General features: G+C 39.4%; 63 protein-coding genes (2 of these 63 running past the window's edge). 55 read left to right on the top strand and 8 right to left on the bottom strand.

Translation table 11 applies throughout. The features are described from left to right. Positions 1-395, top strand: the end of a protein-coding gene (locus tag MKY65_RS12745; protein WP_339177369.1) for a M20/M25/M40 family metallo-hydrolase. Its footprint begins 727 nt before the window's first position; only the last 395 of its 1,122 coding nucleotides appear in the window; its start codon lies beyond the left edge, outside the window; its stop codon occupies positions 393-395. Positions 396-492: 97 nt separating this feature from the next. Further along, the gene (locus tag MKY65_RS12740; protein WP_339185237.1) at positions 493-1,746 is read left to right on the top strand and encodes a DNA polymerase IV; all 1,254 of its coding nucleotides are present in this window, start codon (positions 493-495) and stop codon (positions 1,744-1,746) included. 43 nt (positions 1,747-1,789) lie between these two features. On the opposite strand, the gene MKY65_RS12735 is transcribed toward MKY65_RS12740, so the two are convergent. The 3 genes from MKY65_RS12735 to MKY65_RS12725 all read right to left on the bottom strand — a co-directional run bounded on the left by MKY65_RS12735 (position 1,790) and on the right by MKY65_RS12725 (position 4,991). After that, positions 1,790-3,169: an aldehyde dehydrogenase gene (locus MKY65_RS12735; RefSeq protein WP_212928222.1), complete on the bottom strand. Its 1,380-nt coding sequence runs from the start codon at positions 3,167-3,169 to the stop codon at positions 1,790-1,792. A 60-nt stretch (positions 3,170-3,229) separates the two neighbouring features. After that, positions 3,230-4,147, bottom strand: coding sequence for a ribonuclease Z (gene rnz / locus MKY65_RS12730; protein WP_339177367.1), 918 nt, complete (start codon positions 4,145-4,147; stop codon positions 3,230-3,232). 100 nt (positions 4,148-4,247) lie between these two features. Then, complete coding sequence (locus MKY65_RS12725) at positions 4,248-4,991, bottom strand: glycerophosphodiester phosphodiesterase family protein (protein ID WP_339177365.1); 744 nt, start codon at positions 4,989-4,991, stop codon at positions 4,248-4,250. Positions 4,992-5,177: 186 nt separating this feature from the next. Between MKY65_RS12725 and MKY65_RS12720 the strand changes: the two genes are divergently transcribed. After that, complete coding sequence (locus MKY65_RS12720) at positions 5,178-5,984, top strand: SDR family oxidoreductase (protein ID WP_339177362.1); 807 nt, start codon at positions 5,178-5,180, stop codon at positions 5,982-5,984. Positions 5,985-6,106: 122 nt separating this feature from the next. Here MKY65_RS12720 and MKY65_RS12715 read toward each other — a convergent pair whose 3' ends face one another. Continuing rightward, positions 6,107-7,027: an aldo/keto reductase gene (locus tag MKY65_RS12715; protein ID WP_339177360.1), complete on the bottom strand. Its 921-nt coding sequence runs from the start codon at positions 7,025-7,027 to the stop codon at positions 6,107-6,109. A gap of 389 nt (positions 7,028-7,416) precedes the next feature. Here MKY65_RS12715 and MKY65_RS12710 point away from each other — a divergent pair, with 389 nt between their 5' ends. The 3 genes from MKY65_RS12710 (at position 7,417) to MKY65_RS12700 (ending at position 9,409) form a co-directional block, all read left to right on the top strand. Continuing rightward, complete coding sequence (locus MKY65_RS12710; RefSeq protein ID WP_193062202.1) at positions 7,417-7,959, top strand: NUDIX hydrolase; 543 nt, start codon at positions 7,417-7,419, stop codon at positions 7,957-7,959. A gap of 126 nt (positions 7,960-8,085) precedes the next feature. Continuing rightward, complete coding sequence (gene spoIIM / locus MKY65_RS12705) at positions 8,086-8,730, top strand: stage II sporulation protein M (protein ID WP_339177357.1); 645 nt, start codon at positions 8,086-8,088, stop codon at positions 8,728-8,730. Between the two features lie 202 nt (positions 8,731-8,932). Continuing rightward, positions 8,933-9,409 (top strand): Fur family transcriptional regulator, encoded by a 477-nt coding sequence (locus MKY65_RS12700; protein ID WP_042534256.1) that lies wholly within the window; start codon positions 8,933-8,935, stop codon positions 9,407-9,409. 160 nt (positions 9,410-9,569) lie between these two features. On the opposite strand, the gene MKY65_RS12695 is transcribed toward MKY65_RS12700, so the two are convergent. Further along, positions 9,570-10,430 (bottom strand): fructosamine kinase family protein, encoded by an 861-nt coding sequence (locus tag MKY65_RS12695; RefSeq protein ID WP_339177354.1) that lies wholly within the window; start codon positions 10,428-10,430, stop codon positions 9,570-9,572. A 238-nt stretch (positions 10,431-10,668) separates the two neighbouring features. Between MKY65_RS12695 and MKY65_RS12690 the strand changes: the two genes are divergently transcribed. The 4 genes from MKY65_RS12690 (at position 10,669) to MKY65_RS12675 (ending at position 14,389) form a co-directional block, all read left to right on the top strand. Beyond that, positions 10,669-10,866 carry a DUF4227 family protein gene (locus MKY65_RS12690; protein WP_042534254.1) on the top strand — a complete coding sequence of 66 codons (198 nt, stop codon included), beginning with the start codon at positions 10,669-10,671 and terminating at the stop codon, positions 10,864-10,866. Between the two features lie 2 nt (positions 10,867-10,868). Then, a complete protein-coding gene (gene xerD, locus MKY65_RS12685; RefSeq protein WP_339177351.1) occupies positions 10,869-11,759 on the top strand; it encodes a site-specific tyrosine recombinase XerD in 891 nt (296 codons plus the stop codon). A gap of 140 nt (positions 11,760-11,899) precedes the next feature. Further along, complete coding sequence (gene deoB / locus MKY65_RS12680) at positions 11,900-13,078, top strand: phosphopentomutase (protein ID WP_339177349.1); 1,179 nt, start codon at positions 11,900-11,902, stop codon at positions 13,076-13,078. 18 nt (positions 13,079-13,096) lie between these two features. Further along, entirely contained in the window at positions 13,097-14,389 is a 1,293-nt protein-coding gene (locus MKY65_RS12675) for a pyrimidine-nucleoside phosphorylase (RefSeq protein ID WP_339177346.1), read from the top strand. A 66-nt stretch (positions 14,390-14,455) separates the two neighbouring features. On the opposite strand, the gene MKY65_RS12670 is transcribed toward MKY65_RS12675, so the two are convergent. Continuing rightward, on the bottom strand, positions 14,456-15,178 hold the full coding sequence (locus MKY65_RS12670) for a 3-ketoacyl-ACP reductase (protein ID WP_339177344.1): 723 nt from the start codon (positions 15,176-15,178) through the stop codon (positions 14,456-14,458). 894 nt (positions 15,179-16,072) lie between these two features. On the opposite strand from MKY65_RS12670, the gene MKY65_RS12665 reads away from it, so the two are divergent. From MKY65_RS12665 to MKY65_RS12620, 10 genes are all read left to right on the top strand, one after another. Continuing rightward, the gene (locus MKY65_RS12665) at positions 16,073-17,251 is read left to right on the top strand and encodes a D-alanyl-D-alanine carboxypeptidase family protein (RefSeq protein WP_339177343.1); all 1,179 of its coding nucleotides are present in this window, start codon (positions 16,073-16,075) and stop codon (positions 17,249-17,251) included. 192 nt (positions 17,252-17,443) lie between these two features. Continuing rightward, positions 17,444-17,797 carry an anti-sigma F factor antagonist gene (gene spoIIAA, locus MKY65_RS12660; protein WP_042534242.1) on the top strand — a complete coding sequence of 118 codons (354 nt, stop codon included), beginning with the start codon at positions 17,444-17,446 and terminating at the stop codon, positions 17,795-17,797. Beyond that, entirely contained in the window at positions 17,794-18,234 is a 441-nt protein-coding gene (gene spoIIAB / locus MKY65_RS12655; RefSeq protein WP_042534241.1) for an anti-sigma F factor, read from the top strand. Before spoIIAA ends, spoIIAB begins: the two co-directional genes overlap by 4 nt. Positions 18,235-18,244: 10 nt before the next feature. Continuing rightward, the gene (gene sigF, locus MKY65_RS12650; protein ID WP_042534240.1) at positions 18,245-18,997 is read left to right on the top strand and encodes an RNA polymerase sporulation sigma factor SigF; all 753 of its coding nucleotides are present in this window, start codon (positions 18,245-18,247) and stop codon (positions 18,995-18,997) included. Positions 18,998-19,243: 246 nt separating this feature from the next. Next, positions 19,244-19,861, top strand: coding sequence for a stage V sporulation protein AA (locus tag MKY65_RS12645; protein WP_339177340.1), 618 nt, complete (start codon positions 19,244-19,246; stop codon positions 19,859-19,861). Then, positions 19,839-20,267, top strand: a complete 429-nt coding sequence (locus MKY65_RS12640) for a stage V sporulation protein AB (RefSeq protein WP_042534236.1) — start codon at positions 19,839-19,841, stop codon at positions 20,265-20,267. The genes MKY65_RS12645 and MKY65_RS12640 overlap by 23 nt, the downstream gene beginning before the upstream one ends. Positions 20,268-20,390: 123 nt before the next feature. Further along, complete coding sequence (locus MKY65_RS12635) at positions 20,391-21,863, top strand: spore germination protein (RefSeq protein WP_339177337.1); 1,473 nt, start codon at positions 20,391-20,393, stop codon at positions 21,861-21,863. Between the two features lie 220 nt (positions 21,864-22,083). Continuing rightward, complete coding sequence (gene lysA, locus MKY65_RS12630; RefSeq protein WP_339177335.1) at positions 22,084-23,409, top strand: diaminopimelate decarboxylase; 1,326 nt, start codon at positions 22,084-22,086, stop codon at positions 23,407-23,409. A gap of 54 nt (positions 23,410-23,463) precedes the next feature. Further along, positions 23,464-23,895 (top strand): peptidylprolyl isomerase, encoded by a 432-nt coding sequence (locus MKY65_RS12625; protein WP_042534229.1) that lies wholly within the window; start codon positions 23,464-23,466, stop codon positions 23,893-23,895. Positions 23,896-24,046: 151 nt separating this feature from the next. Next, entirely contained in the window at positions 24,047-24,415 is a 369-nt protein-coding gene (locus MKY65_RS12620; RefSeq protein ID WP_339177334.1) for a GNAT family N-acetyltransferase, read from the top strand. Positions 24,416-24,463: 48 nt separating this feature from the next. Here MKY65_RS12620 and MKY65_RS12615 read toward each other — a convergent pair whose 3' ends face one another. Continuing rightward, on the bottom strand, positions 24,464-24,556 hold the full coding sequence (locus MKY65_RS12615) for a YjcZ family sporulation protein (RefSeq protein ID WP_040981479.1): 93 nt from the start codon (positions 24,554-24,556) through the stop codon (positions 24,464-24,466). A gap of 167 nt (positions 24,557-24,723) precedes the next feature. On the opposite strand from MKY65_RS12615, the gene MKY65_RS12610 reads away from it, so the two are divergent. The 13 genes from MKY65_RS12610 (at position 24,724) to MKY65_RS12550 (ending at position 36,711) form a co-directional block, all read left to right on the top strand. Then, positions 24,724-25,479 carry a segregation/condensation protein A gene (locus MKY65_RS12610; RefSeq protein WP_339177330.1) on the top strand — a complete coding sequence of 252 codons (756 nt, stop codon included), beginning with the start codon at positions 24,724-24,726 and terminating at the stop codon, positions 25,477-25,479. Next, positions 25,470-26,045, top strand: coding sequence for an SMC-Scp complex subunit ScpB (gene scpB, locus MKY65_RS12605; RefSeq protein WP_339177328.1), 576 nt, complete (start codon positions 25,470-25,472; stop codon positions 26,043-26,045). Before MKY65_RS12610 ends, scpB begins: the two co-directional genes overlap by 10 nt. 171 nt (positions 26,046-26,216) lie before the next feature. Then, positions 26,217-27,242: a D-alanyl-D-alanine carboxypeptidase family protein gene (locus MKY65_RS12600; protein WP_339177326.1), complete on the top strand. Its 1,026-nt coding sequence runs from the start codon at positions 26,217-26,219 to the stop codon at positions 27,240-27,242. Continuing rightward, positions 27,235-27,825: a nucleoside recognition domain-containing protein gene (locus tag MKY65_RS12595; protein WP_339177324.1), complete on the top strand. Its 591-nt coding sequence runs from the start codon at positions 27,235-27,237 to the stop codon at positions 27,823-27,825. The genes MKY65_RS12600 and MKY65_RS12595 overlap by 8 nt, the downstream gene beginning before the upstream one ends. After that, positions 27,825-28,355, top strand: a complete 531-nt coding sequence (locus MKY65_RS12590) for a spore maturation protein (protein WP_339177321.1) — start codon at positions 27,825-27,827, stop codon at positions 28,353-28,355. Before MKY65_RS12595 ends, MKY65_RS12590 begins: the two co-directional genes overlap by 1 nt. A gap of 255 nt (positions 28,356-28,610) precedes the next feature. Beyond that, a complete protein-coding gene (locus tag MKY65_RS12585) occupies positions 28,611-29,345 on the top strand; it encodes a pseudouridine synthase (protein ID WP_339177319.1) in 735 nt (244 codons plus the stop codon). Positions 29,346-29,411: 66 nt separating this feature from the next. After that, complete coding sequence (resA, locus tag MKY65_RS12580; RefSeq protein ID WP_339177317.1) at positions 29,412-29,990, top strand: thiol-disulfide oxidoreductase ResA; 579 nt, start codon at positions 29,412-29,414, stop codon at positions 29,988-29,990. Positions 29,991-30,015: 25 nt separating this feature from the next. Further along, on the top strand, positions 30,016-31,659 hold the full coding sequence (locus tag MKY65_RS12575; protein ID WP_339177315.1) for a cytochrome c biogenesis protein ResB: 1,644 nt from the start codon (positions 30,016-30,018) through the stop codon (positions 31,657-31,659). A gap of 36 nt (positions 31,660-31,695) precedes the next feature. After that, a complete protein-coding gene (gene ccsB, locus MKY65_RS12570) occupies positions 31,696-32,886 on the top strand; it encodes a c-type cytochrome biogenesis protein CcsB (RefSeq protein WP_339177313.1) in 1,191 nt (396 codons plus the stop codon). A 196-nt stretch (positions 32,887-33,082) separates the two neighbouring features. Next, complete coding sequence (locus MKY65_RS12565; RefSeq protein ID WP_339177312.1) at positions 33,083-33,799, top strand: response regulator transcription factor; 717 nt, start codon at positions 33,083-33,085, stop codon at positions 33,797-33,799. Beyond that, positions 33,799-35,553: an ATP-binding protein gene (locus MKY65_RS12560; RefSeq protein WP_339177310.1), complete on the top strand. Its 1,755-nt coding sequence runs from the start codon at positions 33,799-33,801 to the stop codon at positions 35,551-35,553. Before MKY65_RS12565 ends, MKY65_RS12560 begins: the two co-directional genes overlap by 1 nt. Before the next feature lie 207 nt (positions 35,554-35,760). After that, a complete protein-coding gene (locus MKY65_RS12555; protein ID WP_339177308.1) occupies positions 35,761-36,198 on the top strand; it encodes a DUF4430 domain-containing protein in 438 nt (145 codons plus the stop codon). A 3-nt stretch (positions 36,199-36,201) separates the two neighbouring features. Next, positions 36,202-36,711 (top strand): ECF transporter S component, encoded by a 510-nt coding sequence (locus MKY65_RS12550; RefSeq protein WP_339177306.1) that lies wholly within the window; start codon positions 36,202-36,204, stop codon positions 36,709-36,711. Positions 36,712-36,757: 46 nt separating this feature from the next. Here MKY65_RS12550 and MKY65_RS12545 read toward each other — a convergent pair whose 3' ends face one another. Continuing rightward, positions 36,758-37,042, bottom strand: a complete 285-nt coding sequence (locus MKY65_RS12545; RefSeq protein ID WP_339177303.1) for a hypothetical protein — start codon at positions 37,040-37,042, stop codon at positions 36,758-36,760. Positions 37,043-37,307: 265 nt separating this feature from the next. Here MKY65_RS12545 and MKY65_RS12540 point away from each other — a divergent pair, with 265 nt between their 5' ends. The 22 genes from MKY65_RS12540 to MKY65_RS12435 form a co-directional block, all read left to right on the top strand. Then, positions 37,308-38,039 carry a YkgJ family cysteine cluster protein gene (locus tag MKY65_RS12540; RefSeq protein ID WP_339177301.1) on the top strand — a complete coding sequence of 244 codons (732 nt, stop codon included), beginning with the start codon at positions 37,308-37,310 and terminating at the stop codon, positions 38,037-38,039. A gap of 45 nt (positions 38,040-38,084) precedes the next feature. Then, positions 38,085-39,122 carry a helix-turn-helix domain-containing protein gene (locus tag MKY65_RS12535; RefSeq protein WP_339177298.1) on the top strand — a complete coding sequence of 346 codons (1,038 nt, stop codon included), beginning with the start codon at positions 38,085-38,087 and terminating at the stop codon, positions 39,120-39,122. A gap of 3 nt (positions 39,123-39,125) precedes the next feature. Further along, positions 39,126-40,664 carry a RecQ family ATP-dependent DNA helicase gene (locus MKY65_RS12530; protein ID WP_339177296.1) on the top strand — a complete coding sequence of 513 codons (1,539 nt, stop codon included), beginning with the start codon at positions 39,126-39,128 and terminating at the stop codon, positions 40,662-40,664. A gap of 1 nt (position 40,665) precedes the next feature. Further along, complete coding sequence (locus MKY65_RS12525; protein WP_339177294.1) at positions 40,666-41,232, top strand: type II CAAX endopeptidase family protein; 567 nt, start codon at positions 40,666-40,668, stop codon at positions 41,230-41,232. Positions 41,233-41,242: 10 nt separating this feature from the next. After that, positions 41,243-41,521: a hypothetical protein gene (locus MKY65_RS12520; protein ID WP_339177291.1), complete on the top strand. Its 279-nt coding sequence runs from the start codon at positions 41,243-41,245 to the stop codon at positions 41,519-41,521. 397 nt (positions 41,522-41,918) lie between these two features. Next, a complete protein-coding gene (locus tag MKY65_RS12515; RefSeq protein ID WP_332093701.1) occupies positions 41,919-42,506 on the top strand; it encodes a genetic competence negative regulator in 588 nt (195 codons plus the stop codon). 152 nt (positions 42,507-42,658) lie between these two features. Further along, the gene (locus MKY65_RS12510) at positions 42,659-43,942 is read left to right on the top strand and encodes a Glu/Leu/Phe/Val dehydrogenase (RefSeq protein ID WP_339177287.1); all 1,284 of its coding nucleotides are present in this window, start codon (positions 42,659-42,661) and stop codon (positions 43,940-43,942) included. Positions 43,943-44,152: 210 nt separating this feature from the next. Next, positions 44,153-45,127, top strand: a complete 975-nt coding sequence (locus MKY65_RS12505) for a YpdA family putative bacillithiol disulfide reductase (RefSeq protein ID WP_339177284.1) — start codon at positions 44,153-44,155, stop codon at positions 45,125-45,127. A gap of 137 nt (positions 45,128-45,264) precedes the next feature. Beyond that, a complete protein-coding gene (locus tag MKY65_RS12500) occupies positions 45,265-46,230 on the top strand; it encodes an asparaginase (protein ID WP_339177282.1) in 966 nt (321 codons plus the stop codon). A 34-nt stretch (positions 46,231-46,264) separates the two neighbouring features. Next, on the top strand, positions 46,265-46,942 hold the full coding sequence (prsW, locus tag MKY65_RS12495) for a glutamic-type intramembrane protease PrsW (RefSeq protein WP_339177280.1): 678 nt from the start codon (positions 46,265-46,267) through the stop codon (positions 46,940-46,942). A gap of 588 nt (positions 46,943-47,530) precedes the next feature. Next, entirely contained in the window at positions 47,531-48,289 is a 759-nt protein-coding gene (gene sleB, locus MKY65_RS12490) for a spore cortex-lytic enzyme (protein WP_339185235.1), read from the top strand. Between the two features lie 16 nt (positions 48,290-48,305). Beyond that, positions 48,306-49,649 carry a germination protein YpeB gene (ypeB, locus tag MKY65_RS12485; protein ID WP_339177277.1) on the top strand — a complete coding sequence of 448 codons (1,344 nt, stop codon included), beginning with the start codon at positions 48,306-48,308 and terminating at the stop codon, positions 49,647-49,649. A 255-nt stretch (positions 49,650-49,904) separates the two neighbouring features. Further along, positions 49,905-50,591, top strand: coding sequence for a (d)CMP kinase (gene cmk, locus MKY65_RS12480; protein ID WP_339177274.1), 687 nt, complete (start codon positions 49,905-49,907; stop codon positions 50,589-50,591). Positions 50,592-50,728: 137 nt separating this feature from the next. Next, a complete protein-coding gene (locus MKY65_RS12475; RefSeq protein ID WP_339177273.1) occupies positions 50,729-51,310 on the top strand; it encodes a lysophospholipid acyltransferase family protein in 582 nt (193 codons plus the stop codon). Positions 51,311-51,424: 114 nt separating this feature from the next. Continuing rightward, the gene (gene rpsA / locus MKY65_RS12470; protein WP_339177271.1) at positions 51,425-52,558 is read left to right on the top strand and encodes a 30S ribosomal protein S1; all 1,134 of its coding nucleotides are present in this window, start codon (positions 51,425-51,427) and stop codon (positions 52,556-52,558) included. Between the two features lie 222 nt (positions 52,559-52,780). Beyond that, entirely contained in the window at positions 52,781-53,677 is an 897-nt protein-coding gene (locus MKY65_RS12465) for a YIEGIA family protein (RefSeq protein ID WP_339177268.1), read from the top strand. Next, complete coding sequence (locus MKY65_RS12460; RefSeq protein ID WP_339177266.1) at positions 53,678-53,863, top strand: hypothetical protein; 186 nt, start codon at positions 53,678-53,680, stop codon at positions 53,861-53,863. 177 nt (positions 53,864-54,040) lie between these two features. Continuing rightward, the gene (der, locus tag MKY65_RS12455; RefSeq protein ID WP_042534171.1) at positions 54,041-55,351 is read left to right on the top strand and encodes a ribosome biogenesis GTPase Der; all 1,311 of its coding nucleotides are present in this window, start codon (positions 54,041-54,043) and stop codon (positions 55,349-55,351) included. A gap of 14 nt (positions 55,352-55,365) precedes the next feature. After that, on the top strand, positions 55,366-56,406 hold the full coding sequence (locus MKY65_RS12450) for an NAD(P)H-dependent glycerol-3-phosphate dehydrogenase (protein WP_339177264.1): 1,041 nt from the start codon (positions 55,366-55,368) through the stop codon (positions 56,404-56,406). Between the two features lie 57 nt (positions 56,407-56,463). After that, entirely contained in the window at positions 56,464-56,724 is a 261-nt protein-coding gene (locus MKY65_RS12445) for a stage VI sporulation protein F (protein ID WP_042534167.1), read from the top strand. Between the two features lie 516 nt (positions 56,725-57,240). After that, positions 57,241-57,438, top strand: a complete 198-nt coding sequence (locus tag MKY65_RS12440; RefSeq protein WP_042534163.1) for a DUF2768 family protein — start codon at positions 57,241-57,243, stop codon at positions 57,436-57,438. A 13-nt stretch (positions 57,439-57,451) separates the two neighbouring features. Beyond that, a protein-coding gene (locus MKY65_RS12435) for a hypothetical protein (RefSeq protein ID WP_339177260.1) crosses the window boundary here: on the top strand, positions 57,452-57,671 show its start. 503 nt of this gene lie beyond the right edge of the window; 220 of the gene's 723 nt are visible here — the first part of the coding sequence; it begins with the start codon at positions 57,452-57,454; its stop codon lies off the right edge, out of view.

The raw sequence follows: 57,671 nt of genomic DNA, 5'->3' as shown, positions 1-57,671 counted from the left end.
ATGTAGAAATTTTAGCAGAGGCACGTTCTCTGTCTGAAGAGAAGATGGAAAAACAGGTCGAGAAAATGAAGTCAGCTTTTGAAGAAGCTGCTGAAGAGCTTGGCGGTTCCGCTGAAGTGAAGATAGCAATCGCTTATCCCGGCTATCATTTTAAAGCGGGAGACCAGGTGGTTGAGGTTGCCAGAAAAGCTGCAAAAGCAATCGGCAGAGAAAGTAAATTAGAACAGAGCGGCGGAGGCAGTGACGCCAATGTGATTGCCGGGTATGGAATCCCTACCGTTAATCTGGCAGTTGGTTATGAGGGGATTCATACGACCAATGAGCGGATTAAAGTGGAAGATCTTGTGAAAGTAACAGAATTTGTTGTGGAGATTGTTAAAATCGCAGCAAAATAAGATAAAGCTTCCATTCTTGGAGCGGCTTTCTGTGAAAAAGGAGAATGCATTCCATGATGGAGTGTGTTCTTCTTTTGTTAAGAATAGAGGTGTTATGATGGAACAGCCGGCCAATTCGAAAAGACGAGTTATCTTCCATATAGATATGAACTGCTTTTATGCTTCGGTAGAAATGGCGCATAATCCGGAATTAAAAGGAAAGCCGATCGCGATCGCCGGAAATCCGGAAGAGCGGAAGGGGATTATTGTTACAAGCAGCTATGAAGCCAGAGCAAAAGGCGTGAAAACGACGATGCCCGTGTGGCAGGCGAAAAAATTATGCCCCGATTTATTATTGATGCGGCCTAATTTTGACAGATATCGGGAAGCGTCCCGGGCTATTTTTAAGATGCTTTCGGAAATTACACCGCTCGTCCAGCCGGTTTCGATTGATGAAGGCTACCTGGATATTACCGATACAAAAGGATTCGGAACGCCGGTAGAAATAGCTGATTACCTGCAGCAGCGGATATTAAAAGAACTGGATATCCCATGCAGTCTTGGTATTGCACCAAATAAATTTCTGGCAAAAATGGCATCAGATATGAAGAAGCCTTTAGGAATAACTATCCTTCGAAAGCGTGAATTATCTAACGTATTATGGCCGCTTTCAATTGAAGAAATGCACGGCATCGGGAAGAAGACTGCTGAAAAACTTCGAAGAGTATCTATTCATACCATCGGTGATTTAGCTGTACATGATGTCTATCAATTAAAGCAGCTATTAGGGGTTAATGGAGAAAGAATGAAGAACCTGGCCAATGGAATAGACTATCGGGTTGTGGATCCAGAAGCGGTACATGATTTCAAAAGTATCGGCAGCTCACAGACATTGGCTCATGATTCAACAGATTGGGATGAACTTCACCAGCTGTTAGGCCAGCTTACCGATAATGTGGCAAGACGAGTGAAACGAAAAAATGCGACTGGAAAAAGCGTTCAATTAATGATTCGTTTTCACAATCATCAAACGATTACACGCAGTAAAACATTGCAAGGGTATATCGATGAAAAAGAAGATATTCTTTTTGTCGCAAAGGAACTATTAAAAAAACATTGGAATGAAGAACCTGTACGGCTATTGGGTGTCTCTTTACAAAGTGTAGAGGAGAAGAGTCAGGTAGGAGAACAGCTTGATTTGTTTACCTACCGCGATAACGCCAAAAAAGAAAAGCTGTACGAAACCATGGAAGCATTAACAGATAAATATGGAAAAGATATATTTTTATCTTTAAAAAATGAAGAGAAGGACAAACAACAGCCGCGGACAAGCTTTCAAAAAGATTTCCTGGACGATTATAAAAAGCCTTGATTTTACTCTATTTCAATAGATATAAAATCAAGGCTTTTGTTTTTTAAGATAAGAATTTCTTCAAAATATTTGAAGTAACCGTACCGCCCGAATAACGGAATGGCAAATCAAATTTCGTTGTTTGTTTTAAGATGCTTTTCTGATGTGAAAATGTATCAAAGCTGGCTTTCCCGTGATAGCTTCCCATCCCGCTCTGCCCGACTCCGCCAAACGGAAGATACGGGTTTGCTAAATGGAAGAATGTATCATTGATAGAACCGCCGCCAAAAGAAACGTACTCCATTACCTGAGACTGCATTCTCGGATTTTCTCCAAAATAGTATAGTGCTAATGGTTTTTCCCTTGATTTAATCAACGAAAGTGCATCCTCTATATTCTCAAAGGATAATACGGGCAGAATCGGACCAAATATCTCTTCCTGCATGATAGGGTCTTCCCAATCTATTTTATCCAGAATAGTAGGTTCAATGATTAATTCTTCATCATTATATTCTCCGCCGTGAACAATATGATCTTCATTTAAGAATGCTTTTAAGCGGTTAAAATGGTCCAGGTTTATGATTCTTGAATAATTTTCACCCTGGAGTACATTCTTGCCAAATAAAGACTTTATTTGCTTTTTCATTGCTTTTAAAAGCTTGAATTTAACAGATTCTTGTACTAATAAATAATCCGGCGCCACACAGGTCTGACCGGCATTGGTATATTTTCCCCATACAATTCGTTTAGCTGCCAATTGGATATTTGCATCTTCATCTACAATTGCAGGACTTTTTCCGCCCAGCTCTAACGTTACCGGGGTTAAATGCTCGCTTGCGGCCCGCATCACGATTTTTCCAACTGCACTTCCTCCGGTAAAGAAAATGTGATCAAAACGCTGTTTTAACAGCTCTGTTGTTTCCTCGACAGCACCCTGAACAACAGTGAAATAAGAAGGATCGAAATGCTCTTCCGCGATTCTGGCAAGAAAATCGGATGTATGCGGAGCATGTTCAGACGGCTTTAGAATAACTGAGTTACCTGCTGCAATCGCTCCGATAACAGGTACTAATGATAATTGTAAAGGATAATTCCATGGTGCAATAACGAGCACAACACCAAGTGGTTCTTTTATAATATAGCTTTTCGAGCCTTTATGCGTTAATGGAGAGGCAACTTTTTCAGGCTGCATCCAGTAGCGGAGATTTTTAATGGCTACTTCCAATTCGCTTTGAATAATGCCAATCTCCGTAAGTATTATTTCATGATCAGGTTTATTTAAATCTTTTTTTAATACATCATATATCTCTTCTTCATTATCTTTGAAAATCTTCTTGATTTTTTCTAATTGTTGTTTACGAAACGTATAATCAACGGTATTTCCTTGATCAATATATTTTCGATGATCATCAACAATTTGCTGATAGTTTTCTTGTAAGGTCATCAAATCTGTCTCTCCCTTTCTCACTTCAAGAGGATGTGCAAGCTGTAAACGATGCACAAACTATAATTGAAACACACTAAAATCGCCGGCTATGGATGTATTGAAAAATACTTCTTTTGCCTCTTCCAGAAACCCATCCATATCTGAAAATTGATATCTTGAAGATATGTGTGTCAAGATTAGCTGTTTACATCCTGCATCAAGCGCTATTTTAGCGGCTTGTATATTGGTTGAATGAAAATAGTCCTCTGCAAGTGTCTCTTTATCTGCAGCAAAGGTTGCTTCATGAATTAACAGATCGCTATTCTTTACAAATTCTTTATGCGCCGCCTGATAGGTGGTGTCCCCAAGAATCGAAATAACCCTTCCTTTTTTGGGCGATCCGATAAAATCAGAACGGTAAATTATCGTGCCATCTTCCAGAGTGACAGAAGGTTTTTCTTTTATTTCGCCGTAAACCGGGCCGGGACGTATCCCTTTTTCTTTTAATTTATCAACAAGAAGCTCACCTGGCTTGTCTTTTTCAACAATACGGAAACCGAAGCTTGGTACGCCGTGGACAAGTTTTTTTGCATATACTTCGATGGCTTCCGTTTCAAATAACAGTCCTTCTTCTATCTCTATGACAGAAAGAGGATACGTTAAATGCGTATAGCTTAATTTCAAAGCAGATTGGATAAATTCCTTCGTACCCTCCGGACCATAAATGGTTAATGGTCTGTCAGTGCCTGCTTGAAATGAACGGCTGCTGAGAAATCCCGGTAATCCATAAATATGATCGCCGTGCATATGGGAAATAAAGATTTTATTTATTTTTCCCGGTTTAATTTTAGTATGAAGAAGCTGATGCTGCGTGGCTTCCCCGCAATCAAACAGCCAGACTTCATTTAATTCTTGCAGCATACTGAGTGCAACGGCTGTTACATTCCTTTCTTTAGAAGGAAGTCCTGCTCCGGTGCCTAAGAAAGTAATCTCCATGTTTCAATCTCACCTTAATATTATATTATAATTTAAAATTTTACCCAAATATACGACAATCATCAACGCAGAAGGTCAAAAATTAGGGAGCGCTCTTCTATCAAGACAAAAAACTGCGATATAATGCTTTGCGTACAGCAAACGCCCGATTCGGTACATCGGTAAATATGCTATTTACTTTGTAAGAAAAGCATCGATTTAAAAGGCGGGTTGAATTCACCGTATACACCCTTACCGGAATCTCGTTTTTCATCGCTTCATTTATGAGCTGCTGACGAAGCAGCGTGTGTTTAATATGAACGGCTGTTGCACCGATAGACAAGGCATACGCTAATAAATCTCTTCTTGACCGCTTGGTTAACCAACCGATATTTGAAATTTCATCAAAACTTGCCAGGCGCGTTATGCTGGTTTCAGAGAATGTAGAAAAGTATGTCCGGTCCAGCATTTGATATTGTTTAATAAGCTGATATGTAATTTTCTCCAGATTCTTATGTGCAATTTTATTATTTTTTAATTCTAAATGAAGAATCAAAGGTTTATCTTTGATCCAAATTAGAAATTCCTCCAGTGTTACGATCCGTGTTCCTGCAAATTCAGTATGAAAGGATTTGCCCATGTCTAATTGTTTTAGCTCGTCCAGCGTAAATTGAGTAATCCATCCTTTCACTCCAAAAATACGTTGCAAACCTTCATCATGGAAAAGGACAGGAATATTATCCTTTGTTAATTGGACATCTGTTTCAATGCCATCAGCCTTCATCTCGTAAGCAAGCTCAAAAGCCGGGAAACTGTTCTCAGGGGCATAATTGCTTGCACCCCGGTGTGCGATAATGGACGTCATCGTGTCACCCCCAATCTTATTGTGTTAGATTTTTCCCCGTAAGTCAATGTTTAAACCAGTGTACGGGAGGATCATTTCATTGTACAATATATATAGACACAGGATGTCCATCTAATAGACGATGTTCACACATTGAAAGCAAGGTCACACACTTTAAATCATTATATGAAGTAAGGGTCGATAAATATGAGAATAGGAAGAAATCATTTTGTTAAAGATAAAAAAATTATTGTCACCGGTGCATCAAAAGGAATCGGAAGAGAGATCGCTATAGAAATCGCTGCTCATGGCGGTATACCTATTTTAATCGCAAGGTCACAAGAATTGCTGCAAGAATTAGCAGATGAAATAGAAGCAAATAACGGCATTTGCAGGGTTTATCCCATTGATACATTTTCAAGGGAAGCAATTGAAGAACAGATTAATGATATGCTGGAGACTGAGAAGCGTATTCATGGATTAATCAATAATGCAGGCTTTGGTGTATTTGATTCGATTGAAGAATTAAATATGGATGAGGTGGAGGAAATGTTTCAGGTGAATGTTTTAGCAGGGATGCAATATGCAAAAGCCTTTCTGCCACATTTTCTGCAGTTTAAAGGGAAATCGCATATTATTAATATTGTTTCCCAGGCTGCAAAATTGCCAACACCGAAAGCAGCAGGGTATGCTGCGTCTAAACATGCGATGCTGGGCTTTACAAATGTACTCAGACAAGAGACAAGGGGGAGCAGCCTGACGGTCACTTCTGTTAATCTGGGCCCTGTGAAAACAAACTTTTTTGAGATGGCTGATAAGGAGGGCAAATACCAGCAGAATGTAGAAAAGTATATGCTTTCTCCTGAAAAAGTAGCTTCAAAGGTAGTGCATTCTTTATTTTCCAATAGAAGAGAAATCAATATGCCGTGGTGGATGGAAGCTGGAAGTATTCTGTATCGCTTATTTCCAGGGTTAATGGAGAAAGTACTTCAATCTCAATTTGATAAAAAATAGTAGAGTAAGTATATCTTATAAAACAGGTCTGCTTTTCCTGAGCATCATCACTCAGGGGAAGCAGACCTGTTCTTTTGGAAATGCTGTAACAGACTTATGAAGTTGCGGAACCCCCGCCGTTTTTAACGATGCTGCTCATACTGTGAAGCTTTGGACAGCTGCTGCAGAATAGGATAAGCTGCATCGGTGATTTCGTTAATTGATTGGTGAACTGCAATATTCTTTTCTAATTGCTCCAGAGAGCTTGCTCCAAAAACGGTCGACGTAATCGCAGGATGATTAGCTGCATAATACATTGCTAATTGCTGCAGAGAACTATCCGGCAACGCCTGTTCCAATTCATAATAAAGTGATTTTAATTCGCTGTAGGAATAGTCGAGATAGCCGGCCTCCGCTTTTTTATCGAGAACTTCATCGGCTTTATTGCTTAATAGTCCCTGTGCCAGCGGACCGCGGGCAACAACACCGATTTTATATTCCTCTGCAATCGGTAGAATGGCTTCCTCTGGTCTTCTGTCTAGAAGACTGTACTGTGTCATTAAAATATCAATAGAGGAGCGGATGGCATATTCCCGGACAACATTTGGACGGATGGACGAAATACCATAGGCGCGGATTAGGCCATCTTTCTTTAGTTCATCAAAAGCTTCAATGGTTTCATCGATTGGATCCTCCAATGTGCCGCCATGAAGCATGTAGACATCAATATAATCTGTATTCAGTCTTTGTAAACTGTCACGGACGGCTTTGTGGATATATTTCTTCGAAGGATCCCAGAACCAATCATCTTTACCTTTTTCAAAATGGTTTCCGACCTTTGTTGTCACAACTACATCCGATCTGCGATGCTTTATTGCTTCTCCAACGATTTTTTCATTCTCGCCAAAGTGATAAAGGTCTGCCGTATCTAAGTGATTGATTCCTTTATCTAACGCATAATCAATCATTTTTTTACCTTGCTGCACATTTGTTCCCAACGACATACAGCCAAGAGTTAAATCAGAAATTTCGATATCGCTTTTGCCAAGCTGCCGTTTCTTCATGCTATTCCTCCTTGTAAATCCGGTATGCATATATTGTAGAGGGTGATAGAAAAGAATACAATTAATACACTTTTTTAACGCATGAAATAAGTCATTTCTATCAAATCGTTTATGGGGTGGATGGGAATGATAATCAGTATCTGAAAGTAATGAATGGTTAAGAAATAAAATACCGTCTGTCATAGAAAAAGAAATCAAATCAGAAGAAAAAAAGAAAGAGACTTGCTACAATAGAGTTCTGCGAATAAAATGAATGGAAAGACACATATAACGCAATTGTATTCAGCAGGAATTTCACAGGCGATTGTCCATGAAGAAGTACTTGTTCAAACTGAGGGCGGGTCAGCCTGTTAACCTGCACTAAATGACGAAAAGGTGGAATAGCATATATGCAACGTTTTGAAGAAAAAACAATGACATCCAAAAAAATATTTGAAGGAAACATTATTGATGTACAACTGGATGAGGTACGGCTTCCCAACGGAGAAACAGCACAAAGAGAGCTTGTCTATCATCCAGGCGCCGTAGCAATTATTCCAATTACACCAGATAATAAAATTGTACTTGTAGAACAATATCGCAAACCATTGGAAAGAACATTAGTAGAAATTCCGGCAGGGAAGCTGGAGCAGAATGAAAATCCATTAACTGCGGCAGTCCGTGAGCTGGAAGAGGAAACAGGGTATACAACAACTAATCTCTCGCAAGTGACCTCTTTTTACACCTCTCCAGGCTTTGCTAATGAACTGGTGTATGTTTATGTCACCAATGATTTAATTAAAATGGAAAATCCGCCGGCGGGCGATGACGATGAATTTGTGGAGATTATGGAAGTGACGTTAGATGAAGCAAAAGACCTCGTGGAAGAAGGGCGTATTCAAGACGCAAAAACGAACTATGCTGTTCTTTATTTACATGCTTTAACGAAATAAGAAAATAAGTTTTTCACCGGACGCGTTCTACCTGCTCTATTAAAAGATAAAAATTAATAGGTATGTTTTAAGAGGGATTCTCATAGTTTGAAGTATAGGAACTATAGTGAAGTCAGGAGGATCTCAATGTATAATACCTCTCAACATTTATTAATCGGGCATATAAAACGGCACACAACCATTTATGTATTTACTGCCATTCTTTTTTTAACAGGTATCGTGTTCGGGGCTATCTTGGTAAATAGTATGGATTTTGTACAAAAACAAAATCTGTTCTTTTACCTGGAACGATTCTTTACGCAGCAAACAAATGAAGGAGAAGTTATCGGACGTCAGGATATATTTATTCAAAGTCTTCTTTATCATATTAAGTATCTTTCTTTTATTATATTATTGGCATTGAGTATGATTGGGCTCCCTATTATTTGGATTATGATATTCATGAAAGGGCTCGTTGTCGGTTTTTCAGTCGGTTTTATGGTCAATCAGCTGGGAGGGCAAGGGCTTCTTTTATCAACGATATCGATTGCTCCTCAAAACCTATTGATTATCCCTATATATATCATTGCGGGAAGTGCGGCTATGATATTTTCAATTGGTTTATGGCAGAAGCTTTTATTAAAGCATCAGTACCAGGAAGTATGGCCGCCTTTTATAAGATTGCTTATCACTTTTGCAATTTTAATTGTATGTACAGCATTAGCAGCTTTGATGGAAGCTTATCTGTCAAATACACTTCTGTTAGAATGGATAGAGAGGTATCATGGATAATCCTCCAGCGGGAGAATGAAGTTTCTTTACCTTAACTCCTTAACATTTTACATTACTTGCTTATTGCTTGATAAAAGGTATTTATTTTAATATAATAATTTATGTTATTTTATAATAATTATTATTAACAATTGAGAATACCTTTGACACATGGAAGATAGATGCATATAATGAAAATGTAGAGTGAGGGAGGCGACTATCCATGGAACACCGGATTGAAAAAATAAAAAAACAGCTACATTCGCATAGCTACAAATTAACTCCCCAAAGGGAAGCTACGGTTCGAGTGCTTCTGGAAAGAGAAGACGATCACTTAAGTGCGGAGGATGTGTATCTTCTTGTAAAGGAGAAATCACCAGAAATTGGTCTGGCAACCGTTTATCGTACATTAGAATTATTATCCGAATTGAAAATAGTAGACAAAATTAATTTTGGTGATGGTGTATCCAGATATGATTTGCGTAAAGAAGGCGCAAAGCATTTCCATCATCATTTAGTATGTATTGAATGCGGCTCTGTTGAAGAAATTGAAAATGATTTATTAGGTGAAGTAGAACAAATCGTTGAAAATGACTGGGGCTTTGAGGTGAAGGATCATCGCTTAACTTTTCATGGGATTTGTCGCCAATGCCAAAAAGCAGCTGCAGCAGAAAAAGAAGATGTTCAAAAAGCAACATAAGTTATGAGAGTAAAACCTTTTTCCGGGAGAGAAAGGTTTTATTTTTATTTGGAGCAAAATACATATTGATAAGCAACAGGGATCGTCTGCGGCAGCAAATGCTTTGGTGGCGGCAGAATGTCATTACACACTGCCGCCTGGCTGAAGCCGGTGAAGAAATTCAAATATATCTTTTTAAAATGCGATCTACGCTGCCACCATAGACCTCGCCAAACATATTTAAATGAACAAGCAAGTAGAAAAGCTGGTAAATCGGCTTCACGTCCTGATAATAATCAGCTGGTGGCATTGCTTCCTGATATTGCGAATAAAACGTATTGGAAAATCCGCCAAAGAGTTCCGTGAAAGCTAGTTCAAATAAATGATCCCCGTAAAGTATAGAAGGATCAATCAGATAAGGTTGTCCTGCGCGCCCTGTGATCCAATTGCCTCCCCATAAATCGCCATGTAATAGAGAGACCCTGGGCTGATTGGGGAGATAGAGATTTAAATCACGAATCAATGCCTCTAGTTTTAAACGTCTGTTTTGGTTCATCCGATTGGACTGCACTGCCAAATCTAATTGAGGCTGCAGCCGATGCTCACGATAATAATCCACCCAATTGGTATACCATTCATTTGTCTGAGATAATTTTCCAACATAAGTTGATTGATCTAAACCATATGCTGTGGAGCCGCCGAATAAATGCATCGAGGCCAGCTGTTCGCCTAAACGCTGCTCTGCAGCTGCAGTTTCTTCTCCCTCAACCCACTCCATGATCAGCATCATTTCTTCATTTCCGGCGTAATTATCAAAGTAGTATACTTCAGGTACAGCAATTGTCTGTGTCGAACGAATTCTTTCCAGTCCATTTACTTCTATTTGAAAAAAATCACTGGCTGCATTTTGATTCGCTTTTATAAAGTATTCCTGCTTTCCGGTTTTTACATAGTAAGCCTGATTAATATCGCCGCCGGAAACGGGCGTCTTTGTTTCGATAGCGGAGTTGTCACCTAATTGTTTTAATTTTTCTCCAAGCACCTGTAATACCTCCTTTTTGATTAATTTTAGTATGGCAAAAATCTGGATGACACAAAAGTGTAAAAGTGTTTGTAGTTTAACTCTGCTTCCAATCATTGTATAATATTAACAGAAGGAGATGTACCGGTTTTGTTCCTGTCCGCATCTTTTTCTTGTATTTTTGAAGAGCTTGTTTGCATATTCTAACTATAAGCGTGTTTGGCTGTGATACAGCGTAACAGCACAGGGAGGTTAGAGTATGGAGAAGCATGTTAAGGAAACTGTTAAAATATTTATTTGGTTTATGATAGGTGCTTGCTTTTTTTCGGTTTGTCTGCATTTTATATATAAAGAGTTTCAAGAAATGCATCGTTATGATTTGCCGGAAGGACCAGCGGTTAAGGTGGTGGAGGAGGGGATTCCCTGGTTTCCATTTGATTTTCTGAAAGGGGAATAAATATGTTGAAATATGCATTAGAAGATTTTTTTCATTTTCTGCGGGTAGAGAAGGGATTGTCAGATAATACCATCACTTCCTATCAGAGAGATCTTACTGCTTACGAGAAACATTTGACCCAAATCGGCTATAATGTTTGGAATGAAATCACCCGAAATGATATTATGCGCTTTTTGTATGAGCTAAAAGACAACGGTAAGTCGACTGCTACGATTTCGAGGCATATTTCTTCTATCAGATCCTTTCACCAATTTTTAATACGGGAGAGAATTGCTGATACAGATCCCAGTCTGCATATTGAGACTCCGAAAAAAGACCGGAAGCTTCCGGATACGCTTTCCCAGGAGGAAGTAGACCGATTATTAAGTATGAACACTGCAACAACGCTGTCGCTTCGCAACAAGGCGATGCTAGAATTATTATATGCCACGGGCTTGCGTGTATCTGAAATGATAGGTTTGAAATTGGAGGATTTACACCTGACGATGGGCTTTGTCCAATGTATGGGGAAAGGCTCGAAAGAAAGGATTGTTCCACTGGGAGACACAGCCAGAAAAACTCTGGAGGATTATATACAAACGGCGAGAAAAGAGCTTGTGAAGAAAAACAAACAGGAGAGTGCACTTTTTTTAAATCAGCATGGCCGTCCTTTAAGCAGACAGGGATTTTGGAAAATTTTAAAGGGATTGGCTATAGAAGCTGATATTCATAAGACAATCACTCCGCATACTTTAAGGCATTCTTTCGCCACACATCTATTGGAAAACGGAGCAGATCTAAGAATTGTACAAGAGATGCTTGGGCATGCGGATATATCGACAACACAAATTTATACGCATGTAACGAAAGCTAGGCTGAAGGATATCTATCAATCTTATCATCCTAGAGCTTAATTTTATCTTTATTAATTGTAAAAAAGCATTTCAACGAAAAGGGATTTCATTGACCTTTTGTTGTCAGACATCTAACATCTATAATAAATATCATACGGAACCGTAGTTTCGGGAATATAGTACATAGGAGGTAGATACAAATGAAATCATTTAAACGTGTATTTTTAATTGTCATGGATTCAGTAGGGATTGGAGAAGCACCGGACGCTGCGAAGTTTGATGATTTGGGAGCGGATACACTAGGTCATATTGCAGAAGAAATGAATGGGCTGGATATGCCGACGATGGGAAGCTTAGGCCTGAGCAATATTCGTGAAATTAAAGGGGTTGCTCCGGCGGCCAAGCCTAAAGCACATTATACAAAAATGCAGGAAGCTTCTAATGGAAAAGATACCATGACTGGTCATTGGGAAATTATGGGGCTCCGAATCGATCAGCCATTCCGAACGTTCCCGGATGGATTCCCAGATGAACTTATTCAAGCATTAGAAGAAAAGACTGGAAGAAAAGTAATTGGCAATAAGCCGGCATCTGGAACAGAAATATTAGTAGAACTTGGAAAAGAACATGTCGAAACGGGCAGCTTGATTGTGTATACATCGGCAGATTCTGTTCTGCAGATTGCTGCTCATGAGGATGTGGTTCCTATTGATGAATTGTATCAGATTTGTGAAATTGCCAGAGAGCTCACACTGGATGAGAAGTATATGGTAGGGCGTGTCATTGCCCGTCCGTTCGTAGGTGAGCCGGGGGCTTTTGAACGCACATCCAACAGACATGACTACGCATTAAAACCTTTTGGGCGCACAGTGATGAATGAATTAAAAGATGCCGGAATTGACGTTATCGCACTTGGGAAAATATCTGATATTTATGATGGGGAAGGAGTGACAGAGGCAGTCCGTACAAAGGATAACGATGATGGAATGGTGAAAATAAGTGATTCGTTGAAAAAGGAATTCACCGGCTTAAGCTTCCTTAACCTGGTTGATTTCGATGCAAAGTATGGCCATCGCAGAGATCCAATGGGATATGGAAAAGCGCTGGAGACCTATGATAAACAGCTGCCGGAAATTCTTGATCAGCTGCAGCAAGATGATTTATTGATTATTACAGCTGACCACGGCAATGATCCGATACATCACGGAACGGATCATACCCGCGAATATGTGCCGCTGCTTGTTTACCACACAGGTATTGAAGAAGGGAAAGAGCTGCCGGTCAGGACAACCTTTGCGGATATCGGTGCAACCATTGCAGACAATTTTAATATTACATTACCGGAACATGGTACGAGCTTTTTAGACGATATTAAATAAATAGAGAGGGCGATTAACATGAATACGGTAGAGATTATCAATAAGAAAAAATATGGGGAAGCATTATCTTATGAAGAAATCGAGTATATGATAGATGGATATGTCAACGATACGATACCGGATTATCAAATCGCAAGCTGGTTGATGGCCGTATATTTTCAAGGTTTAAACAGTGATGAGACCTCTGCACTTACAGACTTCATGGTGAAGTCCGGGGAAACCATTGATTTATCCTTTTTAAATACCACGGTTGTAGATAAACACTCTACTGGCGGCGTAGGGGATAAGGTCAGTTTAGTAGTCGCTCCGATTATCACGTCCTTAGGCATCCCTTTTGCAAAAATGAGCGGACGCGGACTAGGTCATACGGGCGGAACAGTAGATAAGCTGGAATCGATTAAAGGGTTTCATACAGAGCTTCCGTTAGACAGGTTTAAAGAGCAGGTACAAGAATTAGGTATCGCGCTGGTCGGACAGTCAGGGAATTTAGTACCTGCGGATAAAAAGATTTATGCTTTAAGAGATGTGACAGGTACGGTTGACTCTATTCCATTAATTGCAAGCTCCATCATGAGTAAGAAAATAGCCTCCGGAGCAGATGCTATCGTATTAGATATTAAAGTCGGCAATGGCGCTTTTATGAAAACAGAAGAGGAAGCAAGGAAGCTTGCGGAAACAATGGTTGCCATCGGGAAAAAGTTAAATCGGGAAACCGTGGCTGTTTTAACCAATATGGATCAGCCTCTTGGCACAGAGATTGGCAATGGAAATGAAGTGCTGGAGGCAGTAAAATTATTACGTGACCAGGAATATAGTCAGGATTTATATGATGTCTCTGTAGAGATTGCTGCGCAAATGGTTTATCTGGCCGGAAAAGCAACCACGGAAGAACAAGGCAGAAAATTGGTTGAAGAAGTGATTCAAAATGGAGATGCTTATGAGAAGTTTGTTACCTTTATTGAGGCACAGGATGGGGATATGTCCAGTATTCATGAAATCGAAGCAAAGCAATCTATTGATGTGACTGCAGAGAAAGCAGGGTATATTTCTTCTGTCGAAACACAGCAGATGGGAGAGGCTGCTATGCTGCTCGGCGCCGGCAGAAAAACAAAGGATGATCAAATCGATCATCAAGTAGGAATCACCTTTCATATAAAGCTGGGTGATAAGCTGCAGGCTGGCGATAAGCTTGCAACCATTCATACTAATATAGAAGATAATGCAGCTGTCATTCAGAAAATAAAGGATGCAATTACAATTTCAGAAAGTCCCGTTCAAGTAAATCCAAGTGTTATTGATGTTATTCATTAAATAGAGACGAGTGGAAAAAGAGCTTTAGAAATCACTGTATAGTGTCTAAAGCTCTTTTCTCTCTTTTTAAAATGGATTGGTCGCCCATTGTGCAGATTGCTTAATAAAAATACGCTGATTTAATTTTAATTGAGCTGTTATATATTCGGCGATATCTTCCGGCTGCATAAACTTATCTTCGTTCTTTTCTTCTAATTCATCGCCAAAAGCTAGCTCAGTTGCAACTAAGCTGGGATTCATGGTAAATACACGGATGTTTTCTCTGCGTACCTCCTGCATCAGAGCTTCTGACATGCCCTGAATGGCAAATTTAGAGGCACTGTAGGCAGTTGAGCCTGCTGTTGCTTTTAATCCATTGCTGGAAGAAATGTTAATAATGTCTCCTTTTTGCTTGCTGACAAGATGCGGCAGCACTTCCTTCAGCATATGATATGTTCCAAAAACATTTACTTCAAAAATATGCTTCCATACTTCCTCATCCATATCCTGAAAATTGCCGTAATCGCTTATTGCTGCATTATTAATCAAAATATCTGCTTTGCCTAATTGCTGTTCTAGCGTCTGAACCGCAGATTTAACTTGGTCATGCTTCGATATATCCGCACTGCAGGTGACAACAGACACACCTTCATTTTCTAACTCCTTTTCTACATTTTCCAGCTTTTCCTGGTTTCTGGCAATCAAACCAAGATGAATGCCTTCTTTCGCAAATTGGCGGGCGGTTGCTTTGCCAATCCCGCTGCTCCCGCCAGTAATATAAGCAATTTTACCCCTTACATCTTGACCCATTTCCAAAACTCCCTTCTTTATCCCATTTCTCATCCTAGTATAGATGAGAGTTTGCTGAACAACAAAAAAGATGCTCTCTCCTTCATTTCTTAATCATTCAACTTTCGCACCTAAGAATAAGCATATATATCTTGCCAGCTATTCCAGGGCGAACATGTTCTCGATTGCCATGCTTGCATTTTGGTGAAATATCCGGCCATTTTGGAATTGGTGATGGTGCATAGCTCCGCTCCGGCCAACCACTCCGCTTTCCATGGGGACGGCTTCAGCTAACCTGAAAAGAAAACCGCTTTTCAAGTGGATCTTCAGCTCGCCCTGTTCCCATAGGAGTCTGCGTGGTTGGCCTGCGCTCTGTTAGGATTCTACAGCGAATAAAAGAAATAAAATTTTAATGAGCTGAAGGAAATAGCAGCTTTCGTCTGAACAACCCAATCATGACAGTATGGATATGAAATACAGGGAATCGCTTCCATGCACAGAAAATAATCTTGGCGGAACATTTTACCATGCAGCATGAAAAAGATGTTCTATCTGATTAAACATCTATTTGGTGAGTTTTTTTCACGTATAGAATATCCTACTAGCGGAGGCGGACCGTTTTGACTCCTGAGGGATCAGCACCATCTGAAGATCCACTTTTGCCAAGTGCTATTCTTGGCAAAAGTTAGCTGAAGAGCGTGCCCCTAGGAAAGCAAAACGGTCCGCCGCAGCGGCGCTTTACACTTCGCCTTCTATATCTTTGTCAAGGAAGTTATCAAAGGAACGATCAACTCCTGTTTCTATGGAAATGAATTTACTTTTTAATGTGCGAAAGCCGAGTTAATCAAAAAATAGTATGAAATAGCGTCAATATGGAAATCCTAACAGTATTATTGTAATTTGGAGGGAAGCAGTATGAAGAGACGAATCTTATGCATGATTGGATTACTTATTGGAACGATATTTTTTAACTATTCAACCGTTTTAGCGAATGAAGAAAATAAAGAAGAAACAAAGTTAGCTGAGGATGCATTATCCAGTGTTTTAATCGAGCAAAACACAGGCACGGTATTGTTTGATAAAGATGCGCATGAACAATTACCGCCAGCCAGTATGACTAAAATAATGACCTTGCTTCTTATTATGGAAGCTTTAGAAAAAGGGGAAATCTCCAAAGAAGACATTGTTGTCGTCAGTGAATATGCTGCTTCAATGGGAGGGTCACAGGTATTCTTGGAGGCAGGGGAAGAAATGTCAGTTGATGATCTGATAAAAGGAATAGCGATTGCTTCAGGAAATGATGCCAGTGTTGCCATGGCAGAGAAGATTGCTGGAACAGAAGAGGAATTTGTCCGGGCGATGAATAAAAAAGCGGAAGAACTTGCATTAGAGAATACTCATTTTGCGAATACAACCGGGCTGCCGGCAGCCGATCATTATAGCAGCGCCTATGATATGGCAGTGATGACGAGGGAATTATTACATTTTGAAGATATCACAAATTATACATCCATTTACGAAGATTATTTACGACAGGGAGAGGAAAATGAGTTTTGGCTGGTAAATACAAATAAGCTGATTCGTTCATACCCGGGGGCAGATGGCATGAAGACGGGTTATACAAATGAAGCAAAGTATTGTCTTACAGCTACAGCCAAACGCGATGATATGCGGGTTATCGCTGTAGTTATGGGAGCAGAAACGCCTAAAGAACGTAACAAAATGATATCGGGATTAATGGATTATGGATTCCAAAGCTACCAAACGGAGCAGCTTTTTGCCAAAGAAGAAACTGTAATGGAGCTGAACAAAATAAAAGCAGATCCGCATCATTTTGATATTGTTACTGAACAGAGTGTGCATACCCTGCAGAAAAAAGGGCAGGAAGAAGCAGCTGTCACAACAGAAGTTTCCATTCAGGATAATTGGGAATTCCCAGTTAAAAAAGGCACCGTGGTTGGAGAGCTCACCGTCAAAGAAAATGATGAGTCTGTATACGCTACCCCGCTTATTGTGAACGAGGATATCAGCGAAGCATCTGTTTTAGAATTAGCAAAACGTACCATGCAAAAAATGGTGAAAGCAGCCGATTAACACGGATTTCCACTTCTTTTGTCGAGTAGCAGGAAATAGTCATTTGTTTAGAGAATACACTAACTAAGGACATTCCGAAAGTCCGTAAAAAGAGCTTGAGAAAGAATTTCCTGTTCTCTTTCCCGGACTTTTAAAGATGTATTTTAAGCAAAAACACAACTATTTCACAACAAAGAGGAGGAGCATTTGCACATGGGATTACAAACAACATTTGAAGTAAGAGGCGATGTGCTGATTGTACGTATGGAAGGTGAACTGGATCATCATGAGGCAGAAGGATTGAGAGATACGTGGAAGGATTGGATTTATATGCATTCCATCAAGCATATCATCTTGAATCTAAACGGAGTTAGTTTCATGGACAGTTCTGGGCTGGGGGTTGTTTTAGGACGTTATAAAGAAATTGTTCAATTAGGAGGAGAGATGGTTCTTTGTTCTGTGTCTCCTTCACTGCATCGTCTATTTGATATGTCAGGCTTTTACAAAATTATTCGTTTAGAAGAAAATGAAGAACGCGCACTTCAAGGCTTGGGGGTGACATCATGAGAAATGAAATGTCTTTTTCTTTTTCAAGTATCAGTGAAAATGAGGCTTTTGCCAGAGTTGCTGTCGCATCGTTTATCACACAGCTGGACCCGACAATGGAGGAATTAACAGAAATTAAAACCGTTGTTTCAGAAGCAGTGACAAATGCCATCATTCATGGCTATGGAAGCGAACCGCATCATAAGGTATATATTGACTGCGTTCTATACGATGGAGAAATAGAGCTGACCATCCGTGATGAGGGACAAGGTATTTTAAACATTGATGAAGCAAGGGAACCTTTATATACATCAAAGCCAGAAATGGAACGATCCGGCATGGGTTTTACAATCATTGAAAATTTCATGGATACCGTGGAAGTCATTTCTGCTCCTGAAAAAGGGACTTCCGTTTATATGAAAAAGCAATTATCCAAATCAAAAACGGTATATAATTAAGGTCTCTGTCGTGAATATTCATAAAACGGAGGAAAGAGAGCAGCTTTCCAATGAGCAGGTAAAGAAAATGATCCGGTTAAGCCAATCCGGTGACAACGAAGCAAGAGAAGAGCTGATCCGCCGAAATGTCCGGCTTGTCTGGTCTGTTGTGCAGCGATTTGTTAATCGTGGATATGATCCAGATGACTTATTTCAAATTGGGAGCATCGGGCTGATCAAAGCAGTGGATAAATTTGATTTATCCTACAATGTTAAATTTTCTACCTATGCCGTTCCCATGATTATTGGGGAAATACAACGTTTTATTCGTGATGATGGCAGTGTGAAGGTCAGCCGATCTCTGAAGGAGATGGGGAATAAAATCCGCCGCAAACGGGAAGAAATGTCGAAAGATTTAGGCCGTTCTCCATCTGTAAATGAGCTGGCAGAAGCTTTAGAGCTGGAACCAGAAGAAATTGTACATGCACAGGAGGCAGCAAAATCACCTCAATCCATTCATGAAACGGTCTATGAAAGTGACGGAGATTCCATTACCTTATTAGACCAAATCGCGGAGCAGGACTCCAGATGGTTTGAGAAATTATCCATTCAGGAAGCCGTCCGGTCGCTTACTGAACGGGAAAGGTTAATTATTTACCTACGATATTATAAAGACCAGACACAGACCGAAGTAGCGGAAAGGCTCGGAATTTCCCAGGTACAGGTGTCCAGGCTGGAGAAAAAGATTTTAGAGGATATGAAAAAAAATATGGATGCAGGCTAAGAGGAAAGCTTATTTGTGTGACTCACACAGATAAGCTTTTTTTCAGTTGAGAAAGTATATGAAAAAAGCTGAAAATAACCATTTCAACAGGTTTCATGGAGTGAGTAAACAGCTAAAATCGGGACTGCGATTACTCGTTCCATCGAAGTCTTTTATAAGACCCCTGCTGAGTAAAGCCTTGTAATAATTTGTTCTCTTTTAACAAATACTATTGGTTAAGGAAATGAAGATAAGGGTGAGTTAACCATGGCAGAGCTTGTATATATAAGAATGCGGAAAAAAATAGTCCTGGAAGCATGGCAGGAGCTCAAACTAAAAGATATTGCTTATATATCCACACAGTCAAACAAAAAGGAATTATTGGAAGATACGTCGATTTACCGCCTATCCAAAAAAGATAAAAACATCTTGGTAATTGACAGCTTTTTGGTAATTGATCACCTTACAAAGGAATATTCCGATATTGAATTTCAGCTGCTCGGACCGGAACAAACGCTGATACAAATTGAACCGCGTAAAAAAGCAACGCATCCTTTGGTTCTTACATTTGTCTGGCTGCTGCTGTTTGTCGGATCAGCAATGACTATTATGAACTTTCATTATGATGTAAGCATGCAGCCCGTCCAGCAAAAACTGCATTTTCTCCTGACTGGCACGGAAAATGAGTATCCTTTATGGATCCAGATTCCTTATTCATTAGGTCTTGGCGTAGGGACCATTCTTTTTTTTAATCATTGGTTTAAAAAAAGATTTAATGAAGAGCCAAGTCCGCTGGAAGTAGAAATTTTTAATTATCAGCAGGATTTACAGCAGTATATCAATACAATGGAAAATGAACTGAATGATCCAAGAAATTCTTCTTAATATCCTGCAAATTTTTATTGGCTTCAGCAGCGGAGTTGCAGTGGGTGCGGGTTTTGTTGCTTTTATTACGGTATTGGGGATTATTCCGAGGCTGATTCAATTAAGCAAGACAGAGAAATACATCAAAGTTTATGGAGCGGCAGTTATTATTGGTTTATTAATTGGGACTTATTTCTCTTTTGCCCCTATTTCAACGTCACAATCTGTTTTTGCGTTGATGCTATGGGGATTATTTCATGGCATTTTTAACGGAATGCTTGCTGCAGCGTTAACAGAAGTATTAAATGTTTTCCCGATTCTCTCTCGGAGGATAGGTATGGACGGCTATGTCATTTTATTTATGATGGCCCTGATGCTGGGTAAAGTGTTTGGTTCGCTGTTTCAGTGGGTTTATTTTGTCCGGTAAAATACAGCAGGTTTTTTTATCCAAATTTATAAATACTTGATAAATTCAAGCTTACAACCAAGAAGCTGAGACGCAAAACATTTTTGCTTTTCCAATATAAGCTGACAAACAGAAGGTGATTATATGCAGACAGATAAAGAAAAAAAGAGCCCAATCTCTCCTCATATTGATGATATCTATGCGTATATGAAAAAGAGGGTAGGCTTAGAAAAATCGTATGATTTGGGATACAGGGAGACAGTCGTCCTGAATCAGCGTATCCAGATGTACTATGTAAATGGTCTGACGGATACGTCCGTTGTGCAGCAGATTTTAAAAGTAATGGTTGAAATCAATGATAATGAATCAGAAAGTGACAAGATTGGAAAAATCATTGAGAACCGGCTGGTCCATCAGCAGGTAGAACATGTTCAAACGATGGATGAAGCAGTTGATGAAGTACTCAGCGGTCTGATTGCCGTATTTATTGATGGAAAAGAATATGCACAAATTATTGATGTGCGTAATTATCCCGGAAGAACTCCGGAAGAACCGGATACAGAGAAAGTCATTCGCGGATCAAGGGATGGGTATACAGAAAATATTGTAGAAAACACGGCGCTCACCAGAAGACGCTTGCGGGACGAAAGTTTGCGGAATGAAATGATGAAGGTTGGCGAACGTTCGAAAACAGATGTTTGTATCACCTACATTGAAGATATAGCTAATCCGAATTTAGTAAAGCACTTAAAAGATCTGATTGGAAAAATTCAGGTCGACGGTATGTCGATGTCTGATAAATCATTAGAAGAATTTTTATTGGTTAAAAAATGGAATATATATCCGCTGGTTCGATATACAGAGAGACCAGATGTAGCGACAAGCCATTTATTAGAAGGCCATGTCATTATATTTGTCGATACTTCTCCCAGTGCCATTATTATTCCAACAACTTTTTTTCATCATTTGCAGCATGCGGAAGAATATCGGCAAGTGCCGACAATCGGTACATGTATTCGTTTTATTCGCTTTCTTGCTGTGCTGGCAGCATTATTTCTTTTGCCGACCTGGCTTCTGTTTGCGGTTGAACCGTCTTTTCTGCCGGATAAATTGAGTTTTATCGGACCCAATGATGAAGGGAACATTCCAATAACCGTTCAGATTATTATTGCAACGATAGGGATTGAATTCTTAAGAATGGCAGCGATACACACCCCGACTCCTTTATCCACAGCGATGGGGTTAATTGCAGCTGTTTTAATTGGGGAAATAGCGATTGAAGTCGGATTGTTTTCGCCTGAGGTTATTTTATACATTTCAACGGCTGCTATTGGAAATTATGTGACACCAAGCTATGAGTTAAGTGTTGCGAATAAGGTAGTAACGATTATTCTGGTTCTTGCGGTAGGATTATTCGGTTTTCCCGGCTATATGATCGGGATTACCCTTTATATTTTATTTATTGTTCAGATCAGATCGATGAGGACTCCATATATGTGGCCTTTGCTTCCTTTTAATTTAAATGCAATGAAACAAATTATATTTCGGATGCCGGTTCCAAATAACAAACATCGTCCGAGTATTGTACATCCGCGTAATAACTATCGCCGTCCTTAGAAAAGCTGTTCAAAAAGACAGGGACAGGGGCGCCTTCCGGTTACTTGCCGGCTGAAAAAATGGGGGGACTGCGAATAGGAAGTACAGCAAGCCCTCAACCTTTGTTTATGACAACTTATTGATTGTTGCATCTCCTTCTGGCTGAAGTATTGTTTTTTGCTTTCATTATTTACTGTCTTGTGATAAAGTATTTAATTATTTAAACAATGGGGGAAAAAGAATGATACTTGATGCACACCCCTTTACCGTCAATACAAAGGGACATTTAGAAATTGGTGGTGTGGACACCATCGAATTAGCAGAAAAATATGGAACACCTTTATATGTCTACGACGTAGAAATGATCCGCAAGCATGCGAGAGCTTTTGTTCAAGCGTTTCGCGATGCAGGAATTGCTGGAAGGGTCGCCTATGCGAGCAAAGCGTTTTCAACCATTGCAATGCTTCAGGTTGCTAAACAAGAAGGGTTATGTCTAGACGTGATTTCTGAAGGTGAATTATATACAGCACTTCAAGCAGAATTTCCTGCTGAAAGAATTCATATGCATGGCAATAACAAAAATCAACAGGAAATTGCGATGGCTGTGGAGCATGACATCGGCTGTATCGTGATTGATAATTTTCATGATATTGAGCTGTTGAACCAAGAGCTAATCAACCAGGATAAAACGATGGATGTGTTGTTCCGGGTAACCCCTGGTGTGGAATCAAAGACGCATAAATACATTATGACAGGGAATGAAGACTCTAAATTTGGGTTCGATCTGCAAAATGGACAAGCAGAAGAGGCTCTTAAGAAGGTTTTGGGACATCCGAGAATTCACCTGAAAGGCCTTCACTGTCATATTGGTTCACAAATATTTGAAACAAATGGTTTTCGAGCAGCAACGGCTATCCTTTTTGCTAAGCTGGAGGATTGGAAGCAGAAATACCAATTTGAAGCGGATGTACTAAATTTAGGCGGAGGATTTGGCATTCGTTATACCGAAGATGACCAGCCGCTTCCGCTGGCGGAATATGTGAAAGATATGATTGACAGCGTGGAGGAAAATTGCGATAAATATAAGATGAAATTTCCAGAGATTTGGATTGAGCCCGGCCGCTCGATTGTAGGCGATGCAGGAATTACGTTATATACAATCGGATCTAACAAAAAAATTCCTGGTGTGAGAGAATATTATTCCATTGATGGCGGGATGACAGATAATATTCGCCCTGCATTATATCAATCAAAATATGATGCGGTGATTGCAAATCGTCCGCAAGCCAGTCCGGAAAAAGAAGTTTCTATCGCAGGGAAGTGCTGTGAATCTGGTGATATGCTGATTTGGGACCTTCCAGTGCCGCGTATTGAGGATAAGGATATCCTGGCTGTGTTCTCGACAGGAGCGTATAATTACTCGATGGCAAGCCATTACAATCGTTTGACCAAACCTGCTGTTGTGTTTATTGAAGAAGGGCAGGATCATCTTGTCGTCAGGAGAGAAACATATCAAGATATTGTTAAAAATGATCTGTCTTATGATGGGATAAAGAGCTTTACTTGAACGGAATAAGTGGTAAAATAAAGTATAATTGTTTTTAGAAGGAGATTTGCTGAAATGAAAAAAGGTTATATCGAAATGGAAAATGGAAATAAAATTGAATTTGAATTGTATCCAAATGAAGCGCCGGGAACAGTAGCTAACTTTGAAAAATTAGCGAATGAAAAATTTTATGATGGATTGACTTTTCATCGCGTAATCCCCGGTTTTGTCAGCCAGGGTGGCTGTCCAGTTGGTAATGGTACAGGCTCTGCGGGATATACAATTAAATGTGAAACAGAAGGGAATCCGCATAAACACGAGGAAGGCTCTTTATCTATGGCGCATGCCGGAAAAGATACAGGAAGCTCTCAATTTTTCATTGTTCATGAGCCGCAGCCGCATTTAAATGGCGTACACACAGTTTTTGGAAAAGTTACCTCCGGTGTTGAGCTTGCAAAAGCAATGTCTAACGGAGATGTAATGAAAGAGATTCGTGTCGAAGGATAACATTATTTTTCTCTCTTCATCGTTATCGTTGTTTTTACTTAAATTTTAAAATGGTGCTTTTCATTATATTGGAAATGCGTTATACTTTCAAAGTAAATACTGATTAAAATTTAAAAGGATTACCATACAAGAAATTTAATGAGGGGTAATTATGTTAATTCGCTTTAAAAGAAACTTAGAAAAAATTGCTATGGGCTTATTATCATTTATGCCTGAGGAAAAAGATGTAAAAAAATTGCAAGAAACGATTCGCGAGTATGAAGAAAATGAAGATTTGCATTTACATTTGTGGAAAGAAGGCGATGACGTCCTCGGAGCAATCGGCGTACAAATCGTGGATGACAATCAATTGGTTATTAACCACCTTACCGTGAATCCATCTCATCGGGATCATGGAATCGGTTCACGAATGATTGCTGAGATTCATCGTATTTATTCAAATAAATACGAGATTGTGCCCTCTGAAAGTGTAAAAGCCTTTTACGAGAAAGCAAAAAATGATGATAAAAGCCAACCCTGATACGGGTTGGCTTTTCATTCGTTGCAAAGTCTATTTATTTCAAGTATTTTAGTACCAAGCTGCTCCTACAATTACTAATAAAATAAATAGTACAACGATTAAAGCAAATCCACCTGCGTAACCACCAGAATAACCACTCATTTTATTTCCTCCTTTTTAGTTCAATCCATAAATGTTTTGTGCTAACATTTATATTACGTTATAACTTATGTAAGCTGAGCAAATAGTGTATGGGCTTTTGCAATTAATTTATTACTTTTTAAAGTAAATAATGCATTGTTTTGGTCAGCTTGAGAGGAATTAAAGCGATGATTCAAGGATATGAAGTTAAATTAGAAAAATTTGAAGGACCTTTAGATTTATTGCTTCATTTAATAAATCACTATGAAATCGATATTTATGACATTCCGGTTGCTCAGATTACACAACAGTATATGGATTATATTCATACAATGCAGCATTTGGAATTAAATATTGCCAGTGAATATCTGGTAATGGCTTCGACCTTGCTGGCAATCAAAAGCCAGATGCTGCTTCCCAAGCAGGAATTCGAGGAGGAAGAGATGGACGAAGCATATATGGAGGATCCGCGTGAAGAACTGATGCAGCGTTTAATTGAATATCGAAAATATAAAGAAGCTGCGGAAGCATTAAAAGAAAAAGAGGCGAAAGAGCAGCAGGTCTATACGCGCTCGCCAGTTGTTTTTGATTTTAAAGATGTTCTGCCTGAAAATGTGAATGCAGGGAATGCTTCTGTTTTTGATATGATTGGCGCTTTGAAAAAAATGATGCAGCGAAATCAATGGAAAGAGCCGCAAGATACCGTTATCGAACGAACGGAAATACCGATAGAAAAACGGATGGATGAAGTACTGCAGCAGGTGAAGGGCAGCAAAAATGGCATTGCATTCTATGCTCTGTTTCCTGTTCCTACAAAATCCTATATCGTCTCCACTTTTGTGGCTGTTTTGGAATTAATGAAAAAAAGAGAAGTATATGCAATGCAAGAAAATCATTTTGAAGAATTATATGTTTATAGCATGGAGGAGTCATCGTGGAATTAGATTATTTAAAAGGGGTTGCGGAAGGCCTGTTATTTGCCGGCGGTGATGAAGGGATAACCGTGAGCGAGCTGAGCAATGTCCTTGATGTTTCCTTAGAAGAGGTTCGTCAAATTGTAGATGAGCTTCAAACAGATTATAAAGAACAGAATCGGGGGCTGATGATTCTCAATGCTAATGGGATGCTCAGCTTAACAACCAAACCGGATCACAGTGAATATTTTAAGAAATGGGTTATTCAGCCCAAGCCGAGCAGGATGTCTCAGGCTGCGTTAGAAACATTAGCAATCATTGCTTATCAGCAGCCGATAACACGGACGGAGATTGATGAGATACGGGGTGTCCGCAGTGAAAGACCTCTGCAAACCTTAGTATCCCGGATGTTAGTAGAGGAATGCGGAAGAAAAGAAACAGTCGGCCGCCCGACTCTTTTTAGAACAACAAAGGAATTTCTCACCTTTTTCGGTTTGTCTACGCTTGAAGAGTTACCGGAATTAGAAACCTCCTTAGACTCTGAAGCGGATGCATCCGATGTTGATTTATTTTTCGACCAGTTTCCGAACGAGTAAATAACAAGACCTTACAGATAAGTGATTCCCGCTTATCTGTAAGGTTTTTTTCGTCCCTAATATACATAATAGCTTGTTCCTCACATATAAATAAACAAGAAGCATGTTATGACTGGCTGGCAGACAAGGAGTTAGAAATAATGCAGTGTTTAATGAGGAGGAGCCAAGCTGATGCGTTTGTTTATATGGATAATTGTCATCATCATTAGTTTTTTATCATTCCCAATTCATGGACATGCTGCGGTAAATGTATCCGCACAGCATGCTATTTTAATTGAACAGTCCTCAGGCAGAGTTTTATTTGAAAAAAATGCAGAGGAACCAGCTTCCATAGCAAGCATTACCAAAATAATGACTGCAATTATTGCTGTGGAGTCTGGAAAAATGAATGAACAGGCGACGGTTTCCAGAAATGCCATTTATACAGAAGGGTCATCAATTTATCTAGAGCAGGGCGAAAAGATGACGCTGACAGATTTAGTGTATGGACTGATGCTCCGTTCAGGTAATGACGCTGCTGTAGCGATTGCGGAGCATGTTGGCGGAAGTGAAGAAGGATTCGTTTATTTAATGAATGAAAAGGCTAAATGGCTGGGGATGGAGAATACACACTTTGATAATCCGCATGGGTTAGATTCTGATACACATTATTCAAGCGCTCATGATATGGCGATTCTCATGCAATATGCAATGGAAAATCCAATTTTTCAAGAGATAAGCGGGGAAACCAGTTATTTATCGGAGAACAGGACGTACCACTGGCAAAATAAAAACAAGCTGCTGACCTATTTTTATGAATATTGTACTGGAGGGAAAACAGGGTACACCAAGCAGACAGGCCGGACGCTTATTACCACTGCGGAGAAGGATGGAATGGAGTTAATTGCAGTAACACTGGATGCTCCAGACGACTGGCAGGATCATATTTCGATGTTTGAGTGGGGCTTTGACCAATTTGAAATGACAGAGGTTGATAAGAACGGGGAAGCGATAACAAATAGGGGTACATCGAGTGAAACTGTCCAGGTGCCGCTTTATAAAAATAGGCATGATGACTGGGCAAAGGACGTTTATCTCAAACAAAACAGGCCGGCGCTTCAGACAAGCAATGCGCATCAAGTGCACCAAGAGGAAGATTTGTTGAGTGAGGTAATGCATGTATTTCATTCGATAATAAGGTGGGATGCAAATGATTAATTGGATTTGGATCTGCATGGCTGCCATTGGAATTATTTATGCAATGTTTTCAGGCAATATGGAAGCAGTGAACGAAGCTATTTTTGAAAGTGCTGCACAGGCAGTTACGTTAGCTATAGGATTGATCAGTATCTTAGTGTTTTGGCTGGGGATGATGCGTATTGCAGAAGAAGCGGGTATTTTACGGGGGCTTGCCAAAATTTTTCGTCCGATTATTACGAAAATATTCCCGGAAATACCAAAGGATCATCCAGCGTTGGGCTATATTTTATCTAATTTAACTGCAAATATGTTTGGGCTGGGCAACGCTGCTACCCCTTTAGGAATTAAAGCAATGGAGGAAATGAAAAAACTAAATAAGCATTCAGAAACAGCATCTCGTTCAATGATAACTTTCCTTATTTTAAATACCACCGGACTGACATTAATCCCCACAACGGTCATCGGTATCAGGATGCAATACGATTCTGCTTCTCCAACTGAAATTGTCGGAGTGACGTTATTGGTTACCTGTATTGGTACCATTGCCGGGCTGATTATTGATCGGTTTTTTTATTATAAGAGTACGTGGAGGAAATCATAATGGGGTTTATCAGCGTAATTAGTATTTGGATGATTCCTTGTTTTATTTTGATCATTATGATAGCAGCAAGCATTAAGAAATTACCAGCATATGATTTGTTTGTGGAAGGAGGAAAGGAAGGCGTAAAAACAGCTGTTTCTTTACTCCCTTTTTTAGTAGGAATGATTACTGCTATTTCGATATTGCGCAGCTCCGGGGCGTTAGATGCATTTGTAGATGTATTATCTCCTCTGCTGGCCTTTATCGGTTTTCCTGCAGAAGTTTTACCCCTTGCACTCATCCGTCCAATCTCCGGAACTGCAGCGTTAGGGATGACAACTGAAATCATTGCCACCTATGGGCCGGATTCTTTTATCGGGACAATTGCTTCGGTTATGCAGGGAAGCACGGATACTACCTTATATGTACTTACCATCTATTTCGGTGCAATCGGTATTAAAAAAATTCGTTATGCACTGCAGGCCGGATTATTAGCTGATTTAATTGCTATACTTGCAGCCGTATTTCTTGTTACAATGATGTTTGGGTAAATAATCAGCTGAAGTGGAGATACCTTTTCCCTAAAATTATACTTTCCTAACAGATAAAATAAGGCTATGATGAAGATATGCAAAAAAAATATCTTTATCATAGGCTTTCTTATTTTTGTGAAAACAGCAGATTATTAGGTATAACAAGGGAAAATAGTATAATATAAGAAAGCGATACATGGATTGGAGATTGGATATCAGTTACAGCATGTTATCCATTTTGGGGAAAATAAAAGAAAAAGATAGGAGATTTATATGTCAAAGTATGAAGAAAGATTACAAAAGGTTATTGCTCAAAGCGGAGTGACATCCAGAAGAAAGGCTGAGCAATTGATTCTTGATGGAAAAGTAAAAGTAAATGATCAAATCGTCACAGAGATGGGGGTAAAGGTAACCTCCCAGGATAAAGTAGAGGTAAATGGGGTTCCGCTTGAAAAAGAGGAATTTGTATATTATTTGCTGTATAAGCCTAGAGGAGTCATCTCCAGCGTGAAAGATGATAAAAATAGAAAAGTAGTTACCGATTTTCTTCCGGAAGTCGAAGAACGCATTTTTCCGGTAGGCCGGCTGGATTATGACACATCAGGAATATTACTGTTAACGAATGATGGGGAATTTGCCAATCAGCTGATGCACCCAAGTAAAGAGATTAATAAAGTGTATGTAGCAAAAATCAAAGGTATTCCTCATAAAAAGGAATTGTTAAAATTACGGAAGGGTGTTGTATCTGACGGAGAGAAATTAAAAGCTGTCGATGTTCATATGCTCTCCAATGACAAAGAAAAGAAAACTTCCATTATTGAATTGACGCTGCATGAGGGCAAAAACAGACAGGTGCGCAGAATGCTGGAAGCGATTGACTTTCCAGTAATGAAACTGAAGCGTGAGCAATATAGCTTTTTGACACTGCACGGATTAAATGCTGGTGAATATAGAGCACTTACGCCGAAAGAAGTCAATCAGCTTCGGAATATGTCCACAAAATTGTAAGATAATATTCAAATTTAAACGCTTTAGTCAATGTTATAATGAGTTGGGAAAGGGGGTCGGAAAACCATGAGCAGGGAAGCAAGAGATATTCAAAAACAAAAAAAGAAACGAAATCGCTTCATTTTTCGTTCTTCTATATTAGTTGTGTTGGTGGGCGCAGTCATATTTGCACTATTTTCAAATTCAAAGGACGAGGATGAGATATACCGTGCAGGCGACGCTGCTCCTGATTTTCAATTGACTCAAGTAAATGACGCTGTTGATGAAGATATTACACAGCTCAGCGATTTCGAAGGCAAAGGGGTTATGCTAAACTTTTGGGCAACATGGTGCGGACCGTGTAAAGACGAAATGCCGTATATGCAGGAATTGTATCCGGAATACAAAGAAAAAGGCGTTGAAATTGTAGCAGTCAGTCTAGATGGAACTGAATTAGTTATTGATAATTTTATTGAAGATTATGGATTGACTTTCGCTATTCCGCATGATACAAATTCGGATGTCAGAGACTTGTATCGAATCAGGCCGATGCCGACAACCTTCTTCATTAATCCGGATGGTACGATAAATGAGGTTGTCCAAGGAGCTTTGACATTAGAAAGATTAGAGGGGCATTTAGACGCAATCACACCGGATGCATCATGATAATCCATGAGAATGGGGGCAGACAATGAATAAAATAAAATGTGAATGCGGCCACATTAATCCTGAAGGTACCGTATTATGTGAAGCGTGCGGAAAACCGGTAGAGGGAAATCAGCATATTGACGGAAATGATGATAAAAAATTGTTGAATATGCGATATGATGGCAGTGCCCGCCGTTCACAAACATATCAGAAATCAATCATTGATAAGATTTGGAGTTTTTTCTCCTCTGTAAAAGTAGGGGTATGGCTGATTGTTTTAGCGTTAATCGCCTCGATTATGGGTACGATTTATCCGCAGGAACAATTCATCCCGCAGGATGCTGTATCAAGAGATCCTGCCATTTTTTATGAAGAAACGTATGGTATTTTAGGGTTGATGTATTATCAGTTAGGATTCCATCATATGTACAGTTCTTGGTGGTTTATCACTTTAATCGCGTTAATAGGTATATCGCTGGTCATCGCCAGCTTAGACCGTTTTGTACCGCTTTACCGGGCATTAAAACACCAGAAGCCTAAAAAACATAAGAAGTTTTTATCCAGACAGCGATTATACAGTGAATCAGCTAATGCAGCCGATGCGGATGTAGACAAGCTGGTAAAGAGTTTAAAGAATTCCAGATATAAAATAACAGAAAAAGATGGCCATATATTAGCTGAAAAAGGCCGGTTTTCAAGGTGGGGCCCTTACGTAAATCATATTGGTTTAATCATTGTATTAATTGCAGCTATTTTGCGTACAACGCCTATCATGTTCTCTGAAGATTATATGTGGCTTCGTGAAGGGGAGCAGAGAGTTATCCCCGGCACAGATAACCAGTATTACATAGAGAATAAAGACTTTATTGTGGAAACACACAATGGAGAAGGAGAAGACGGTTTTCAAGAGGGGTCCGTTGATGATGAAATTGCAACGAATTTCCAGACCGATGTTGTTATTTATGAAGCAACGAATGCGGACGTCGTTGGTGCTGAACCGGAGCTGGAGCCAATTCTTGATTACTCAATCCAAATGAATAATCCGGCAAAATTTGATGGATACACCTTATACCAACAAGGTTATCAGTTAAATGAATTTGAAAATATGACTTTTTATATTCATGAAGAAGATGATGAAACGCAAGAATCTCTAGGTTCTTTCACGATTGACTTAACTAATCCAGACCGGGTGTATGAATTAGACAGCGGTTTCCAGGTAGAGTTAACGAATTATTATCCAGATTATATTATGACGGAAGAAGGAACACCGGCTTCAGAAACAGACTATCCTAGAAATCCGGCATTTGTAGTGACTGTGTACCCTCCTGACTCAGAAGAAGGAGAGGTCAGCTTTCTTGGAATCGGTATGAATGTAGATGCTACAGGAGAAAATCAATACAAAGTAGCAATTGACGGTGTGGAATTCAGGGATGTCAGCGGTATTACAGTTAGTTCCGATCGGACACTTCCTTTCTTTTTAATTGGTGCTATGATCTTTATGATTGGGGTTATTCAGGGAATGTACTGGCAGCACCGGCGTATTTGGATTAATAAGCAAAAGGACAACACATTGCTTCTCGCAGCTCATACAAACAAAAACTGGTTCGGAATCAAACGTGATATTGAAAAAGCGGTAGAAGGTACGAATGTTACTATGGTAGAAGACCAGCAGGAGTTAGACGAGTAAAAATGAAATGGTAGAGAAAGGATCGGAGGTAAATGAATGGGTATATACAGTGTTAGCAGTACCGCCCTGCTTATTGCTTTTCTTTTATATTTGGTTGCCACCTTCTTTTTTGGAGGAGCAATTCGTCAAAATAAAAACGAGCGTCATCAGAAAACAAAAGCAGGGACTATCGGTTTAGTTATTACAATAATTGGTTTCGCTTCGCAGCTCGTATACTTTATAGCAAGATGGGTGATGACCGGTCATGCGCCGGTTAGTAACCTTTTTGAGTTTACAACCTTTTTAGGGATGTCGATGATTTTAGCATTTATTATTATTTACATCTACTATAAAACAGCGTTTTTAGGGGTATTTGCTTTACCTTTGGCTACGATTATTATTGCATATGCAAGTATGTTCTCGTCAGATGTGGCGCCATTGGTAGCGTCTTTACAAAGTTATTGGCTCCCTATTCATGTTTCGACAGTATCTTTGGCACAGGGCATTTTATTTATCAGCTTTGTTGCCGGATTAATGTATTTAATTCGTCAGATTGACCAAACCAGAGCAACAATGCGTAATACCATGCTGGAACTAGTTATTTATGGTATCTTTTTATTTGTTGGATTTATTGTCATGACAAGCATATTTAATGCTGTTTCTTATCAAGCTACCTTTGAGGTGGAAGGAAACGGACAGCAAACCGTGGCAGAATATCATCTTCCGCCAATTGCAGCCCCTCAGGACAGCACGTTATTATCGGAAAATGTTATGAGTCCGTGGTTTGAAGTGCCTGGCTGGATGCATGGCGATGATGCAGGCAGAAAATTTAATACGGTGATTTGGTCATTCTTTGGAGGAAGTATTATTTATGGAATTGCCTTTTTAATTTCCCGCAAACGAATCGGGAAAAGACTGCAGCCCCTTCTGAAAGGGGTCAAACCGGATATGCTGGATGAAATTATGTATCGCTCAGTGGCGATCGGTTTCCCTGTCTTTACTTTAGGCGGATTGATTTTCGCTGCGATTTGGGCCCAGATTGCCTGGGGAAGGTTCTGGGGCTGGGATCCAAAAGAGGTCTGGGCATTAATTACCTGGCTCTTTTATGCAGCATTTCTCCATTTGCGGCTATCCAGAGGCTGGCATGGGGAAAAATCAGGCTGGCTCGCGGTTGTCGGTTTTGCCATCATTATGTTTAATTTGATTGTCGTAAACCTGGTCCTTGCCAGCTTACACTCTTACGCATAATACAGGACGCGGAAGATTGCAGGCAGGATCTGCGATAAAAAGAGAATTGTTATCACGCAGTTGGTAGCAATTCTTTTTTTCTATGACTATAACTTTAATATGTGCTGCAAAAGAGAGGAATGCTCTTAATTCCTTAACTTTTCAAACAGGTTCGTTTATAATGCTAATTAGAGTTGATATGAGGAGTGAAATGTAAATGAGTGAAACACAGAAACTATTAGTAGTAGATGATGAAGAAAGAATTCGACGTTTAATAAAAATGTACTTAGAAAAAGAAGATTTTGAAATAGATGAAGCGGCAGATGGAAAGACGGCGTTAGAAATGGCGTTGCAAAATAATTACAGTGCGATTATTTTGGATATTATGATGCCGGAAATGGATGGCATCCAAGTTTGTGAGGAGCTGAAAAAAGAAAAGGATACGCCGGTTATTATGCTGACAGCGCGCGGAGAAGAATCGAACCGTGTGCAGGGATTTGAAGTAGGCGCTGATGATTATATTGTGAAGCCATTCAGCCCGAGAGAAGCAGTATTACGGGTGAAAGCGATTCTGCGCAGAGTTTCTAACTTGAATTATCAGCAATCCGATACGACTGCCAAAAATCTATTAGTGTTTCCACACTTGACTATTGACCATGATGGACACCGGGTTACAGCAGATAATCAGGAAGTCAGCTTAACACCAAAGGAATATGAGCTGCTTTGTTTTCTGGCAAATTCCCCGGATAAAGTATTTAACCGGGAGCAATTATTAAAAGAAGTATGGCAATATGAGTTCTTTGGCGATCTTCGTACAGTCGATACACATGTGAAGCGTCTACGCGAAAAACTAAATTCTGTTTCTTCCGAAGCTGCGAAGATGATTGTGACAGTATGGGGAATCGGCTATAAATTTGAGGTTGAACAAGACTGATGTTTTGGAAAAGCGTTGTCGGAAAGTTATCATTAACAATTTTATTATTAGTATCTTTTGTTTTATGTGTATTGATGTTTTTTTTAATGCAGTTCTTTGAAAATTATCATATACAAGAAGCTGAAAATGACATGTCACAAATGTCTGAGAAAATTTCTTCGTTGGTAGATTCAGATTATGATACGGAATTTATTGAGGATGCAACAGAAATGCTGAGAGATCCTTCCAGCCGTGTTGTCATTTATTATGCTGATGAGGAACAGTGGATTTCGGGCACTGAGGATACGGATTTGGATTTTATTAATGAATCGTGGATAATAAACGATGCAGAAGCACAAAACTTGACCAGCCAGGTGGCATCACAGAGTTCACAAGGATTGGTCGTGGACGATAATGAGGTTATTTCGGTAGGCTCTCCCTTAGAGAACGGCGGGGCAGTATTTGTATTTAAATCATTGGATATGATTAACGAAACAAGAGATCAGACAACCAAGCTGATTTTACTGAGCGGCGGAATTGCTATTCTCTTAACAACTTTTTTTGCCGTATTTTTATCATCCCGGGTTACAGCACCGTTAATCAAAATGCGGGAGGCTGCTTATAATTTGACCCGCGGGGAATTCAACACAAAAGTACCTGTGCTGACACGGGATGAGATTGGTGATCTAGCGATTGAATTTAACCGGATGGGAAGCCAGCTTAATTATCATATTCAAGCTTTGAGGCAGGAGAAAGAGCAATTGTCAAGTATTGTGAGCTCCATGGCCGATGGTGTCTTTACATTGAACAGAGATGGTGAAATTGTTGTCATCAACCCGCCTGCAGAAGCGTATTTAGATAACTGGAATTATGAGCATAACCAGGGAGAACATAAAGAAAGACAGCTTCCGACAAAACTCAAGGATGCGCTTAATGAAGTGATTGCCGAAGAAAGAGCGGTTTTAAAGGAGTCTGTTCTACAAGGAAGGAACTATGTGATGCTGGTTACTCCTTTATATGATGAATCTCATGTCCGCGGCTGTGTCGCTGTTATCCGTGATATGACAGAAGAGCGCCGTCTGGATAAATTGCGCAAGGACTTTATCGCAAATGTTTCGCATGAATTACGCACGCCTATTTCGATGCTTCAAGGGTATAGTGAAGCGATCGTTGATGATATTGCTGAAACAAAAGAAGACAAGAATGAACTGGCTAAAATTATTTACGAGGAGTCGCTCCGGATGGGCAGACTGGTCAATGAATTACTTGATTTAGCCCGGATGGAAGCAGGGCAAATCCAGCTCCATGTTGATTCTGTTGCCGTTCAGGCCTTTGTAGAGCGTATTGTTCATAAATTTCAAGGTATCGCCCAGGATAACGAAGTGGAACTCTCCTTAGCGTTAGATATGCACGAACAAATTGGGGAGATGGACGCGGATCGTATCGAACAAGTATTGACCAATTTGATCGATAATGCAATTCGTCATTCGGAAAAGGGCGGAAAAGTAGAAGTACATGCGCTGAGTAATTCCGATTTCCTTCATGTGGAGGTAGAGGACAACGGCAGCGGCATCCCGGAAGAGGATCTGCCATTTGTTTTTGAACGTTTTTATAAAGCGGATAAATCAAGAGTGAAGAAAGAGAAACAGGGAACTGGCCTGGGACTTTCTATTGCTAAAAATATTATTGAAGCCCATCAAGGGAAAATTCAAGTAAGAAGCAGGCTGGATATCGGCACAACTTTTAGTTTTGAAATACCTATGAAACATTCCTAAAAAAGGAAAGGTATGATAATATAACGGTATATTTAAATATCTATTGAAAGATGGGAAGGTTGCCCCAGATGGCATGCCTTCTCTTTCTCCAGCTCTATATATTAAAGTAAAGAAATGGCAGTGGACAGGGAATTGATATAGGTATACAGCCGGTCAGACTTTCTTTACGAAATAATATGGAGCTGACTATAGGGGGGGAGATAAGAAATGAATAAGTGGCTGAAGTTTTTTAGTATTATGCTGTTATCCTTCGTTTTTCTTGCGGCATGTGGTAATGATGAGGGAGCTGAAGAAAATGAAAGCTCTAATACTTCGGTAAGCACCAATGAGTCAAGCGGAGAGGCACAGGAACTTGCCGAAGATGAAGTACGTATAACGATAACGATTGATGAAGGAAACGAGAATGTATCAGAAGAGGTCGTACAAGTAGAAGAAGGAGATATTCTGCTGGATGTGATGAAGGATGCTTTCTACGTGGAGGAAGACAGCGGGTTTATTACTTCAATTGAACGTGTGTCAGATGATGCAGATGAAGGAAAATATTGGATGTATTTTGTAGATGGTGAAGCGGCAGAAGTCGGCGCTGGAGAATATGAATTGAATGGCGGCGAAGAAATTATCTTTGATTTACAATCGATGGAATAAGAAATGAACACATACAAGCTGACATTACTTGCACTCCTTGCAACACTGGCTGTTGTAGGCAGATATGCGTTTCAATTTATCCCTAATGTTCAGCCTGTTACCGCAATTATTATTTTAACAGGTATTTTCCTTGGGCCAATGTCAGCTGTTATATTAGGAATATTAGCAGTATTTCTTTCTAATATGCTGCTTGGAATGGGAATCTGGACTGTGTGGCAAATTATTTCATGGTGTATCATTGGCTTAATCGCAGGTATCATGGGGATCACTTGGAAAAGAGTACCATTTATTTTTATAATTATTTTTTCTGTGGTCAGCGGTTATTTTTACGGATTTATTATTTCTTTAACCACGTATCAGGTAACAGGATATTTTTGGCCATATTATTTGGCCGGACTTCCTTTTGACACAGCACATGCAATTGGTAATGCAGTGTTTGTCACTCTTTTATATCCATTGCTTCATGCATTACTTCAAAGATATGCCAAAAATAGATTTCGAATAAAGGATTAACCGGGAAACGACCGAAAACTGCAAAACGGCAGCCTTTTCGGTCGTTTTACTGTTTATTTCTTTTCCTGTACCAGACAGATAGAACAATAATAAAGAAAATACATGTCGCTAAGCTGGCCATCGCGAAGATAATGGAAGTTTGAAGTAAATTAGTGAAGGAGTAGAAAAAGCCAATTGTTATTAAAGCAATGAAAACATTCGCTTTTTTCTTATCGTTGATTAAAAATGCAGATAAAATAGCAAAGGCTAAGAAATAATATACGAACATGATGAGATATACCAAAGTGCCAATAAAGATATCGTTAGGAGCCACCGTCAAAATAACTACCATAGTTACCCCCTGCCTTTAGACCTCAAGAAATATTACTAACTAACTCAACTTTCGAAGATTATATAGTAACTTCATTTTTATCAAGAATATTTTGATTTTATTTAATTAATTCCCTAATCTCTGTACAGTAAACATATGAAGAATCAAAAGTCTTTTGAAAGTAGTATCATTTCTTGCTCTCCATATATAAACATCCATCCATTCGTGATATACTTTTCTATGAAATTAAATGAACTTTTAAGATTTAAAAACAGGAGTCAAACATATGCCTACATTTTTAACCTATGAAGAAATTCTGCTCAAATGTGAGGAGATAAATGCAAAATATGAAATAAATCAGGAACGATTTGATGAAATCGTCGATGGTATCCTGGATAAAGAAGATGTGTCAGCGGATGATAAAATTGCTCAAGCATTCGCTCAGCTGCTTCAGGCGGTAAGTGAAGAGATCAGTGATATGGAATCGACAGCTGATCTTATGCCAACATGTCAAATGGGCTGTGCTTTTTGCTGCTACTTTCCAATTATTACAAATAAGATGGAAGCCATGCTGATAAAAGATGCCATTTCTAAAATGCCTGCAGATCGAAAGCATTTTATTGAAAATCACCTTAGCGAATATTATCAAGTTTATGAAGAAAAGGTAGAGCAGCTAAGTGGCATTGATATCGTTTCTGATTCAGATGCAAAATATAAATACAAAAAAGAGCAGCTTCCATGTCCATTTTTGAACTTGAAAACGAATGCTTGTATGGTCTATGAAGTACGCCCGCTGCCGTGTCGAACCTATGTGAATTATACGAATCCCAAAGTCTGTGCGGATAATATCATGCCTAAGGAAACCATCAGTTATGAATTTTTGTATCAGGAATATATGGGGGCAATGAATGAATTATTGCAATATCTTTATGAAAATGACAGGATAGAGAAAATGGATTATCCTGGAGATTTGTATCAAGAGGATTTATTAATCAATTGGATGAAAGAGTCTGTATGACAGGCTTTTTTTAGAGAATGCTTTCGTATGAATGGTGGTGTCAGGATGCTTTTTCAAGGGATTCTTATCGAATGTTTCCAAAAAATAAATCAAGAGCGTACAACCTCCAGTGTTTACAATCTTTTAATCGGGAAAAAAGCCATTCAGACTATACAGGACGCCAGATTTTATCATATTGCTGATTACTATGGCATTTATCCTGATTTAATGAAGACGGACTACTATCAACAGCTGCAACAATTACTGGAGAGGAATTATTTGCTGGCGGATGATGAGCAGAGGCTGCTAATAACAAAAAAAGGACAGGCGTGGCTTACAGCCAATAAAACAACCCTTGCTGGTTTTTATGGTTCGACTTACAAAAATATAATTGAGCCCTTCAAGCAGCGGTTTCTGCTTTTCATTCAGACCTTTACAAACATTGCTAAGAACGAATATCGATTCATTCCTATTACAGATAATCACGAAATCGAACAATTTGTAAAAGGCTTTTATAAACAATATAAACATCGTTCCATGGAATTGCTGCAGCAGCTGTATAAGGAATTAGAACATGCCTTATCGATGTTGTCTGATTTGGAGGCCTCGATGTTTATTGACCGTCTGACGAGTTTTTCTTCCTATGGAAGCAGTTTACAGCAGCTTTCTCAAGATTATCAGCAGTCTATTCCAGATTGCTATTTAACCTTGCAGAAGGTGTTTTATCATTTATTATACGTACAGGAGCATGGCGAAGAGTATTCGATGCTTAAGCTTTTCGTTAAAAACTTGGGTACTGCGGATACGCCTTTGAGCCAGACAGCACAATCTACACACCGGTTATTGCAAAAACAGCATACTTTTAACGAAATCATGCAAATTCGCCGGTTAAAAGCAAATACGATACAGGATCATTTTGTGGAGATTGCCATGCATGAAGAAGCGTTTCCTTTTTTTGATTACTTAGATTCAACGATTTATGAAGAAATTAAAGAAGTTGTACATAAAAAGCAAACCTATCGTTTAAAAGAAATTAAAAATAATGTTCATCCGGATATCAGTTACTTTCAAATTCGCTTGGCGCTTGTCTTGTATAACAAATAGGGGGTGAGAATTATTCACTTAGAAGAAGCATTGCATCAACATTTTAATTATGATTTCTTTCGTCAGGGACAGGAAGAAATCATTTCCGATGTCCTGCGTGGAGAGGATGTCCTCGGCGTATTGCCTACCGGCTCCGGAAAATCTATCTGCTATCAGCTTCCTGCAAAACTGTTAGACGGTATCACCCTTGTTGTATCACCGCTCATTTCTTTAATGGTCGACCAAGTAAAGGAATTAAAAGCGGCTTCCTTTAAAGAAGTAATTGCTTTAAACAGTTTTTTACCTTTTCAAGAACAGCAGAGAATATTAAAAAATTTAGACGCTTACCGGCTTATCTATGTTTCGCCGGAGTGGCTGCAGAAAAGTACACATTTAAATTATTTGAAACAGCTGCCTGTTAAATTGTTTGTCGTCGATGAAGCGCATTGTATTTCACAATGGGGACACGAGTTTCGGCCTGATTATCAGCGGCTGCATGAAGCAATAGCAGCATTAAATCATCCGCCGGTATTAGCGCTGAGTGCTACAGCAACTCCAGACGTGCAAAGAGACATTATCCAGAGCCTGCATAAACCGGATATGAAAAAGCATATCTATCCAATGGATCGGAAAAATATTGCTTTTTGTGTAGAGGAAGCAGAAAATGACCAAGAAAAATTAAAACGCATTACAGAAATCATGGCATCGTATGCTGTTCCCACATTAATCTATTTTACAAGCAGACAGGCTGCAGAGGAGATTGCTTTGTCCCTGGCCGCCAAGCATCCGGAACGAAATATTGCCTATTACCACGGTGGAATGGAAGCAGCAGAGCGCCTGCGGGTCCAGCAGCAATTTATGAGTAATCATATTGATATCATCTGCTGTACAAGTGCGTTTGGAATGGGAATTAATAAACCCGATATACGACTGGTCATCCACTACCATCTCCCGCTTCAGATAGAGTCATATATTCAAGAAGTAGGCAGAGCTGGGAGAGATGGGAAATCCAGTGTCGGTATGATTCTTTATCAAAAAGGCGATTTTCGACTATCTGCGAACATGGTGAAAAATGAGCTGCCGGCGATAGAAAATATAGACCATCTGGTTTCGACGATTGTTGCCCTTCAGCGTCAGCATAAGGATTTACCGTCTCCAGAACAACTGCATATGCTTTTGGATATCAACGAAGGAGCAGCACGTTTTATTCAAAGACAACTCCAAAAGCATGGGCTCCTTCGCGATAATGAATGGTTTATAGATGAAGAGAAATGGAAGCAGGTTAGAGTTAATGTCATGAACTATCTGGAGAAAAGGCAGTTATATAAAAACAAGAAGCTCAATGAATTGTATCAATGGATCCAGACAAAGAATTGTTTGCGGGAAACACTTTACCAGCCTTTTCAAAGTGGTTTTGAGAAGCCGTCTGATCAATGCTGCAGCAATTGCGGATTTGATTGGAGCAAGTGGATGCCTTCATCGTCTTTCCAAACTGCAGAAGTCTCTTATCCTGTGAACTGGCGTAAAAAACTTCAGCGAATTTTACATTTGGAAGAGGTATAAGATGAAACAATATGACCTGTTAAAGCAAATGTCCGTCAAAGAGCGAAGGATTCAATTATTTTTTTCACAAGGTTTATTATTCCTGATAGCGATAATCCTGAGTTTTTTCCTTTTCGATTCCTTTTTCGATTGGATGCACCTTTTCAAATGGGATACAAAGGAAATTTTTATCTTTGGTTTTTTATCTGCTGTTATGATTGTTTTGATTGAAATTGCTATCGTGTATACAATGCCCAAAAAGTGGTGGGATGATGGCGGAATCAATGAGCTTATATTTAAAAATCAGCCGATTGGTTTTATTTTTATATTCACGCTGACGGTGGCCATTTGCGAGGAACTTCTATTTAGAGGTGTTGTCCAGACAACTTTTGGGTATGTATTTGCAAGTATTCTTTTTGCTGCCGTCCACATACGATATATGAAGAAGCCTGTTCTATTTTCCGCTGTATTAGCCTTAAGTTTTTATATCGGCTGGGTTTATGAACATACAGCTAATTTAATTGTACCTATTGTCATGCATTTTTTTATTGACTTTCTACTTGGTTTAGTTATACGGTTAAACAAATGAGGTGATGGCATTGAGCTCCAAACAAAATGATCAGGCAGAAGCATTAAGACAAGCTATTCAAGATGTAACAGAACATAAACCGGAAGAAACCGGACAAGCAGGCCCAGATGAAGAAGAACAATTGGAACAGGCGTCTGTTGAAATAGATATATTGAATCTTCCTCCAAGAAATGAAGTACATAAAGGCAACCGTAAAATGCGCTGGAAACTGAATCTTCCATTACTGCGTTTTATTTTCATGGTTGTTGTTCTTCTGGCACTTGCCGGAGTTTTTCTTTGGTTTACTTGATTTTTATGTAAGCATCATATCATTCAATCATCATATAAAATGTTATAATAAATGTACAAGCATAGGAAAAAAATATATATAACGAAATTTCATTTCCATAGAAACAGGAGTTGATGGTTTTTTGGATAACAAGAATAGAAGGTGAAGTGTAAAGTGCCGGAGCGGAGCTATGCACCATCACCAATTCCAAAAAGGCCGGATATTTCACCAAAAAGCAAGCATTGCAAGATATATATGCTTATTCTTAGGTGCGAAAGTTGAGGAATAAATAAACGCTATGCTCATTTATAACCCATTTTCAAAACGATACAAGCAGGTTATGTTCATCATTTGAAAATAGTGCATATATTAATATAAATACTTGTTGCAAAAGTGAAGAAGATAAGGGGGATGCAGTATGCGGATCGAACGAATTTCAACAGACCAGTTTAAAATTTTTCTCACGTTCGATGATCTAATAGAAAGAGGATTTACCCGTGAGGACTTGTGGCATGATGCATCTAATGTTCGTACGCTGTTTAGTGATATGATGTACGAAGCAAGCAGTGAACTGGGAATGGAGTTTGAAGGAATGTTACTTGTACAGGTGCATCTCATGCAAGCTCAGGGAATGCATATTTTTGTTACCCATCAATACGACGATGCCGATATTGAAATAGATGATGAATATATTGAAATGAAAGTGACACTTGATGAAAGTAAAGAGCTTATATTTTCATTTGATGACTTTGAAGATGTAATTGCTGTGGCCGGTTATTTACCGAATATGCACATCAAAGAATCGAATGTGTATTTTATGGAGAACCGTTATTTTATGATGCTGGATCCTTATGTGCAAACAGCGCGGCATAAGGAAAATATTATAGGACTGATGTCAGAATTTGCTCATCCAAGTATCTTAACTTCCCATCGTTTACAGGAATATGGCAAGATTATTTTTAAAAGCGACGCAATAGCTAAAATCAATCACTATTTTGCTTCCTAAAAGGATGGACAAATGGGGAAGCAGAAAGCGCATTGTTTGATTAAAAACTTCTCATCCAGCCGGTCGCCTCTTTCATTGCATATTTTGTATGAAAGTGTATACTAAACCATGAGTGAGTAAAACATTGATATAATGGTAGGGGGTAAATATTAATGGCAGGCGATAAAGCAGGAGATGCTTCCCAAGCTAAAAAACAAGAAAATACGGATGTGTTAAATTCAACGTTATCTATTGTGGAAACCGCATTAAATAAACTTGGTTACCCTGAAGAAGTTTTTGATTTATTAAAAGAACCTTTGCGTATGCTTACTGTTCGTATTCCAGTCCGCATGGACGATGGAAAGGTGAAAGTCTTTACCGGTTACAGAGCCCAGCATAATGATGCAATCGGCCCGACAAAAGGCGGCATTCGTTTCCATCCGGATGTTACAGAAACAGAAGTGAAAGCACTTTCGATATGGATGAGTTTAAAAGCTGGAATTGTAGATTTGCCTTATGGCGGAGCAAAAGGCGGTATCATTTGTGACCCGAGGGAAATGTCTTTTAGAGAACTGGAAGCTTTAAGCCGCGGATATGTTCGGGCGGTAAGTCAGATTGTCGGTCCGACAAAAGATATCCCGGCTCCAGATGTATTTACAAATTCACAAATCATGGCATGGATGATGGATGAATATAGTAAAATCGATAAATTGAATAATCCTGGTTTTATTACCGGAAAACCAATTGTTCTCGGCGGGTCTCACGGCAGAGAATCGGCAACAGCTAAAGGGGTAACGATTGCTTTAAATGAAGCAGCGAAAAAGAAAGGCATCGATATCAAGGGAGCCCGCGTCGTTATTCAGGGATTTGGGAACGCAGGAAGCTTTCTATCTAAATTTCTGCATGATGCAGGAGCAAAAGTTGTCGCAATTTCAGATGCTTATGGAGCATTACATGACCCGAACGGTTTAGATATTGATTATCTGCTGGATCGCCGCGACAGTTTTGGAACCGTAACTAAACTATTTGATAAAACGATTACAAACAAAGAATTATTTGAGCTGGACTGTGATATTATTGTTCCGGCAGCGGTACAAAACCAAATTACAAGAGATAATGCACATAATATCAAAGCCTCGATTATTGTTGAAGCAGCCAATGGTCCGACGACAATGGAAGCAACGAAGATTCTTACTGACAGGGATATCCTCATTGTTCCGGATGTTCTGGCATCAGCCGGGGGAGTTACGGTATCCTACTTTGAATGGGTACAGAATAACCAGGGCTTTTACTGGACAGAGGAAGAAATCGACAGACGATTACATGAAATCATGATTAATTCTTTTAACAATATATATCATATGGCAAAAACAAGAAAAATCGATATGCGGCTGGCAGCTTATATGATAGGTGTAAGGAAAATGGCTGAAGCTTCCCGTTTTAGAGGCTGGGTTTAATTCATAAGGAAATAAATAAAAAACTCTTCCATGATAAGAGTTTTTTATTTGTGTAGAAGAAAAGCTTTTGTATTGCGATGCAGTCTGCTTCGTTGTACGATAGTAAATGAAAAATTTTCACGTGATAATATAGAATAAATCAGCGATTGATTCTCTGATTGATAGCGGATGAATCGTTTTTCTAAGTGATGGATGAAGGAAGGATAAGAAATGCTAGACGAAAAAATTATTATTATTGGAGCTGGACCATGCGGAATGGCATGTGCATTAGAGCTTCAGCAAAAAGGCGAAAACCCTTTATTAATTGAAAAAGGAAATGTTGTTCAGACAATCAGTAACTTCCCGACTCACCAAACGTTTTTTAGTTCAAGTGACCGTTTAGAAATTGGCGGGGTCCCATTTATCTCTGAAAATAAAAAGCCGGTGCGTAATCAGGCAATGGTCTATTATCGGGAGGTTGCCGAAAGAAATGAACTGCGTGTAAATGCGTTTGAAACATTAGTGTCTATTGAAAAGGATGAAGAACATTTTTTCTTGAAAACCGTTAAAAATAATGGAAATAAGAATGAATATCGTGCGGAAAAAGTAATTATGGCTACAGGATATTATAACCAGCCTAACTACTTAGATGTCCCTGGAGAATCATTGCCTAAAGTAACCCATTATTTTAAAGAGGCACATGAATTTTTTAATCAAAAGGTTGCCGTTATCGGCGGCAAGAACTCTTCTGTAGATGCGACGCTGGAACTGCATAAAGCCGGGGCAGATGTTACCGTCATTTACCGTGGAGATATCTATTCGGAAAGTATTAAGCCATGGATTTTGCCAGAGTTTGAATCACTTGTCCGAAATGGGAAAGTGGATATGGCTTTCGGCGCAACTGTAACAGAAATAACCGATACGCATTTAACTTATGAAAAAGACGGGCAGGAAGTAACGATTGAGAATGACTTTGTCTTTGCCATGACTGGCTATCGTCCGGATTATAGCTTGTTAAAGCAAGCCGGGGTGGAGATTAATCTGGAAAATGGCAAGCCTGTACATGATGAGAAGACGATGGAAACAAATGTGAAAAATTTATATATTGCCGGCGTAGTAGCTGCAGGATACGATAATAACAAAGTATTTATTGAAAATGGGCGTTTTCATGGAGAGCAAATTGCTGCATCTATCTGCTCCAGATAATGAAATGCTTTGGAACAGATAAAGCGGGAGGTCTGTTCCTCTCGCTGCAACATGCAGCCTGAACTTTATTTCAGTAAAAATTATTGTGATACACTAATAGATAATGCAGATAACTAACCAATAAAGAAGGTAATAACATGAAAAAAGTGTTGATGATTGCAACAGGAGGCACCATTGCAAGTGATAAAAATGAGGAGAGCGGTAAGCTGGCTTCCGGGGTATTAACTGGAGAAGATATTATTGAAAAATGTGATGTTCCTTCCAATATTCAGGTGAAAGTGGATTCTTTCTTTCAAAAAGCTAGTATGCATTTAAACTTTTCTGATTTAATAAAAATCAAAGAAAAGTTAGACGAGTACTTAAATGAGGAAGCTTTCGACGGGATTGTAGTCACACAGGGAACAGATACATTGGAAGAAGCTTCTTATTTTATGCATCTTATTTCAGACTACCGTATTCCAATTGTATACACCGGATCACAGCGTTCACCTAAAGAGGTGGGGACAGATTCCTTTATAAATATTAAAAATGCAATTTTGGCAGCCTGCAGTGAAGATTTAAAGGATGTCGGTGTGACGGTTGTATTCAATGAGCGTATTTTCCATTCCCGCTATGTCCGAAAAGAGCATGCTTCGAATATCCAAGGTTTTAATGCTTTTGGCTACGGCTATTTAGGAATTATTGATAACAACACGGTTCGAGTATTCCAAAAGCCGACGTACCGGGAGCATTTAGAGTTAAAAAAAGAGCTCCCGACGGTAGATATTATTAAAGTATATATGGAAGCTGACGGAAAATATATCCAAGCAGCAATAGACAATGAAGTAGATGGACTGGTTCTGGAAGGTGTCGGCAGAGGACAAGTATCACAGGCCATGATGCCTGCGATTAAAGAATGTATTCGAAAAGGTATAAAAGTAGTAATTACAACCTCTGCTGTGGAAGGAGAAGTCTATCCTACTTATGATTATGAAGGCAGTACCTATGATCTTATGGAGAATGGAGTACTTTTGGGAAGAGATTATGATAGTAAAAAAGCAAGAATTAAACTTCTTGTGGGAATGGCAAGTAACGCGGAACTGGAACATTTATTTGATATATAATTGTTTACCGACTAAAGAAGAGGAGTAAGAATCAATGATAGCTGCTCTATCTGCTGGTATAGCCCCTGCTGTAGCTTTTATGACGTTTATTTATTTGCGTGACCGTATCACAGAACCGCTTTGGCTAATAGCACGTATGTTTATCGCCGGTGCATTGATTGTGCTGCCGATTATGTTTATTCAGTATGGTATTCATGCGGAGCTGGACAATATTCCGATTGTCGCAGAAGCTTTTCTATTTAGTGCATTTCTGGAAGAGTTTTTCAAATGGTTTATGTTTATGTTCTTAATTTATCAGCATGATGAATTTGATAACCATTACGATGGAATTGTGTATGCCAGTGCAATCAGTTTAGGATTTGCTTCCTTGGAAAATGTATTTTATTTATTATCAAATGGAGTTGAATTTGCGTGGATGCGTGCACTGTATCCTGTTTCTTCACACGCTCTGTTTGGAATTATTATGGGATATTATTTAGGGAAAGCAAAAATGAAACCGAAAAACAAACACAGATACTTGACGATTGCCTTTGTACTTCCATTTCTGCTGCATGGAATATATAACTACATATTACTCGGATTAAATCAATTTATTATCATCCTCTCGATATTTTTAGCTGGTGTATGGGTTTTTGCGATTTATCGTTTAAAGCATGCCAGAATGTATGATATCCGTTTTCTCCCTGACAAAATGTATAAAAGTAATAGATAAAAAGCTGACGAAAAAGTTGTTCGTCAGCTTTTTTATTGAAGAATAGGAAAGTATATAAAAAATGCTGAATATAGCCGCTCCAACGGGTTTCATGGGGTGAGTAATCTTAGGCCCCAGAAATACACTCCGCTTTCCGTAGCGGACATCTCTTTAGCAAGAACACCGATGTTTTAAAGACCAAGCGGTATTCTTGGTTTTTTAAAAAAAGACGATTAAAACCGGTATGAAACTGGACAGAAAATTTATTCACTAGGAAGCAATTAATTTGATTTTCATTGTTTATGAATAAAAAGAGGAATTGCACAAAAAATAGACGTAGATAAAACGAAACTTCATTCAGCTTAAGATTATCTGCTGGATGTTAGTTGAGTGATTCAGGGAGTTAGCGCCTGTTATCTCCCGCCTCAATAAATATATTTTCACTCTCTATTGCGAGGCAGGAGTTTTACGGGCGGTTCTCCGTGATAAAATTTCTCTTTTGCCAATCTTTTGCCGGTTATTCCTTTAAATATTAGAAGCAGCTGGTATGAAAAGAAAGGTTTATAGGAAGAAAATGGAGGCATCAATATGAAAAGACATCGCAAGCCTATGATTTTTAGCTTCACCCTTTTTATATTTCTATCTGCATTTATTTTTGCGAAACCAGAACAGACAAATGCATTTAGTGATCAAGTGATTCAACAAGGAGCAGTTGGAGATGACGTTATTGAATTACAAGCCAGATTAAAACATATCGGTTTTTATAATGGCGAAATTGACGGTGTTTTTGGCTGGGGAACTTACTGGGCTTTAAGAAATTTTCAATATGAATTTGGAATGGAAATCGATGGGCTGGCCGGGCAGGCGGCAAAGGATAAGCTGACGCAGGCGACAGAATTCGATAAAGAAAAGGTGAAGCAAGAAATGTATGGGACTGGCTCTGCTCCATCCGGAGGGAATAACGGAGGAGAAGAAAGTACCCCTACCAGCTCGGTAAATGTCCCGCAAGGATATTCTAATAATGATATCCAGCTAATGGCAAACGCAGTATATGGAGAAGCAAGGGGAGAGCCTTATGAAGGCCAAGTAGCAGTTGCAGCAGTTATCCTCAATCGGGTAAACAGTGAGCTGTTTCCTGATACAGTATCCGGGGTTATCTTTGAACCGAGAGCATTTACAGCAGTGGCGGACGGACAAATATGGCTGGAGCCGAATGATCAGGCCAGAGAAGCAGTGCTGGATGCGATTAATGGATGGGACCCCTCTGGTAATGCACTCTACTATTTCAATCCGGATACCGCAACTTCAGGATGGATTTGGACCAGACCACAGATTAAGACAATTGGAAAACATATATTCTGCAGTTAGAAAGGTGTGAAATGAAATGTATCGTTGGATTACCATTACATTGTTAACCGTAGCCCTTATTTCTGTTTCCATTTGGGGCTACCAGACAAATAAACAAAAAAATGATTTATATGTTCAAGCAGAAAATGAATATCAAAGATCCTTCCATGAACTAACCTACAATATGGATGTGTTAAACGACCAGATTGGGACCTCTCTGGCAATGAATTCACCTGATAAATTATCACCGCAGTTTGTCGATATTTGGCGCATCAGTTCCAATGCACATGCCAATACGGGGCATCTGCCGATGGGATTGCTGCCGATTCATAAAACAGAGCAATTTCTCTCAGAGTTAGGAGATTTCACTTATCAGACTGCTGTTCGTGACTTGGATGACGACCCATTAACAGAAGAAGAAACAGCGCAGCTGGAAGAATTCTATCAACAATCTGGAGAAATACGGGATGAACTCAGGGAAGCACAGCATCACTCCTTAACTGATGGTTCGAAATGGATAGATGCAGAACAAGCATTATTAAATACAAATGACGAAAAAGATAATGATATGGTCAATAGCTTCCAAGCGGTAGAAGACTCCTTTGATACTTCTACGGAGGAAACGCCTGAAAACAGTACAACCAGTACAGAAACGGAAGAACATTCTTATAAAAATATAACAGGTGACGATCTTTCAGAAGAAGAAGCCATGAAGGAAGCCGAAAAGATTTTTGGCAAAGAAGATGGAACCGATTGGACAGTTACAAAATCTGGTGACGGGGCATTAACGCCAATGTATAGTGTTTCCTATGATGAAAACGGGGAAAGAGGCTACGCAGATTTGACTGTGCAGGGCGGCCATCCGCTTAACTTATTAGTTTCCAGAGAAATAGGCGGCAAGCAATTAAGCTTGAATGAAGGGTTTGAAATAGCAACGGATTACCTTTCAGAGCTGGGATTTGATGAAATGGAGCTTTTCCAGAGCAGTGAATATGATCAGGTCGGTATATACTCTTTTGTCTATGAAGATGATGGAGTTCGAGTTTTTTCGGATGCTGTCGAAGTGAAGGTAGCTTTAGATAATGGAGATATTACCGGGCTGACGGCAAATAATTACTTTAAAAATCATACAGAACGGGATATACCAGAACCGGCTATTTCAGAAGAAGAAGCCCGTGATGCAGTAAATCAGGGAGTGAAAATTCAAGAAAATCATCTAGCGATTATTGATGATAACCAGGGCGAAGAAATTCTCACCTATGAATTTTTAGGAACCAGAGATGACGCGACATATCGCATATTTATTAATGCAGAGACAGGGGAAGAAGAAAAAATTGAGAAAATGACAGATGCTGAAATTAATTACAATTCTGTAATATAAGTAAAAACATTCTTAATAACAACTGCCTTCGAGAATTTATTTTATACATTTTCGAAGGCAATTTTCTTTGTTATTCTTACAAATAAGAAGTCGTATGGAGCGTCTGATTTTAGAATCCTGGAAGCAGAGAATAGAAATGTTCACGAAAAATTGCAGGTGTTCTCGACTGTTTAATAAATTGGGAATATGTTATGATAGAGTAGTGTAGAACTCGCTTGGCAATTGTCAGGCTTTTTAATGGCAGGAGTGAAGAGAATGGAGCTTATTTCAATTGCAATTGACGGGCCGGCAGCAGCTGGAAAGAGTACGGTTGCTAAGCAGATTGCAAAAAAGCTGGGTATTATTTATGTGGATACTGGAGCGATGTATAGGGCGCTTACTTATCAGACCCTGCAAGAGAATATTGATCTGGAAGATGAAAAAGCGGTCATGAAAATTTTAAATAAGATTGATATCAGGCTTGCACAGGATAAAGAAGGACAGCGTGTATTTATCAATGAGAAGGATGTCACGGAGGCAGTACGCTATCCGGATGTTACAGCGTCCGTTTCGGTTATTGCGAAGCATCCATTGGTCCGAAAAAAAATGGTGGCTGCTCAGCAAGAGCTTGCACAGGATAATAGTGTTGTCATGGACGGGCGCGATATAGGATCGCATGTTTTGCCGGATGCGGATGTGAAAATATTTCTTATCGCTTCTGTAACAGAACGAGCCAAGCGCCGCTTCGAGGAAAACAGGCAAAAAGGCATCCCCGCTGATTTACATACACTGGAAAAAGAAATAGAAAAGCGGGATGAACTCGACTCTACCCGCGAGGCATCCCCGCTGGTCAAAGCGGAAGATGCGATTGAATTGGATACTACTTCCTTATCCATTGATGATGTGACAAATAAAATTCTCGAGATATGCCAGCCATTTATTGAAAAACTTGGCATTCGCTAACGTGTATCTTTTCTGGAATACCTTGGATTCTGAAGTGTAAGCTTATTAACGAATACCTTCGTTGTTAATTGTATGTGAATGGGGAAATAACCTTCCCTTATTACATGCAAAAGTTTAAAAACAGGAGGCGGGTCTCCATGTTGTATCATTTGGGTAAATTTTTAATAAGTATTCTTTTTTATCCGTTATTCCGAGTTAAAGTGACTGGCAGACAGCATATACCGAAAAAAGGACCAGTCATTATTTGTTCCAATCATACTTCTAACCTTGACCCGCCTGTGGTAGGGATGACAGCATCTAGAACAATCCATTTTATGGCAAAGGAAGAGCTTTTCAGCGGAAAAATCTTAGGTGGTATCTTAAAAAGGGTCCACGCTTTTCCGGTCAAACGGGGTCTGGCTGACCGGAATGCTTTAAGAGGCGGCCTGAAAATTTTAGAAGAGGGAGGAACGCTCGGCTTGTTTCCAGAGGGGACAAGAAGTAAGGATGGCAAACCGGGAAACGCTTTGCCTGGAGTCGGCTTTTTTGCACTCCGGTCACAAGCGGAAGTCGTTCCCTGTGTCATTATGAGTGATTATAAATTATTTCGTCGGACGAAGGTTGTTTATGGAAAACCAATGGATGCAGAAGCTTTTCGAAAAAATAAATCTTCTGCAAAAGAAATGTCAGAGGGAATTATGGAAGAAATCAGAAATTTATACGAAATTCATAAAAATTAATTGACTTTACTTGACAAATAAAACTAATTATTAGAAGTTATAGGTAGAACATATGAATAATCTTTTTCTATTCGAATGTGTGAATAGGCGAACTGTAACTAGGAGGCTAAGGATATGAGTGAAGAAAATAAAGACCTTCATGCATTAGAAGTTGGTGCTACAGTGACGGGAACAGTTGTAAAATTAGAAGAAAAACAAGTTCTTGTTGATATCGGATATAAAACAGAAGGTATTTTACCGATAAGCGAACTTTCCACGCTCCATGTAGAGTCTACAACTGATGTGTTAGCTGAAGGGGAAGAAGTCACTTTAAAAGTAAAAAAAATCGATGATGATGAAGTTGTGTTATCAAAAAAAGCTGTAGATGCAGAACAATCCTGGGAAGAACTTGAAAGAAAATTTGAACAGGGTGAGACTTTTGAGACAACAGTGAAGGAAGTTGTTAAAGGCGGACTTGTTGTGGATGTAGGAGTACGCGGCTTTATTCCTGCCTCTTTAGTTGAAACCTATTACGTGGAAGATTTCAGTGATTATTTAGATCGTACGTTAAAAGTGAAAATCACGGATATGGACCGGACCCAAAACCGGGTTATCTTATCCCATCGTGCGATTGTAGAGGAAGAAGAAAAAGACAGAAAAGAAAAAGTTCTGCAATCATTAAACCCTGGTGATGTAATCGAGGGAGTCGTACAACGTATTACCAATTTTGGTGTATTTGTTGATTTAGGAGGAGTTGATGGACTTGTCCATATCTCCCAATTAGCGCATGAGCATGTTGAAAAAGCTTCAGATGTTGTTTCTGAAGGAGATAAAATCAAGGTAGAAGTTATTTCTGTCGATTTAGACAGTGAACGTATCTCTTTATCTCATAAAAATACGCTCCCTGGACCTTGGGCAGAAGTAAGTGAAAAAATTAAACCTGGTTCCACTGCAGAAGGTGTTGTCAAGAGACTGGTCAGCTTCGGAGCATTTGTTGAACTATTGCCTGGCGTTGAAGGCCTTGTGCATATTTCTCAAATTGCCAACCGTCATATCGGAACACCACAGGAAGTCCTTGAAATTGGACAGCCTGTTACAGTGAAGGTATTAGATGTGAATGAAGAAGAACAGCGCATCTCTTTAAGCATCAAAGAATTAGAGCAGGAACAAGAAGAAAAAGAATACAAGCAATATGAAAAATCCGATGATCAGCCCGGCTTTCAGCTTGGTGATGTGATTGGAAATAAATTGGATAAATACAAAAAATAATAACAATGATTATTAGAAAACGAAGATTGTCTCGAGGTATTTAGGGGGACAATCTTCGTTTTTTTATGCAGTAAAAGACGTTTATGCTTTCTTGCTGCCGAAAAGCTGTGCCTACCGGTGAGCAGTTTTTTTTCATGCAATAAGACCTAAGACCGGGTGAATTTATAAATAATCCTTTTAAAAAATAGCCATACTAACACATAAGAAAAAGAGGTGGTTTGTATGGAAATTGAATATTACGCACAAGCAATTTTATTTGGAGTGGTTGCAGGGACACTGGCCAGATTAATCACATTACGTAGTGATTATAGACAGTATCCTACCTATCTGCATGGCCGGATTATTCACTTATCATTAGGATTTATAGCTGCGTCACTTGGTGCATTGGCTATACCTGCTTTATTGGAAATGGAATTTACAGCCGTAACCTTCTTAACGGTAGCTGCAACTCAATTTAGAGATGTCCGGAATATGGAGCGAAATACGTTAACAGAACTGGATCAATTCGAACTGGTCTCCAGAGGCAGCACGTACATTGAAGGAATTGCTATTTCTTTTGAAGGAAGAAATTATCTTGTTATGTTTGCAGCCTTTTTAACAACGTTTGCTTATATAAATTGGGGGTGGTTTCCTTCCACCGTTGTTGGTGTATTGACCATCGTTGCAGCGCTTAGCTTTATGAGCGGGTCTTCGTTAAGAGACATTGTCGAAATCGAAGAATCAGATATCTCCTTTGACGGGGCTGGCTTGTATGTTGATAATATTTATATTATGAATATCGGGATAGAAGAAAGACAGGAAGAGATTTTAAAATATGGAATGGGGTTTATCCTCACACCAAAAAATATAAATGTTATCACTACGATCAGCAACCTGGGTCAGCGGCAGGCCATATTACATGATGTTTCTGCTACTTTAGGAATTTATAAAGATTCGGGAACCCCTGCTTTAGCCCCTTTGATAAAACGTGATCTTGATGACGGTAGGCTGGGTGTTTTTATTTTACCGCTTGTCCGGGATGCAGAGCTGGCTAAAAAAGTAATCGGCTCCGTTCCAGTATTAGAAAATGCGATTAAGATGCCTTCGGAAGCTACATTTTTAAAAGGGGGTAAAAAGTAAATGATTGTGGAAAAAGCGATTTTAGCTGTCATCACCACAAAAGAAGAGCAAGTTGGAGGAGGGGCTCCTATCTTTATCTGTACCTCGAATGAAGAGCTTCAGTTATTTTCAACCAATCTGGAAGCGATTATGGACGGCATTGCACATCGTTTGAGTGATGAGGTCTATATTATTGTAAAACACTAAAAGTAAGAGGCTGCTTCAAATAAAATCATTTTGAACAAGCGCTAATATATTTCGTTGTGGAACTTTCCTACTTTTGCTAGAATAAAGACTGAGATGCAGTGAGATTGTGTATTACTGGATCGTATAACCTGCTGATATTTTAGAAGGAATTTTGAAAAAAGAGAGGATGTTCCTTACGTGAGGAAATCTGTAGTAGCAATTGTTGGTAGACCAAATGTTGGTAAATCAACGATATTTAATCGATTAGTTGGAGAAAGAATTTCTATCGTGGAAGATACACCGGGTGTAACCCGCGATCGTATTTATTCGGAAGCAGAATGGTTAAATCAAACATTTAACATAATAGATACTGGCGGTATTGAAATGGTCGATGAGCCATTATTAAATCAAATGAGACAGCAGGCTGAAATTGCTATTGATGAAGCAGATGTTATTATTTTTATGCTTAACGGCAGAGAAGGTATTACTGCGGCCGATGAAGAGGTTGCAAAGCTTTTATTCAAATCTAATAAGCCGGTTGTGTTAGCCGTGAATAAGATGGACAACCCGGAAATGCGCGAAATGGTGTATGAGTTTTATGCCTTGGGATTTGGACAGCCGTTTCCTATTTCCGGAACACATGGCCTCGGGCTGGGAGACATGCTGGATGAAGTAGTGGCTCATTTTCCGGAAAATGAGGAAACAGAAAAAGAGGATGATACGATTTACTTCAGTTTAATCGGCCGTCCAAATGTAGGAAAGTCCTCCCTGGTAAATGCTTTATTAAATGAAAATCGCGTGATTGTAAGTGAAATAGAAGGCACAACCAGAGATGCTATCGATACGAAATTACGTAAAGATGATCAAGATTTTGTGATTATTGATACAGCTGGAATGCGTAAACGCGGTAAAGTTTATGAAAGCACAGAGAAATACAGCGTTTTAAGGGCGCTGCGGGCGATTGAACGCTCTGATGTGGTCTTGGTATTAATTGACGCAGAAACAGGCATCAGAGAGCAGGATAAGAAGATTGCGGGTTATGCACACGAGGCAGGCCGGGCAATTGTTATCGTTGTAAATAAGTGGGATACGGTGGACAGTGACGAAAAAGCAATGAAGGATTTTGAAACAAAAATCCGGGCGCATTTTCAGTATTTAGATTATGCACCAATTGTATTTTTGTCTGCAAAAACAAAAAAACGGCTTCATACGCTGATTCCAATGGTTCAATTAGCAAGCGAAAATCATTCGAAGCGTGTTCAGACAAATGTTCTCAATGACGTGATTATGGATGCCATTGCAATGAATCCGACGCCAACACTGAAAGGAAGAAGGCTGAAAGTGTTATATGCGACACAGGTAGCTGTGAAACCGCCTAGCTTTGTCGTGTTTGTGAATGATCCGGAACTCATGCATTTTTCTTATGAACGATTTTTAGAGAATAAAATTAGAGATGCTTTTGATTTTGCAGGAACTCCGATAAAAATATTTGCACGACGGAGACAGTAAAGGGGAGAGATACGATGCGTAAGGTTGCAGTACTTGGAGCAGGAAGCTGGGGAACAGCACTTGCAATAGTTTTAGCTGATAACGGGCATGAGGTGCGTTTGTGGGCACATCGACAGGAACATGTAGACGAAATCAACCAAACTCACCGGAATAATAAATACCTGGACGTTGATATTCCCGACGCCATAACTGCATTTCATGACATGAAGGAAGCTGTAAAAGATGCAGATGCAGTTGTTATCGTTGTTCCGACAAAAGCAATTCGTGAGGTTTGTCAGCAGTTAAAAGATGACATTCATTCAAGCACACAGATTATTCATGCGACAAAAGGGATTGAGCCCGGTTCGTTGAAACGTGTATCTGAAATGATTTCGGAGGAAATTCCTGATTTCCCTTATGAGAACATTGTGGTATTATCCGGACCGAGTCATGCGGAAGAGGTAGCATTGCGTCATCCGACGACAGTATCTGTATCAGCAGTCAATCTGGACAGGGCACGTCAAGCGCAAGATTTATTCAACAGTGAAAATTTACGTGTTTATACAAGCGATGATATTTTGGGAATCGAAGTTGGAGGAGCACTCAAAAATATTATTGCCTTAGGAGCCGGTATTTCAGATGGTCTCGGCTATGGAGATAATGCAAAAGCAGCTTTGATCACACGCGGTTTAGCCGAAATTGCCCGCCTCGGCACATCCCTGGGAGCGAATCCATTAAGCTTCCTTGGCCTGTCTGGTGTAGGAGATTTGATTGTTACCTGTACAAGTGTCCACAGCAGAAACTGGAGAGCTGGAAACCTGTTAGGTAAGGGCATGAATCTCGATCAGGTGTTAGAAGAAATGGGCATGGTGGTAGAAGGCGTCCGGACGGTGCAGGCAGCACACCAATTTGCAAAAGAGCAGGGTGTTGAAATGCCGATTACCCAAGGAATCTACCAAGTGCTTTTTGAGGATAAAAAACCAAAGGACGTTGTAGACGAATTAATGAGCCGGAATAAGCGTCAGGAAATGGATGATATAAGCAATCTTTTAAAAGAACGTTATTCGGATAAGTAACACATAACTTTCCTTCTTGCATATACTGTGACGAATGAACTGCAAGGAGGAAATCATGTGAATAATTTTCAAAAAGGTATGTTTGATAAGATACAAAAGAACACAAACATTCGTCCTGAGGAAGTCTATAAAGTAGCTGATTCGGTAAAGCATGCAAATTTTTCGGATGAAAAAACCGTTCGAAATCTTGTGAAGCAGCTTTCGCAGATGGCAGGTAAACCCCTTTCAAAAGAAAAAGAAGACAAAATTGTACAATCCATTGTCAAAAATAAAATGCCTGGAGATGTCAATTCGTTAAATAATTTATTTAAGAAATAGGTTTTTATCACAGTATAACTGGCTGTGAAATTCCCATGTCACGAAAATGAGAGAAATCGAAAATTCTATGCGGGAATCGGGGCAGCCAGTAAAGGCCTGATACATCGGGTCTGCAGGATGTACGCTACAAAGGCGCCCAAGATAACACGTTTCGATGGGGCGAGTAACCGCGGCCCCAGCCTTTGTTCTTTATTCAGCGGGGATGTAAAAATCTCCGCTGAATAAAGTTTCACTTTATAGGCAGTTGAGTATACAGATTTTCAAAATACTGCATAAGATAAATCGCACCAGCATTCAAGGAATAGAGTTGCTGAGGATATTATTTAGTCAACCTGTGGTGAAGATACCCCCTTTGCCACAGGTTTTTACATGAAGAAAAGACATTTTCAACTGAATGCCGAAGAAAGCGTTTAAAATGTTCAATGTTTCGTCAGTTATCTTAGAGTACATCGCCCAGAAGTTATGTTATAATAGCATCTGGTAAAATGTATTTTGATTGAAATAGGGGTGAACGCTTTGTCAGTATCCATGTTAATGATGTATATATCCTTTGTCGGGATGTTTTTATTAATCTTAGCTACAGGCTTGATTGTTTGGAGCAGAACAAAGCTGCGAGGCTGGTTTGGCAGTATTATTACATTTTTAGCTTATATAAGTCTCGTCAGCGGTGCTTTGATTATTTTATATGTTACATTTAGTGGACCAACAAGATAGGAAAAGGAGTTTCATGATGAAATATACATATTTATTGACGATACCCTTTATGTTCTTGCTCTTAAGCGGCTGCATGTATCCTCAAAGCGAGCGGTCGGAAAACCAGATTCCGAATGAAGAACAGTTAGCTGTTGTCCAGCAGGCAGTTGAAACCTACAGAGAAGAGGAAGATGGTTTAGTGCCGATTCAGACAAAAGACAGTGATACACATATCTTCGAAAAGTATTTGATTG

Source organism: Oceanobacillus sp. FSL W7-1293 (genome assembly GCF_037969815.1).
Lineage (GTDB): Bacteria > Bacillota > Bacilli > Bacillales > Amphibacillaceae > Oceanobacillus > Oceanobacillus oncorhynchi.
The sequence above is the reverse complement of the archived record's forward strand: the minus strand, read 5'-3'. Positions and strand labels throughout refer to the sequence as shown.

Bases quoted from the DNA above. Each gene is read 5' to 3' on its own strand.
- MKY65_RS12740 (WP_339185237.1), top strand. From the start codon at position 493: ATGGAACAGCCGGCCAATTCGAAAAGACGAGTTATCTTCCATATAGAT.
- MKY65_RS12735 (WP_212928222.1), bottom strand. From the start codon at position 3,169: ATGACCTTACAAGAAAACTATCAGCAAATTGTTGATGATCATCGAAAA.
- rnz (WP_339177367.1), bottom strand. From the start codon at position 4,147: ATGGAGATTACTTTCTTAGGCACCGGAGCAGGACTTCCTTCTAAAGAA.
- MKY65_RS12725 (WP_339177365.1), bottom strand. From the start codon at position 4,991: ATGACGTCCATTATCGCACACCGGGGTGCAAGCAATTATGCCCCTGAG.
- MKY65_RS12720 (WP_339177362.1), top strand. From the start codon at position 5,178: ATGAGAATAGGAAGAAATCATTTTGTTAAAGATAAAAAAATTATTGTC.
- MKY65_RS12715 (WP_339177360.1), bottom strand. From the start codon at position 7,027: ATGAAGAAACGGCAGCTTGGCAAAAGCGATATCGAAATTTCTGATTTA.
- MKY65_RS12710 (WP_193062202.1), top strand. From the start codon at position 7,417: ATGCAACGTTTTGAAGAAAAAACAATGACATCCAAAAAAATATTTGAA.
- spoIIM (WP_339177357.1), top strand. From the start codon at position 8,086: ATGTATAATACCTCTCAACATTTATTAATCGGGCATATAAAACGGCAC.
- MKY65_RS12700 (WP_042534256.1), top strand. From the start codon at position 8,933: ATGGAACACCGGATTGAAAAAATAAAAAAACAGCTACATTCGCATAGC.
- MKY65_RS12690 (WP_042534254.1), top strand. From the start codon at position 10,669: ATGGAGAAGCATGTTAAGGAAACTGTTAAAATATTTATTTGGTTTATG.
- xerD (WP_339177351.1), top strand. From the start codon at position 10,869: ATGTTGAAATATGCATTAGAAGATTTTTTTCATTTTCTGCGGGTAGAG.
- deoB (WP_339177349.1), top strand. From the start codon at position 11,900: ATGAAATCATTTAAACGTGTATTTTTAATTGTCATGGATTCAGTAGGG.
- MKY65_RS12675 (WP_339177346.1), top strand. From the start codon at position 13,097: ATGAATACGGTAGAGATTATCAATAAGAAAAAATATGGGGAAGCATTA.
- MKY65_RS12670 (WP_339177344.1), bottom strand. From the start codon at position 15,178: ATGGGTCAAGATGTAAGGGGTAAAATTGCTTATATTACTGGCGGGAGC.
- MKY65_RS12665 (WP_339177343.1), top strand. From the start codon at position 16,073: ATGAAGAGACGAATCTTATGCATGATTGGATTACTTATTGGAACGATA.
- spoIIAA (WP_042534242.1), top strand. From the start codon at position 17,444: ATGGGATTACAAACAACATTTGAAGTAAGAGGCGATGTGCTGATTGTA.
- spoIIAB (WP_042534241.1), top strand. From the start codon at position 17,794: ATGAGAAATGAAATGTCTTTTTCTTTTTCAAGTATCAGTGAAAATGAG.
- MKY65_RS12645 (WP_339177340.1), top strand. From the start codon at position 19,244: ATGGCAGAGCTTGTATATATAAGAATGCGGAAAAAAATAGTCCTGGAA.
- MKY65_RS12640 (WP_042534236.1), top strand. From the start codon at position 19,839: ATGATCCAAGAAATTCTTCTTAATATCCTGCAAATTTTTATTGGCTTC.
- MKY65_RS12635 (WP_339177337.1), top strand. From the start codon at position 20,391: ATGCAGACAGATAAAGAAAAAAAGAGCCCAATCTCTCCTCATATTGAT.
- lysA (WP_339177335.1), top strand. From the start codon at position 22,084: ATGATACTTGATGCACACCCCTTTACCGTCAATACAAAGGGACATTTA.
- MKY65_RS12625 (WP_042534229.1), top strand. From the start codon at position 23,464: ATGAAAAAAGGTTATATCGAAATGGAAAATGGAAATAAAATTGAATTT.
- MKY65_RS12620 (WP_339177334.1), top strand. From the start codon at position 24,047: ATGTTAATTCGCTTTAAAAGAAACTTAGAAAAAATTGCTATGGGCTTA.
- MKY65_RS12615 (WP_040981479.1), bottom strand. From the start codon at position 24,556: ATGAGTGGTTATTCTGGTGGTTACGCAGGTGGATTTGCTTTAATCGTT.
- MKY65_RS12610 (WP_339177330.1), top strand. From the start codon at position 24,724: ATGATTCAAGGATATGAAGTTAAATTAGAAAAATTTGAAGGACCTTTA.
- MKY65_RS12600 (WP_339177326.1), top strand. From the start codon at position 26,217: ATGCGTTTGTTTATATGGATAATTGTCATCATCATTAGTTTTTTATCA.
- MKY65_RS12595 (WP_339177324.1), top strand. From the start codon at position 27,235: ATGATTAATTGGATTTGGATCTGCATGGCTGCCATTGGAATTATTTAT.
- MKY65_RS12590 (WP_339177321.1), top strand. From the start codon at position 27,825: ATGGGGTTTATCAGCGTAATTAGTATTTGGATGATTCCTTGTTTTATT.
- MKY65_RS12585 (WP_339177319.1), top strand. From the start codon at position 28,611: ATGTCAAAGTATGAAGAAAGATTACAAAAGGTTATTGCTCAAAGCGGA.
- resA (WP_339177317.1), top strand. From the start codon at position 29,412: ATGAGCAGGGAAGCAAGAGATATTCAAAAACAAAAAAAGAAACGAAAT.
- MKY65_RS12575 (WP_339177315.1), top strand. From the start codon at position 30,016: ATGAATAAAATAAAATGTGAATGCGGCCACATTAATCCTGAAGGTACC.
- ccsB (WP_339177313.1), top strand. From the start codon at position 31,696: ATGGGTATATACAGTGTTAGCAGTACCGCCCTGCTTATTGCTTTTCTT.
- MKY65_RS12565 (WP_339177312.1), top strand. From the start codon at position 33,083: ATGAGTGAAACACAGAAACTATTAGTAGTAGATGATGAAGAAAGAATT.
- MKY65_RS12560 (WP_339177310.1), top strand. From the start codon at position 33,799: ATGTTTTGGAAAAGCGTTGTCGGAAAGTTATCATTAACAATTTTATTA.
- MKY65_RS12555 (WP_339177308.1), top strand. From the start codon at position 35,761: ATGAATAAGTGGCTGAAGTTTTTTAGTATTATGCTGTTATCCTTCGTT.
- MKY65_RS12550 (WP_339177306.1), top strand. From the start codon at position 36,202: ATGAACACATACAAGCTGACATTACTTGCACTCCTTGCAACACTGGCT.
- MKY65_RS12545 (WP_339177303.1), bottom strand. From the start codon at position 37,042: ATGGTAGTTATTTTGACGGTGGCTCCTAACGATATCTTTATTGGCACT.
- MKY65_RS12540 (WP_339177301.1), top strand. From the start codon at position 37,308: ATGCCTACATTTTTAACCTATGAAGAAATTCTGCTCAAATGTGAGGAG.
- MKY65_RS12535 (WP_339177298.1), top strand. From the start codon at position 38,085: ATGCTTTTTCAAGGGATTCTTATCGAATGTTTCCAAAAAATAAATCAA.
- MKY65_RS12525 (WP_339177294.1), top strand. From the start codon at position 40,666: ATGAAACAATATGACCTGTTAAAGCAAATGTCCGTCAAAGAGCGAAGG.
- MKY65_RS12515 (WP_332093701.1), top strand. From the start codon at position 41,919: ATGCGGATCGAACGAATTTCAACAGACCAGTTTAAAATTTTTCTCACG.
- MKY65_RS12510 (WP_339177287.1), top strand. From the start codon at position 42,659: ATGGCAGGCGATAAAGCAGGAGATGCTTCCCAAGCTAAAAAACAAGAA.
- MKY65_RS12505 (WP_339177284.1), top strand. From the start codon at position 44,153: ATGCTAGACGAAAAAATTATTATTATTGGAGCTGGACCATGCGGAATG.
- MKY65_RS12500 (WP_339177282.1), top strand. From the start codon at position 45,265: ATGAAAAAAGTGTTGATGATTGCAACAGGAGGCACCATTGCAAGTGAT.
- prsW (WP_339177280.1), top strand. From the start codon at position 46,265: ATGATAGCTGCTCTATCTGCTGGTATAGCCCCTGCTGTAGCTTTTATG.
- sleB (WP_339185235.1), top strand. From the start codon at position 47,531: ATGATTTTTAGCTTCACCCTTTTTATATTTCTATCTGCATTTATTTTT.
- ypeB (WP_339177277.1), top strand. From the start codon at position 48,306: ATGTATCGTTGGATTACCATTACATTGTTAACCGTAGCCCTTATTTCT.
- cmk (WP_339177274.1), top strand. From the start codon at position 49,905: ATGGAGCTTATTTCAATTGCAATTGACGGGCCGGCAGCAGCTGGAAAG.
- MKY65_RS12475 (WP_339177273.1), top strand. From the start codon at position 50,729: ATGTTGTATCATTTGGGTAAATTTTTAATAAGTATTCTTTTTTATCCG.
- rpsA (WP_339177271.1), top strand. From the start codon at position 51,425: ATGAGTGAAGAAAATAAAGACCTTCATGCATTAGAAGTTGGTGCTACA.
- MKY65_RS12465 (WP_339177268.1), top strand. From the start codon at position 52,781: ATGGAAATTGAATATTACGCACAAGCAATTTTATTTGGAGTGGTTGCA.
- MKY65_RS12460 (WP_339177266.1), top strand. From the start codon at position 53,678: ATGATTGTGGAAAAAGCGATTTTAGCTGTCATCACCACAAAAGAAGAG.
- MKY65_RS12450 (WP_339177264.1), top strand. From the start codon at position 55,366: ATGCGTAAGGTTGCAGTACTTGGAGCAGGAAGCTGGGGAACAGCACTT.